We start from the raw sequence: 48,833 nt of genomic DNA on the forward strand, positions 1-48,833 counted from the left end.
AAGAAATTAGCCCATGATAATAGAAACAAAAGGAAAAACACAAATAGTTCGGCTGGATTTCATCAAAATCAGCTTGAATCTATCTGTGTTTTTTATTTACTGGCTAGTTTTTGCTCAGCCTCTTTTTGTCGCATACTTGACTTAGAGTTGACTTAAAGGTATATAATAGATATACAAAACTAAGGGAGAATGAATATGAACATTAAAGAAGTTAGTGATGTAACAGGTCTATCGGCAGATACCATTCGCTACTATGAGCGGATAGGGCTTATTCCCAAAATTGCAAGAAAATCTTCTGGAGTAAGGGACTTTGTGGAAAATGATGTAGCCGTTTTGGAATTTGTTCGCTGCTTTAGGAGTGCTGGTATGTCTATTGAGCGCTTGATTGAGTATATGGGCTTGGTGCAGGCTGGCGATAGTACTGTGGAAGCCCGGATTGATTTACTAAAAGAGGAACGGGAAGTCCTGCAGTTACGATTGTTGGAAATTCAGCAAGCTCTAGAACGTTTAGATTATAAGATAGAAAATTACCAGACTATATTAAGAGGTGCAGAAAATCAATTGTTTACAGACGGCAGTGGTTCATGCAAAAAAGACAGAGAATAACTTTCTCTGTCTTCATACTTCATTATTAATTTTTTCTGATAACTTGTCTGGGTTTAAATTTCTTCTTTAGTCCAATTTGAACCAAACGTAGTCCAAGAAAACCCGTCGCACTTGCCAATATGATGGCAATAAAAACAGGAATGCCTACGGATAGATAGACATAACTAGCGATGACTGTTATCAAACTAAAAAATGCGATATTAACAAAAAACAACAATTCCTTTAGACGTTCTTTATTGGTATTTTTTGCTTGATAGGTTTGAAAATTAGCCTTTTTCTCTTTCGGGATATACTCTTCGTACTGGTACTCATGGGACTGATAGTGTCTTAATGGCATATCGTCTCCTTTTCTGCTCCTTAAAGAATACCATATCATTGATGAATTATTATGTCATTTATATTACAATAATGTTACAAGAAGGATATTAGAAAAGTCTGAATATTAAAACACAGCTAGTCACTTATCAGATATTTCTCTTTTTGATATAATTATCTTTATGGAAAAAATTATCATTACAGCAACAGCTGAAAGTATTGAGCAGATCAAAGAACTGCTTGCAGCAGGAGTTGACCGTATTTATGTTGGGGAAGAGGACCATGCCCTTCGCATCCCAACAAATTTTACCTATGATGAACTCAGGGAAATAGCAGAGCTAGTTCATAGCGCAGGGAAGGAATTGACGGTCGCTGCCAATGCCCTCATGCACCAAGATATGATGGACAATATCAAACCGTTTATGGAGCTAATGAGGGAAATCAAGGTTGATTATCTGGTTGTCGGAGATACTGGAATTTTCTATATCAATAAACGTGATGGCTACAATTTCAAGCTAATCTATGATACATCTGTCTTTGTGACTTCCAGCCGTCAGATTAACTTTTGGAAAGATCATGGAGCAGTAGAGGCTGTTTTGGCAAGAGAGATTCCATCAGAAGAACTCTTTGATATTGCTAAGAACTTGGAAATGCCAGCGGAAATCTTGGTCTACGGCGCCTCTGTTATTCATCATTCTAAACGAACCTTGTTACAGAATTACTACAATTTTACAAAGGCGGATGAGACAGATTTGTCACGTGGACGCGGACTTTTCTTAGCTGAGCCGAGTGACCCAGATAGCCACTATTCTATCTTTGAGGACAAGCATGGTACCCATATCTTTATCAACAATGACATTGATATGATGACCAAGCTGTCAGAATTAGATGAACATGGTTATCATAATTGGAAACTTGATGGTATCTATTGCCCTGGTCAGAACTTTGTTGAAATTGTTAAGCTTTTTGTTCAAGCAAGAGATTTGATTGAAAAAGGCGAATTCACTTATGATCAGGCCTTCCTTTTGGATGAACAGGTGCGCAAGCTCCATCCAGCTGAACGTGGCTTGGATACAGGCTTCTACGAATTTGACCGCAATAAGGTTAAATAACAATATTTATAGCACAATTTATTTACTTTAACCTGACAGAGTTAGCTCTGCCCTAAGTTTCCGAATGAAACAACATCGTTATTCTATCCTGCAAATAGAAAGAAGTTTATTATGTCAAAAACATTAAAGCGTCCCGAGGTCTTGTCACCTGCTGGGACTTTGGAGAAATTGAAGGTAGCCATTGATTATGGTGCTGATGCTGTCTTTGTCGGTGGCCAGGCCTACGGTCTGCGTAGCCGTGCAGGGAACTTTACCATGGATGAGATGCGGGAAGGAATCGAATATGCCCATGCCCGTGGAGCCAAGGTCTATGTAGCTGCCAACATGGTCACCCACGAAGGCAATGAAGAAGGAGCGGGAGCTTGGTTCCGTGAACTACGAGACATGGGCTTGGATGCGGTTATCGTTTCCGACCCAGCCCTTATCGTCATCTGTGCGACTGAAGCACCAGGCCTTGAAATCCACCTGTCAACTCAGGCATCATCTACCAACTACGAAACCTTTGAGTTTTGGAAGGAATTGGGCTTGACCCGTGTTGTCTTGGCCCGCGAAGTGACCATGGAAGAAGTGGCTGAAATCCGCAAACGGACAGACGTTGAAATCGAAGCCTTTGTTCACGGTGCCATGTGTATCTCCTACTCAGGTCGCTGCGTCCTCTCCAACCACATGAGCAAACGCGACGCCAACCGCGGTGGTTGCTCTCAGTCTTGCCGCTGGAAGTACAACCTCTATGACCTACCTTTTGGCGAAGAACGCCGTTCGATTAAGGGGGAAATACCAGAGGAGTTCTCCATGTCTGCGGTGGATATGTGTATGATCGACCATATTCCAGATATGATTGAAAACGGAGTCGATAGCCTGAAAATCGAAGGCCGTATGAAGTCTGTCCACTATGTATCAACAGTAACCAACTGCTACAAGGCTGCGGTAGATGCCTATCTTGAAAGCCCAGAAAAGTTTGAAGCGATTAAGCAAGACCTGATTGATGAGATGTGGAAGGTTGCCCAACGTGAATTGGCGACTGGTTTCTACTATAGCCCGCCGAGTGAAAATGAGCAGCTCTTTGGAGCCCGCCGTAAGATTCCAGAATACAAATTCATCGCCGAAGTAGTGGCTTTTGACAAGGAAACCATGACTGCAACCATTCGCCAGCGTAATGTTATCAACGAAGGCGACCAAGTAGAGTTTTACGGACCAGGTTTCCGTCATTTTGAAACGACTATTCAGGACTTGCATGATTCAAATGGAGAAAAGATTGACCGTGCCAACAAGCCGATGGAGCTCTTAACTATTAAGCTGGACCGTGAAATCTATCCTGGTGACATGATCCGTGCCTGCAAATCAGGCCTCATCAACCTCTACCAAGAAGATGGACAATCCCTAACTATTCGTGCATAAACAAACAAAAGGCTGAAATTTCAGCCTTTTGTTTGTTGTTGAGAAGTCTTGATGCTATCTGGAACCAAGGTAACTTTTTTGATGTCCTCGATTTTTATAATGCTGGTAACCTGACGTTTGAAATTTTTCATGATAATCCGTTGGCGATTGGTATCATATTTCACAATGTCACCTGTGAAACTACGATCACCATAGATGACATGGACTGCAGCTTTTTTATACAAAGCCAGCTCCAAGTTATTCTTGATTTCTTCCTTGCTATCTGGCTCAATAGACTTAGGAACTTTGCCATGTTCTAAAAAGACGGTGATCTGCTCGAAAATAACTTCTAAAAACCTCTTCATGGCATAATCCTTTCAAACTTGATATAATTATATTATCTAATTTTTATAAAAATGACAAGCTTTTTCGAATAGATAAGCGAGGAGGTAACAAATGGCAGAATTTACATTTGAAATTGAAGAAAAATTATTGGTCTTATCTGAAAATGATAAAGGATGGACCAAGGAGCTTAATCGAGTATCTTTTAATGGAGCACCAGCCAAGTATGACATCCGTACCTGGAGTCCTGACCATACCAAGATGGGGAAAGGGATCACTCTTAGCAATGAGGAATTTCAAGTTCTACTCGATGCGTTTGCTAATAAATAAATGAGAGAAGCCTAAGCAAAATAGGCTTCTTTTTTGATAACAGGTTGCAATAAACGATGACAAATCATGACTAGTGTAATTTTAGCTAAATCAGGAAGAATGAAAGGCAAAACAGTCCATCCGATAGTGTCAGTCCAACTGGCACCTGAAACTAGCTTAAATACAAAACAGCCGAGAAGGAAACAGATACTTGTTCCAAGTAGGCAGGCTAGAAAAATTGTAACTGGTGAGGAGTCTGATTTAGTGAGGGTAGAAGTGATGATAGTGTAGAGTAGAAACCCCCATAGAAAGCCAGATGTCGGTCCTGTGAGTGCAGCAAAGCCACCAGAAAAACCAGCAAAAACAGGTAAACCGATAGCGCCAAGAACTAGATATAAGCTGACACTTGTAATTGCCTCCTTGGGTTTGTATAGACAAGCTACTAAGCCGATAGCCAAGGTTTGTAATGTAAATGGTACAGGTCCAATAGACAGACTGATTTGTGAAAGGGTGGAAATTAAGGCTGTTCCAATAGCGATATAAACAAGTGATTTGATAGAAGTTGTTTTCATTTGTTATCCTCTTAAAATTTTATGGTTAACAAAAATTATAGTGAGATTGGATAAGAAAGTCAATGTTCTTTCATCGGCTGTAACAACTTTATAGGTGATTTTTATAACAACTAATGAGAAACTTATATAGTAAAAAAACAACAAATTATATGTAAAACAACCTATACCTATGCTAGAATAATAAAAAAAGAAAGTGAGAATTTCTATGACAGAATTACTTGATATTTACCGTACTCTTAAATCTAAAACTTGGGTAGACTTGACTCACCAAATCAATGAAAAGAGCCCGCATTTCCCTGCGCTACCAGCTCTCGAAAAGAAAGCTCTATTTACTCATAAGGATGGCTTCTTTGTCGAACAATTTACGGTTGTGGGGCAGTATGGAACCCATATTGATCCTCCGATTCATTTTGTAGAAGGAGCTCGTTATCTTGATGAGATTGATTTGAAAGATTTACTCCTGCCACTCTACGTTATTGATAGATCAGCTGCTGTTATAGCAAATAATGACTATGAGATAACTAAGCAGGATATTTTAGACTTTGAGGCTGAATATGGCCCGATTGCGCCAGAATCTTTTGTTGCCTTTCGTTCGGATTGGTCAAAGCGTTGGCCTAGTCAAGATGCCATTCGTAATCTAGACGAAGATGGAGTTCAACGTACACCAGGATGGAGTCATGAAGCTCTAGAATATTTGATTGAAGAACGTCAGGTGAAAGCAGTTGGTCATGAAACATTGGATACCGATTCAGGAGTATCTGCAGCCAAACACGGAGGAAGTTTACCAGAAGAATACTATCTCCTATCAAAAGATATTTATCAGTTGGAAGTATTGGCAAACTTGAATCAGGTACCACCAACAGGTGCATTGATTTCAATCGCTTTTCCTCATTGGGAGAAGGCTTCGGGTTCACCAGTGCGAGCAATTGCTATATTACCATAAGAAAAAGTCCAGACAGTGCTGACCTTCATGTCTGGACTTTTTCAATTGAGTTAACGCATAGTAACAAATTCTTCAGAACCTGTCGGATGGATGGCGACAACGGCATCAAATTCTTCTTTTGTAGCTCCCATTTTGATAGCAACTGAGAATCCTTGAATCATTTCATCGACACCATAGCCAATGCCGTGCAGACCAACGACTTTTTCATTTTCTCCTACGGTTACTAATTTAAACTTGGCCATTTGGCGGTTGTTTTCTAGGGCAGTGTACATAGAAGTAAAGGCTGAAGTATAGACTTTTACCTTGTCCTGGCCGTATTGGGCAATCGCTTCGTCCTCAGTCAGACCAACGGTTCCGATAGCGGGGTGAGAAAAGACGACAGTTGGGATGGTTGTGTAATCCATTTTTGCGGTTGGTTTATTGTTAAATAAACGTTCTGCCAAAAGGCGACCTGCCTTGATTGCAACGGGTGTTAATTCTTTTTCACCAGTCACATCACCGAGGGCATAGATACCTGGTACAACTGTTTCTTGGTATTCATTGACAGAAATATGTCCTGAAGAAGTAAGTTGAACACTAGTTGCTTCTAGGTTGAGTTTGTCAATATTTGATTTACGTCCAATTGCCCAAAGGATCTTCTGAGCAATATGGCTACTACCGTCAGCAAAGTTAATCTGGATTTGTCCATCATCAGTTTTTTCAAGACTGACAGGAGTTTTCCCGGTATGGAGTGGAAGGTTGGTACGTTGCATTTCTTCCATCAAGGCATCAACAATGTAGGTATCAAAGCTACGAAGAGGGCGATTGCCACGAACAAAGAGGTCAGTTTGGACACCGAGTCCATGTAGGAGACCGGCCATTTCCACAGCGATATAACCAGCACCAATCACAGCCACAGAAGAAGGTAATTCTTCCCATGCAAAGATATCGTCAGATACAATCCCTAGCTCACTACCAGGAATAGCAGGGACTACCGGTTTGGCGCCAGTTGCGATGACAATGTGTTTTGCACGAATCAGCTCACCATTGACTTCAACCGTTTGATTGTCCACAAAACGTGCGAAACCCTGGATAACTTCTACTCCGTTATTGTTAAAAGTATTACCGTAAGATGCGCGTGAACGCTCAATATAGGCTTCGCGATTTTTACGCAAGGTGGCAAAATCAAAGGTCACTTCTTGGCTAGTAAATCCATATTCAGGTCCATAATGCTGAATGGCTTCTGCTACCTGAGAACCGTACCACATAATTTTTTTGGGTACACAGCCAAGGTTAACACAGGTCCCTCCTAGATAGCTTCCCTCAATAACTGCTGCCTTGGCACCGTACATAGCGGCTCGGTTCATGGTAGCGATGCCTCCGCTCCCGCCTCCGATAGCGATAATATCAAACACTTTCATAAATTTCCTCCAATAAAGGTCAATAATTATATTCATTGTAACGCTTTTTTGTATGTCAATCAAAAATCTGCTACGTTACCTTACAAAAATGTAAGTGGGAAAATCGCCGAACTTTTTATAAAATAGTTAGGAAAAAACTTGCATTTGTTCTTGTATTTGTGTATTATATAGACAACACAAATAGGTATGTTTTGTAAAGAAAAGGAGTTTGTTATGTTAAAGACAAAGAAAGCAAAAATTGCTTTGTTTGGTGGTCTTGGAGTGGTCGCAGTTGCCTTAGTAGGTGGGGCTTTAATTTTTAGCAATATGCTAACATCGCCATCATCTTCGGAAGATGTAGCCATGAGTATGACCTATACTGTTGCTAAAGAAGGCTCAATTGCTTCCTCAACGCTACTTACAGGAACGATTACAGCAGCAGACGAGCAGTATGTTTACTATGATCCTTCTAAGGGAGATTTGAGTGAGGTTTTGGTTGCTCCAGGTGCTAAGGTCGAAGTAGGTACCCCTTTGATTCGCTATGATGCTACAGAATTACAGTCTGCTTTGGATACTGCTGTTCGTGGTCGTGATAAGATTGGTCGCCAAATTGCAGACTTAAGAACCAACGGTCAGACTGTTCAAACAACTGGTGATGCAGAAACAGATGCTGCAGCAACTGCTACTGCACAACGTTCAGTAGATATGCAGTTGGCAGACTTGAATGATTCATACGCAGATGCTCAAGCTGCGGTTGATAAAGCCTATACAGCTTTAACTGAAGCGACAGTAACTAGTACCGTTGCTGGTACAGTTGTTGAGGTGAATAAGGCTGTTTCTAAGAATTCTACATCGAGCCAGACAGTTGTACATATTGTAAACCAAGGTAGTTTGCAAGTAACAGGTAGTTTGACAGAATACGATTTGGCTAACATTGCAGTGGATCAAGAGGTCAAGCTGACTAGCAAGGTATATCCCGATAAGACTTGGACAGGGAAAATTACCTATATTTCAAACTATCCATCTAGTGATCAAGCTGGTGCTGCTACAACAGGAACCAGTGGTTCAGGTGCTAAATATCCATTTAAGGCAGCTTTAACTAGTGAATTAGGTGAGTTGAAGCAAGGATTTTCTGTAAATATTGAGGTTGTCAATACAAGTAAAAATATTTTAATTCCGGTGTCCGCAGTTGTGCCAGAAGAAGATAAAAACTATGTGTGGACCTTGGTTGATGGGAAAGCTAAGAAAGTAGAAGTCACTCTGGGGAACGCAGATGCTTTGAATCAGGAAGTGACCGCTGGTATAGCAGCAGGAGATAAGGTTATTACCATTCCAACTCCGAATCTCGAAGATGGCAAAGAGGTTGAAGCCAATGAAGAACCAGCTTATTAGACTAACAAGTATCAATAAATCCTACAAAAATGGTGATCAAGAACTCCAAGTTTTAAAGAATATTGATTTAGAGGTGGAAGAGGGAGAGTTTCTTGCCATTATGGGGCCCTCTGGTTCAGGGAAATCAACCTTGATGAACATTATTGGGCTTTTAGATCGTTCCAGTTCAGGAAACTATTGGTTGGAAGGTGAAGAAGTCAGTCAACTTTCTGAGAAAAAATTAGCTCAGGTTCGGAATGACCAAATCGGTTTCGTTTTTCAACAATTTTTCCTCTTATCGAAACTTAACGCCCTTCAAAATGTAGAATTACCCTTGATTTATGCTGGAGTTCCATCAAGCAAACGTAAGGAACTAGCTAAACAATATCTTGAAAAAGTTGAATTGGCAGAGCGGATGACGCATTTACCATCAGAATTGTCTGGTGGTCAAAAACAACGGGTAGCTATTGCTCGTGCACTAGTCAATACCCCAGCTATTATTTTAGCAGATGAGCCTACAGGTGCCCTAGATACCAAGACAGGTGAGCAGATTATGCAACTTCTGACGGAGTTGAATAATGAAGGAAAGACCATTATCATGGTTACGCATGAGCCTGAGATTGCTGCCTACGCAAAACGAAAAATCGTTCTACGTGATGGAGTAATTACCGAAGATAGTCGAAGGGAGGGAGTTTAGATGGAAAATTGGAAATTCGCCCTCAAATCTATTATGGCTCATAAAATGAGATCGCTCCTTACTATGTTAGGTATCATCATTGGTGTGGCTGCAGTTGTCATTATTGTTGCCATGGGAACAGGGGTGGCCAAAAGCATAGAAAAGTCTTTAGCTGGTGATCAAAATAATGTTCAGGTTTACTTTACTGCCTTCTCCAGTTCAGGCACAGCTTTCGGTCCGTTTGGCACAGCGTCGACGGAAGAACCAATTTTAGAGGAAGAGCCGGATTTAACGGATTCTACTTTAAAAGGACTGCTAGAGATTGATGGCGTGTCAAACTATTACTCCAGTATCAGCAACATAGCTGAAGTCAGATCGGGCAATAAAAAAGCAGAGAATGTCACTATTACTGGTGTTAGCCAGAATTTCTTTGCTGTGAAAGAGTATGAGATTTTAGCTGGTCGTCAGTTTACAGCTAATGACTATAGTCGTTTTTCACGTATGATTATGCTAGATACGGCATTAGCAGAGAAGTTATTTGGTTCTATAGAGAACTCTCTCAATCAGACGATTAGTGTTAATAGCAATGCCTATCTAGTAATAGGGGTCTACAAAGATCCGAAAGCAGGGACAGCTATTTATGGAATGAATTCAGGTGGAAATGCCGTCATGACTAATACGCAGCTAGCTGCTGAAACAGGCATGAAAGAAAATTCTCAAATCTTTGTCCATGTTGAAGATGTTACTCGGGCAACAGAAGTTGGGCAGGCTGCTGCAGATTACTTGACTAAAGCGACTGGATTGAAAGAAGCGAGATACGAGATTTATGATATGTCAGCCATGTTGGAGGAGTTTAAATCTCAAATGTCTGGCGTTACCTTGTTTATCGGTGCTGTTGCAGGTATCTCCTTGCTAGTTGGTGGTATCGGTGTCATGAATATCATGCTGGTATCAGTAACTGAGCGGACTCGTGAAATCGGTCTTCGAAAAGCGCTTGGAGCAACTAGAGGAAATATCTTGGTTCAATTCTTGATAGAAGCGATGGTCTTGACAACTCTTGGTGGAGCAATTGGTCTCGCAATCGCTCAGACAATAGTGTTCTTGCTCAATGTGAGCAAGGCGTTGGGCGAAAGAATAGCTGCTGAAATTTCAATTCCTGTTGTGTTAGGTAGTCTGGCTTTCTCAGCAGTAGTTGGTATTGTGTTTGGTGTACTACCTGCAAACAAAGCATCTAAGCTTAATCCAATTGAAGCTTTGCGCTATGAATAATCAATCTATTGAAACGATTAGGTTTTTCCTAGTCGTTTTATTTTCTGAGCAAATCAATTGATTTTGTCACTAATTAGAGATAAAATAAACGCATCAATTAAGAAATAGTGATTTCAAAGGAGAACACATCATGGTAGAATTAGGTATTTCAACATTTGGCGAAACAACTCCACTAGAAAAAACAGGGGAAACTTACAGCCATGACGAGCGAATTCGCCAGCTAGTCAAAGAAATCGAACTAGCTGATGCGGTGGGGCTTGATGTTTATGGGATTGGGGAGCATCACCGAGAAGATTTTGCGGTTTCTGCACCTGAGATTGTGCTGGCAGCTGGTGCCGTCAATACCAAGCATATCAAGCTAACATCAGCAGTTTCAATCCTTTCCTCCATGGACCCTGTACGACTTTATCAGCAGTACACCACCATTGATGCTTTGTCAAATGGCAGAGCGGAAATCATGGCGGGTCGTGGTTCCTTTACGGAGTCATTCCCCTTGTTTGGCTATGATCTCCATGACTATGAAGAACTCTTCGATGAAAAGCTAGATATGCTTCTGGAAATCGACAAGGAAACCAATCTCAAGTGGGATGGACATTTTACCCAGTCAGTCGATAATAAGCCAGTCTATCCACGTCCTGTTCAGGAAGACTTTCCGATTTGGGTCGCAACTGGGGGCAATGTAGAATCCACCATCAAGATTGCTAAGAAGGGCTTGCCAATCGTTTATGCTGTCATTGGTGCAGGGACCCATCGCTTTAAACCTTTAGTCGATGATTATCGCAAGGTTGCCCGCAACTCAGGTCATAATCCAAAGAAAACGAAAGTTGCAGCACATTCTTGGGGTTGGATTGCAGACGACCATGACAAGGCTGTGGAAGAATACTATCATCCAACTAAAGTAATTACGGACAATATTGCCAAAGACCGCCCACATTGGAGCGAGATGACCAAGGCGCAATATCTCTACTCCCTGACAGACGAAGGGGCAACCATCGTCGGAGATCCAAAACGAGTTACTGAAAAAATTATCAAGACAATTGAAACACTTGACTTGGACCGTTTCTTCCTCCATCTCCCAATCGGCTCTATGCCACATGAAGATGTCCTCCGTGCTATCGAACTCTACGGAAAAGAAGTCGCGCCAATTGTCCGAGAATATTTTGCAAAAAAAGAAGAGAATCGGTCCCAAGACTCATGAGATAAAAAGGAGGGGACGTTATAATAGCCTCACTTCTCTAAAGTGGAGTCAACATCACAGCGCAGTGGTTGATTGGCTTTAACAGTCCAGTGGACTGTTAAAGGTTGGAGATAAGATTTGCGAAGCAAATTTCAACAATTCGTGTTTTACACTCCACATCTTCCTCTACGGCTGAAGCGAACGGTGTTCGCTTTATTTCCAACCTCCAACAGTCACTACTCTGACTGTTGGAGCTATGCGGGGGTGGGACTAAAATAGTCCAGTGGACTATTTTAGCTCGAACTACTGTTGGGAAGTGAGGGGAACTCTCTATGATTATTTGAGTTCTGTCCCACTCCCAATCCTAAATATTTTTCATAATCTCCTGAAAATCCTGACCAAGTGGTCGGGGTTTTTTGCATGCAAAAACACTCTTGGAAATTCCAAGAGTGTTTTAAGTAACGGTGTTAAACAGTTTGTAATTTTTATTTCATTATCGGGAGTGATAAGGTCTGGTAGACCTTGTCAGCCTGTTACCTATTTCATTGTAGGGAGTGAGGCTGGGAAAAAAGTCCTGCCACGCTTCTCAGAGTTCGTGTCAACATCTCGGCGCAGTGGTTGATTGGCAGATTTGTTCGTGTTTCACACTCCAAATCTGACCTAATCAACTGTGCGGGGGTGGGAAGACGAACTCTTTTTTAGACCAGTCGAGTTCTTTCCCACTCCCAGCCAATCGCTAAGAAAACTGGAGAGCGATTGGTACATTCTAGTAAAAACAATACTAACAAGCTATTCTTGCTTACTTCATTGTAGGGAACAATAGCACATCCCGAATAGTAGTGGTGTCTGTCAGGAGCATGCAGAGGCGGTCGATACCGATTCCGAGGCCGCCTGTTGGTGGCATACCGTATTCGAGGGCTTCGATGTAGTCGTAGTCAACGCCTGTCGCTTCGTCGTCACCGAGTTCTTTAGCCTTGGCTTGGGCTTCGAAGCGTTCCAATTGGTCGATTGGGTCGTTCAATTCTGTAAAGGCGTTTCCGTATTCCTTGGTCATGATGAAGAGCTCGAAGCGGTCTGTGAAGCGTGGGTCTTCATCGTTTTTTTTAGCCAGTGGAGATACGGCTACTGGGTGACCATAGACAAAGGTTGGTTGGATAAGGGTTGCTTCAACGTATTCTTCAAAGAAGCTGTTGATGATTTGACCAACTTCTGTATGGTGTTTTTCCACAGGGACTTTATGCTCAGCTGCAAGGGCTTTTGCTTCCTCGAAGCTCATCTCTTGCCAGAAGTCCACGCCAGTTTGTTCCTTAATAGCATCAACCATGTGGATACGCTTGAATGGCTCATGGATAGCAATTTCAGTGCCCTGATAAGTCACAGGACCATCACCGACAACAGCCTTGGCAGTGTGCTGGATAATACCTTCGGTCAAGTCCATGATGTCTTGATAGTCTGCATAAGCTTGGTAAACCTCAATGGAAGTGAACTCAGGGTTGTGGGTCGCATCCATACCTTCGTTGCGGAAGATACGGCCGATTTCATAAACGCGTTCCATACCGCCGACAATTAGGCGTTTGAGGTGGAGTTCTGTCGCGATACGAAGTACCATGTCAATATTTTGGGCATTGTGGTGGGTGATGAATGGACGAGCTGCAGCACCACCAGCTTCGTTGTGAAGGACAGGTGTTTCAACTTCCAAGAAACCAAGTCCGTCAAGGTAACGGCGGATTTCTGAGATAATTTTTGAGCGGGTCACAAAGCGGTCAAAGCTCTCGCGGTTAGTAATCAAGTCCAAATACCGTTTGCGGTAGCGGGTCTCGATGTCTGTCAAACCGTGGAATTTTTCTGGCAATGGGCGGAGCGCTTTAGATAAGTGAGTCAATTTGCGAGCATGGATAGACAACTCACCAACGTTTGTCTTGAAGACATCTCCCTCGACACCGATAAAGTCACCAAGGTCTGCTTTTTTGAAGATTTCATAATTTTCTTCGCCAACATCATCCTTACGAACGTAGATTTGAATCTGGCCTTCGCGGTCTTGAATGTGAGCAAAACCTGCCTTACCTTTACCACGCTTGGTCATGATACGACCTGCGATGATTGCTGTTTGGCCTAATTCTTCCAAGTCTTCTTTTGATTTGTCTTCGTACTGGGCCTTCAATTCAGCTGAATTTGCAGAACGCTCAAAACGTTTTCCAAATGGGTCAATGCCCTGTTCAGCAAGAGCCGTCATTTTCTCACGACGGACAATCTGTTGGTCATTTAATTCTTCAAAATGTTCAGTTGACATAAAAATTTTATTCCTCCAAAGTCTGTTATTTCTATTTTATCATAGAAGATAGAAAAAATCAGTATAAATTGCTAATAGGATAGGAAAAAACAGCAGAAAATTCTACTGTTTTGCTTTATAGCTGGTATCATTCCAAGCTAATTCTGTAAAGTTTTCGAAATCGCTTGTTTCTAAAATAGTAACCGATGCATTATCCAAACCACCTCGGTGACGCAGTTGGGCTGGTGGAAAACCAAGCAGGCGATGGATAGAAGCGGTTAGAAAGGCACCATGGCTGACGATGAGGACTGTTTCCAGGTTTTCTTCTTGAAGAGACTGGATAAAATCGACCATTCTCTGTGTGACCTGATGGACAGATTCGGCATCAAAGACATCGTGTTTAAATCGTGCTAGATTATGTTTGAGTGCCCAGGCTTGTTTGGGGTAGATGGCACGAAAAATTGCCATCTTGCTTCCTTCTAGCGTTCCAAAATTCCATTCACGTAGTTGTGGCGTGGTTAGAACGGTTTGGCAATGGTGATTGGCTTTGGCAATTTCTACGGCAGTGCTATGTGCACGCTGCAAATCACTAGAATAAATAGCATCAAAGGGGATTTCAGCAAGGTATTTGCCCAGTTTTTCTAAATCCTGATAAGATTCGGGCAAGAGAGCCGAATCTCCAGAATAGCCTTGAAAGCGTCCCTCCAAATTCCATTCGGTCTTACCGTGACGGACAAAGTAGATTTTCAAGTCTAGGCCCTCCCTTCAATCAAATCGGCAAAGTCAGCTTTTACAAAATCAGCTAAAACCTGGCTATCAATTTTAATCGATCGACCAATTTCTCCAGCAGAGACAATCAAGTGACCGAGTTCAAGGGCAGATTGATCAATGTAGATTGGGAAATTATGCTTCTGACGAATGCCCACGGGATTGTTGGCACCGTGGACGTAGCCAGTTGTCTTTTCCAAGTCCTTTTGCGGAATCATGCTCACTTTTTTATTGCCAGAGATCTTGGCTAATTTTTTCTCAGACAGGTGTTCTGTGATTGGGACAATGCCGATAATTGGTCCAGTTTTATCCCCAGTTAATGCCAGTGTTTTATAAATTTCGTGTTCTTCAATTCCTGGTGGAAGTTGACCTTCGAAGGCATTTAAAACAAGGCTATCATGATCGATCTTAGCCTTGTCTAATATTTGGTCCACCAAGGTTTTCTTTATTTTAACCTTTTTTGCCATTATTTATATTTTTCCTCAAGTTTACTCATCCAAAGCCCTAACCATGCTCCTAGTATAAATAGGACAATAGCAGCAATCCATGTAACAAAGTTCGCTCCAGCATAGGAAATAGACTCTTTGTTGCTTGCTTGTGGAATCAAAATTAGGAGAGTAGAAGATGAGACGATACCAATAATAAAGTGATAAACACGTGAATGGTATACTTTCAGAGCGTGGTCCATTGCTTTTGAAAATGCAACCATTGCAAGAACGCCACCGATTGCGATTGGTAGGAAGGTACCGAATAGATCAAGTGATTTGAAACCATTTAGCATTGGCGTGTAGATACCCAAAATCAATAGCAAGTTTGAAGGGCTGAGTCCAGGAACAAGTACTCCTAAAGCAATCAAGGCACCTGCCAAGACAAAACTTGCAAAGTTTGCTGGAAGTGTCCCGACAAGATCGCTTAAATTGTAAAGTAGGAGACCAGAAATGATGAATGTACCAATCAACCAAGCCAAATCAATGCTATCTCGTTTGCTCTTTTGAGTTGATTCTTTAAGCAGGCTAGGGATAGTTCCCACGATTGCTCCCGCAAAGGCCCACAAAACTGGGACTTGGAAATGTTGCAATAAATATTCAACAGGGAAAGAGAAGAGTGCGATTCCCAAAATTCCACCGATTCCTACAGGAACAAAATAAAGAAAGTTTTCCTTGAAATCTTTTCGAATATTTGCTAAAAATCCAATTAGTCGCTCATAAATTCCGAGGATAGCAGCGAGTACTCCCCCAGAGACACCAGGTAAGATAAAGCCGAGTGCGATAATCATACCTTTAATAATTCTTGAAATCCAAGAAGCCATAATTTCCTCCAAAATGTATAATAACGCTCCTATTATAGCATAAAGCAAGTAAAAATAATTAAAAAGACTGCCTGTTAGATAAAATCCAGCAGGCAGTTTTGATTAAAGATTGTAAAAAACTGGTCTTGCTCTATAGAGTAAAATGAGCAGAATAGAGGCAATTGCAGTGGAAGGAAGAATATAGCTGATATTGTAGGTAAAGGAATAGAACCAGACAGGCATACCATCTGGAGCGTAGTCTGCGTAGAAAATAATTCCTGATAAAAAGGTGGCTATCAATCGGATGCTTCCTCCTAGAAAACTAGCCAGAGTAATGATGAGAGTAGCATTTTTTAGATCTTTTTGTTTGGATAGGGTGGGTGCCACTAAACCTGCTAAACCAATTCCGGCGTAAGAAAGTGCATAGTCAAGAAAAACTTGAAAAACGTTTAGGAAGTAGCCACCGTAGAAAAGTTGAATGGTTCCGACAATACCACCAGTAAGAACCCCAACCCCTAGTCCGTGGCGTAGAGCAAGTAGTAAGATTGGAAGCATGACTAAAGACACGGATCCACCTTGGGGCATTGTAAAGAGCGGGATTTTGTCAAAGACGAGGGCAATTGCAGAAAAGATAGCGACTTCGGCTAGGATGGATAATTTTGATGTGGACATAAAAATACTCCTTTGTAGATTGCAGACAAAGGAGTGTTTATAGCAGAATATAGTATCATTCTATAAAGCACACAATTCCTACGCTAGTTTTAACTAGATCAGGTTCGAGGATTTCGCAGTTGCGATCTCAGCCGAAGCACTCCTTTGTGTATATGTAATTAGTGAAATTGTATCATTTTATTCGGGTGTTGTAAATAGTTTCTGATAAACTTCGTTAGGATCTTTGAGTGTAGTAATGAGGTTTAAATCCAAATGGTGTTCAAATCCGTTGACATACCCACGTGATGTGTATTGGTGAAGATCGTAATCCAAATCAGTATTTGGAGCGGCATTGTAGTAGCCAGAATCATCACCATATGTAGGAATCCAGACTGCATCGAATTTATCCACATTGATGCTGTGGTCTTCCATGAAATAGGTTCCGACGTAAATTCCAATGTTTTTAGCACCGAGAGTTTCTAACTCTTTTCGAAAAGCCTCCACTCCAGCATTCATATCATCCATGGTATATTCTTCAACGTCTAACCAATAGAAGGTCGGCTTGTATTTATTGGCGGCCTTATAAAAACTTCGAGCTTCCTCCTGCATGCTCTCAATACTATTTCCCGTGACATAGGCATAGACAGCAACAGGGATATTTCTTGCTTGGAATTCTTTAATATGGGTATCAAAGGATTTATCTAACCCGTTTTTATCAGTCGCTGTATTTTCGTTTTTAGTGTGTGATCCACTTTGAATACGAACGATTGCGCCAGAAATATTTTTGCTAAGGGTATCGTAGTCAATTTCAGAAGGTCTCTGCCAAGCAGAAACGTCGACGATAGGTTTCATTTCGAGCGCATTTGCAATGTAATAACTTGAGCTAGAATTTGTTGTTTTAGAACTTGTACTGGTGTTTGATTGTGTGACTGCGGGTTCGTTAGCTACCTCCGTCTTATTTACAGTATTTCCAGTCACCTCAGTGATGAAAATAAGAGCAAAGAAGGATAGGAAAAAACCAACAACAATCATCGGATTTAGTTTCTTTCTCATCTCCTCAATTCTACCGTAAAATCATGAAAAAATCAAAAAAATACGATTCAAGAAATAGTAAAAGATTATCTGAACTTGACATAATAAAGGGAATAAGGTAGGCTAAATTGGTATGCATGACAAAAGTGAAAAAGTAAGACGTGTTAGTCAGCTAGTTGTTCTGTCCTCTTTGACGATTGTTTTAAGGGTGGTTTTTGGGCCATTTCCCAATATAAAGCCTCTTACGGCTATTTTCCTCATTGTTCTGTCTTATTTCAGTTTGCTGGAGAGCTGGACATTGATGATACTAGCGATGGTAGGGAGTGGCTTGCTTTTTGGATTTGGAACAGTTGTTTTGTGGCAAGTTCTTAGTTTTGCTTTCATCCAATTTATATGGTGGTTGGCAATTGGTCCTTCTATCAAAAAAGAGAGCATTCCCTTGTGGCTACAGAGTCTTCTGGCGGGGATTCTTGTCTTTTTATATGGGCTAACGATAAGTTTTTTATCTGCTACACAGTTTGGGATTTCCCCTATCGTCTTCTGGCTTAATGGTCTAGTCTTTGATAGTTTACACGCTGCTTCAACAGTTTTGTTTTATCCAATTATTGATTATATTTTTAGGAGATTTTATAAATGAAAAAAATTAGTATTATGTTGACGGTTGTCTTCTCGCTCTTCTTGGCTGCTTGTACAAACACTACTGAGAAACAGAGCAAATCGGCTATCGAAGTCACTTTGCAGATTACAACCAAGGACAAAGAGAATCGTCAGGAAGTTACTGCGGAAGAAGGTGATAGTGTCATGGATGTGCTTAAAGAACATCATGACATTGTAGAAGACAATGGTTTGATAACAGAAATTGATGGTGTTAGCCAAGATGCGAGTACCAATACATACTGGATGTATAAAGTTAATGGCCAAATGGCTGATAAAGGGGCGAAAGACCTTACAGTTGCGAATGGGGATGAAATTGAATTTTATCTTGAAACATTTGAATAGATATGAAAGGCTTCGGCCTTTTTCTTGTTGACAAAAGTTAGTTCCGAATGTTTGCAGAGCAACTTAGAAAGTGATAAGTATTTTTATACAAAGTATGCTATAATAAGAGCTATACTCGAAGAAGGTTGGATAAGCAATGAAGATTGACAAACGCCAGTTGTTGAATTACTCCATACTGATTCCCTATCTCATCTTATCGGTGATTGGGTTGGTCATGGTCTATTCGACAACCAGTGCTACGCAAATTATTAATGGTGGAAATCCATTTAGAACAGTGATTAACCAGGCAGGATTCTGGATTGTCAGCTTGGTAGCAATCTATACGATTTATCGTATGAAATTAAGTTTTCTACGCAAGAAAGCTGTTATCTATTCGGTTATTTTGGTAGAAGTATTTCTGTTAGCTATTTCTCGGTTGTTTCCTCCGATTAACGGGGCTCATGGCTGGATTCCTCTGCCGATTGCAGGAACCTTGCAGCCGGCGGAATATTTGAAATTAATTATCATTTGGTATCTGGCACATGAGTTTGCAAAACAACAGGCGGATATTCGGACTTATGATTATGTATCGTTGATTAAAGGAAGTTGGATTCCGAAAGAGTTTACAGATTGGCGGGTGGTCAGTCTGCTCCTCCTTGGTTTAGTTGCGACACTGCCAGACTTGGGAAATGCGACGATTATTGTGCTGATTATGGTCGTGATGATTAGTGTGAGTGGGATTGCCTATCGCTGGTTTTCAACAGCGGTTTTGGGAATTGTGGCCGCCTCAACAGTTATTCTAGGAACGATTCGTATTTTGGGTGTAGAAACGGTGGAAAAAATTCCGCTCTTTGGTTATATTGCTCGTCGTTTTGCGGCCTATTTTGATCCATTTGGTAATGCCACCAACTCAGGTCTTCAATTGACTCATTCTTACTATGCGATGAGTAACGGTGGATGGCTTGGACGTGGCTTGGGAAATTCGATTGAGAAAAAGGGGTATCTACCAGAGGCCCACACCGATTTTGCGTTTTCGATCGTCATTGAAGAACTCGGTTTTGTTGGAGCTAGTTTAATTCTAGCCTTATTGTTCTTTTTGATTATTCGAATTATTATTGTAGGCGTCCGTGCTCGTAGTCCATTTAATGCGATGATGGCACTTGGAATGGCAGGTATGCTTCTGATTCAAACATTTGTCAATATCGGAGGAATTTCAGGAATTATTCCTGCAACGGGGGTAACTTTCCCCTTCTTGTCACAGGGGGGATCGAGTCTTTTGATTATTTCCATCGGGATAGGGTTTGTTCTGAATATTGATGCTAGTGAAAAACGTCGATTAATTGAAGAAGAAATAGAGCGTACGCTAATTTAGAGATAGGAAAGAGGTAGGAGATGGGTATTCAAAAATTAGAAAACTATAACAACAAGGAAGCAATCCGTGAAGAAGTAACGATTCTAACATCTATTTTGGAAGAAGTAGCAGCTCAAATGATGCCTGCAGAGACTTTTGCTAAAATTGTAGAATTATCTCAATTGTCTCGTCAGGATGATTATCAGGCATTGATTGCTATTATCAGTCAGTTGAATAATGATGAACTAGCAGTTATTTCTAGATATTTTGCTGTTTTGCCACTTTTGATTAATATATCAGAAGATGTTGACTTAGCCTATGAAATCAATCACCAAAACAATATTGATCAAGATTATCTTGGTAAGATTTCAACAACAATTGATATGGTTTCCAAACAAGAAAATGCAGCTGAAATCCTTGAAAAGTTGAATGTTGTTCCAGTCTTGACAGCCCATCCTACTCAGGTTCAACGTCAGTCTATGCTTGATTTAACCAAGCATATTCATGAGTTGCTTCGTCGTTATCGCGATGTAAAATTGGGCTTGCTCAATAAAAACAAATGGGAAGATGAGCTCCGTTGTTACATTGAGATTATCATGCAGACGGATATGATTCGCGAGAAGAAGTTGAAGGTAACCAACGAAATCACAAACGTTATGGAGTATTACAATTCTTCCTTTATTAAGGCTGTCACTAAGTTGCAGCGGGAATACAAACGTTTGGCCGCTGAGAAAGGAATCGCCTTAAATAACCCTCGTCCAATTACAATGGGGATGTGGATTGGGGGAGACCGTGATGGAAATCCATTTGTTACTGCAGAGACCTTGAAGCTGTCAGCCTTGACTCAGTGTGAAGTCATTATGAATTATTACGATGAGCAACTCTATAAACTCTATCGGAATTTTTCGCTCTCAACTTCCATTGTGAATGTATCTACAGCGGTTAAGATGCTGGCGGATTTATCTGAAGATAGTTCTGTCTACCGTGAAAACGAGCCTTATCGTCGTGCTTTTCACTATATTCAGATGAAACTTGCAAATACAAGAGATTATCTAGTTCACAATAAGCCGTCAGATGTTCGCTATAGTAATGTAGCCGAGTTTAAAGCTGATTTATTAGCCATCAAACAATCTTTGATTGAAAATAAATCTATGGCGCTATTGAAAGGTGATTTTACAGAATTACTTGAAGCGGTTGAAGCGTTTGGTTTCTACCTAGCTAGTATCGATATGCGCCAAGACTCTTCTATTCATGAAGCGAGTGTTGCGGAACTATTGGCTTCTGCCCGTATCGTAGAAGACTACTCCAGTTTATCTGAGGAAGCTAAATGTCATGTTCTTTTGAAACAGTTGGAAACTGATCCACGCATTCTTTCTGCAACGCACATGCCAAAGTCAGAACAATTAGAAAAAGAATTGGCTATCTTTGCTGCTGCGCGTGAATTGAAAGATAAGCTAGGTGAGGAAATCATCAAGCAACACATTATTTCACACTCGGAGAGTGTTTCTGATTTGCTGGAATTAGCTGTCCTATTAAAAGAAGTTGGTCTAGTAGATGTCGATAAGGCCCGTGTTCAGATTGTTCCACTTTTTGAGACAATCGAGGACTTAGATAATGCACCTGATACCATGCGTCAATATCTGCAATTAGATTTAGCGAAACGTTGGATTGCAGGCAATAAATACTACCAAGAAATCATGCTTGGCTACTCAGATTCCAACAAGGATGGTGGCTACCTGTCTTCCGGCTGGACACTCTACAAAGCACAGAATGAATTGACGCAAATTGGTCAAGACTACGGAGTAAACATCACCTTCTTCCACGGTCGTGGTGGTACTGTTGGTCGTGGTGGTGGTCCTTCCTACGATGCGATTACATCTCAGCCATTTGGTTCCATCAAGGACCGACTTCGTTTGACAGAACAAGGCGAAGTGATAGGCAATAAATACGGTAACAAAGACGCAGCCTACTATAATTTAGAAATGCTGGTATCTGCAACGCTTGACCGTATGGTCACACAAATGATTACCGATCCAAATGAAATCGATGGCTATCGCGAAACCATGGATGAAATTGTATCAGATAGCTATCGTATTTATAGAGATCTTGTGTTCAATAATCCACATTTTTATGATTATTTCTTTGCCGCTAGTCCAATTCGTGAAGTATCAAGTCTGAACATTGGCTCACGTCCAGCGGCTCGAAAAACCATCACAGAAATCGGTGGTTTGCGTGCGATTCCATGGGTATTCTCCTGGTCACAAAACCGTGTCATGTTGCCGGGTTGGTATGGAGTTGGTTCAAGTTTCAAACGCTTTATTGATAAGCACCCTGATAATTTGTCTAAGTTACAAAAAATGTACGAATCTTGGCCATTCTTCCGTTCACTTCTATCAAACGTGGATATGGTATTGTCTAAATCCAATATGAATATCGCATTTGAATATGCTAAAATGTGTGAAAGCGAAGAGGTACGAAATATCTTCCATGTCATTTTAGATGAATGGCAATTGACCAAAGAAATCATTTTATCAATCGAGCAAAATGATGAGCTTTTAGCAGAACTACCGTTCCTAAAAGCCAGTCTTGATTATCGCATGCCTTATTTCAATGTGCTCAACTATATTCAGATTGAATTAATTCATCGTCTTCGTCGTGGAGAATTGAGCAAAGAACAAGAGAATCTCATTCATATTACCATCAATGGTGTGGCGACAGGTTTGCGCAACTCGGGTTAATACCACTACAAAACAACTTCTTTGGAGGTTGTTTTTTTCTATTCTAAAAATATATAATAATTATAAGAAAGCGTAACCAAACCATCCCTTATTCGTTTTATCAGTGAAAGGAGGAGATGAGTATCAAACTGGATCAATATGAAAAAGAAATTATTGGTATTGCTGAGGAGATTTCCTACTATCTGCAAAAATCAGGAGCCAGCCCAGCTGACAGTCAGGATATTGCCCAAGATGTTCTAGTCAAATTGCTTGAATCTGATATTGTCCTTCCTTTCGAAAAACTAAGAGCTTGGCTTTACCGTTCTGCAGTCCGGGCTTACATTGACAAATACAGGAGAGACAAGCGCTACCATGAAATTTTACAAAAGGAGTTTTTTAGACCTGAAAATTTTTTGATCTATGACCAAGAGGGGCATGATGAGCTCTATCAAGCGGTGGAAGGTTTGCCCAGTAAGTACCAGCAGGTGATTGACCTCTATTATTTCCAAGATATGAGTATCAAGGAGATTGCGCATATTTTAGGTGCTGGTCAAAGTTGGGTGAAAATCAGCCTTTACCGAGGACGCAAACAGTTAAGGAAAGCATTAGAAGAGAGAGGAGATGAATATGAAGACTTTTGAAGAGGTAACGAAAAGGAGTAAGCGGAAGAATTTATGGAAGACAATAGGGCTATCATCGCTCATCGGCTTCATCTTAATGCTTATTGGCATTCAAACAGTAAAAATCCTCGTCGGTGCACGAGAAGGGCGTGAGAATTGGAAACAAATTATTTTAATGGAAATCTCTTATCCAAATATAAAACATGACGGTATTAAAATCCAAAGCACGAGTTATGTATCTGGGAAACTTTACTGCAATTTATATAAGGATCTAGCTGGTGTTCCTATGGTTTTTGGTCAGCACGAAATTTACTATGACCTGTTTGATCGTCACTATGATTTTGCTCAGCATATACCTGGGAATACCTTCAAATATCTATATGATTTCACAACCAATACCAAGGTACCTGTTTTTTACAATAGAAAAAAGTCCGTTTGGAGTGTTCAAGACATTGCCAATGAATTGCATTATCTTAAAGACATGAGTGGGCAGCTAGTAGAAGTGGCTATTTCCTTTGATAAGAAGTACAGTTTGGCAGAAATCAAGCAAATGATTCCTAGCAATCTCAAGAAAAATTGGTATTGGATAGGGACAGAAGGGAAGCAGAGTACCCATTACTATCGTCCAGAGCAGCTTTTGGGATTAGATCCAGAGGATATTCAACTGGTCTTTTCGGATATGCCTGGAGACTATATGTCAGGTATGGACTATATGAAAGAGTTCTTAGAATCGGGAGATCAGAAACGAGCGCAGTATTTGGACATACCTGTGGATGACTTGCAAGCCTTTGTTGATAAGTTTGGTAACACCGACTTTACCAAACAAGAAGAGATTGATCAGTTGGAGTTCGCAGGCATTATCTTAACAGGGAAAGCAGAAGACTTTGCTCAATTGGAAGGCAAGGACTGGATTTATTCTTCTAGTATTGGAGCGTCCATTCCTATTCAGCCTTATTATCAACTGCATCATTAAGTGAAAATAGTCAATATATTTTCAATACCTATAGCAAGAGGCTTGCCGGGGAGTCGTAGGATGACTGAACGGAGAAAGGTCTGTTGCAGTAGTCTCGTATTTGTGGACCTTGTAGCTATGGTAACATCAATATTCCTATGGAAGTGAGGTATTTTTAGTTGAGTAATAGGTTAAAATGGGATGATAAAAAAAGTTATGAGCGAAGCTAATAGCCCTTGCAGAAAATGGATAAAATAAAAAACAATAGAAAATGCTTGCAATTCTGCTACAATTTGATAGAATAGTAAGGTAAAGTTAGACTGTATTGCCTACTGTCTATCTATAAAATATATTTTATTGGAGGCTTTTACCAAAATGGCAAAAGAAAAATACGATCGTAGTAAACCACACGTTAACATTGGTACAATTGGACACGTTGACCACGGTAAAACTACTTTGACAGCAGCTATCACAACTGTATTGGCACGTCGCTTGCCTTCATCAGTTAACCAACCTAAAGACTATGCGTCTATCGATGCTGCTCCAGAGGAGCGCGAGCGCGGTATCACTATCAACACTGCACACGTTGAGTACGAAACTGAAAAACGTCACTATGCTCACATCGACGCTCCAGGACACGCGGACTACGTTAAAAACATGATCACTGGTGCTGCTCAGATGGACGGTGCGATCCTTGTAGTAGCTTCAACTGACGGTCCAATGCCACAAACTCGTGAGCACATCCTTCTTTCACGTCAGGTTGGTGTTAAACACCTTATCGTCTTCATGAACAAAGTTGACTTGGTTGACGATGAAGAATTGCTTGAGTTGGTTGAAATGGAAATCCGTGACCTTCTTTCAGAATACGATTTCCCAGGTGATGATCTTCCAGTTATCCAAGGTTCAGCTCTTAAAGCTCTTGAAGGTGACTCTAAGTACGAAGACATCGTTATGGAATTGATGAACACTGTTGATGAGTACATTCCAGAACCAGAACGCGACACTGACAAACCATTGTTGCTTCCAGTCGAGGACGTATTCTCAATCACTGGTCGTGGTACTGTAGCTTCAGGACGTATCGACCGTGGTACTGTTCGTGTCAACGATGAAATCGAAATCGTTGGTCTTCAAGAAGAAAAATCTAAAGCAGTTGTTACTGGTGTTGAAATGTTCCGTAAACAACTTGACGAAGGTCTTGCCGGCGATAACGTTGGTGTGCTTCTTCGTGGTGTACAACGTGATGAAATCGAACGTGGTCAAGTTATCTCTAAACCAGGTTCTATCAACCCACACACTAAATTCAAAGGTGAAGTTTACATCCTTACTAAAGAAGAAGGTGGACGTCACACTCCATTCTTCGACAACTACCGTCCACAGTTCTACTTCCGTACAACTGACGTAACTGGTTCAATCAAATTGCCAGAAGGTACTGAAATGGTAATGCCTGGTGATAACGTTACTATCGACGTTGAATTGATCCACCCAATCGCCGTTGAACAAGGTACTACTTTCTCTATCCGTGAAGGTGGACGTACTGTTGGTTCAGGTATGGTTACAGAAATCGAAGCTTAATTCGATTGAGTTCCCAGAAATAACAATTATAGTCAGACAACTTAATTGTAACTCTCTACTTTCGGGTAGAGAGTTTTTCTGTAAGTATTCATAAAATGCACAGAAATTCTTTAATCTTAGCTAAGTTTATGCTATAATGTACCTTGTACAATAAATATAGAAGAGGTAAGTGAAATGTCACGTAAACCAATCATTGCCGGTAACTGGAAAATGAACAAAAATCCTCAAGAAGCACAAGCTTTCGTTGAGGCAATTGCAGGAAAATTGCCTGCTGGCGACAAAATTGAAGCAGCTATCGCAGCTCCAGCTGTAGATTTGAACGCTCTTTTGTGGTTCGCTAAAGATTCTGAATTGAAAGTTGCTGCTCAAAACTGCTACTTTGAAGATGCAGGTGCCTTCACTGGTGAAACATCTCCAAAAGTATTGGCTGAAATGGGTGTTAACTATGTTGTTATCGGTCACTCAGAGCGTCGTGATTACTTCCACGAAACTGATGAAGATATTAATAAAAAAGCTCATGCAATCTTCCGTAACGGTTTGACTCCAATCATCTGTTGTGGTGAGTCACTTGAAACTTACGAAGCTGGTAAAGCAGTAGAATTTGTAGGTGCACAAGTTTCTGCAGCTTTGAAAGACTTGACTGCTGAACAAGTAGCATCACTTGTTATTGCTTATGAGCCAATCTGGGCAATCGGTACTGGTAAATCAGCTACTAAAGATGATGCACAAAACATGTGTAAAGCTGTTCGTGACGTTGTTGCTGCTGATTTCGGTCAAGAAGTTGCAGACAAGGTTCGCGTTCAATACGGTGGTTCTGTAAACCCATCAAACGTTGCTGAATACATGGCATGTCCAGACGTTGACGGTGCGCTTGTTGGTGGTGCATCACTTGAAGCAGAAAGCTTCTTGGCTTTGTTGAACTTCTAATAGCAAAAAGCATCGGATTTTGAATCCGATGCTTTTTTTGATATTTTAAGAGGTTATTTCAGTACCCATTCTCTCAGAGCGTGAGCTACACCGCTCTCATCATTTGACTTCGTAATGTATTTGGCGATTTTCTTCAGTTCAGGATTTCCGTTTTCCATGACAACAGGATTACCAACAACTTCCAACATTGGACGGTCATTTTCTTGGTCACCGATGGCCATAGTTTGATCCATTGTTAGTCCAAGCTTCTCAGCTAGATGAATGATAGCTTGTCCCTTGTTAACAGTTTTAGGGGTGATTTCCAAATAAAATGGTGCTGATTTTGCTACGTTGTACTTTTCAGTCAAGCTGGTCGGTAGAAGTGGAATAGCAGCATCAAGAATTTCTGGCTCATCAACCATCATTGTTTTGATGATTTCCTTGTCAGCCATTTCTTCCGGAGTGCGATAGAAAATGGGTGCACTTACTAGTGTTGATTCGTAAATGGTGTATTTACCGATGTTACGGTTGGCAGTATAGATACCTTCCTTGGTGCTGGCATGCATTGGGAGCTTGAGTTTACGGGCAGCAGATTCGATGTCGAGATAATCCTCATAAGTCAAGGTATCTTTGACAATATCCTCACCAGTTGCTGCATCTTGGACTAAGCCACCGTTAAAAGTGATGACGTAGTCACCTGCTTCTGTAAGATTGAGTTCTTCTAAAATTGCTTGAACACCGGAAATGGGGCGACCAGTAGCAATAACAATTTTAACGCCTGCTTTTTTTGCTTCTTGGATTGCTGAATGCACTTCAGCTGTAATTTGGTGTTGACTATTTAGTAGTGTACCATCAATATCGATGGCGACAAGTTTAATGCTCATTTGATTCTCCAATTATAAAATGATCGTTATGTATATGGCTGTTAAAATCAGCTATTTGAGGTGCGAAAATACCTGTTTCTTCTAACATTTCTTTTGGGAAATAGAAACGGCTATCGCCGTGGATTGTGCCTGATAGGGAGTGAACAATTGGTGATAGAGAGGATAGTTCTACCAAGGTTTCATCTTTGCGATAAATCTCAATTTGAGTCCGTTTCTTTTCTGCATTCGGACGGTAAATGTCATACGGCAAATCGAAGTTGTGGTGAATAGCAGTATAGTATTCTGGGTCAAACCCGACATCTGCGACCAGGCTACGCAGGCGGTCCAAAGCTTCCTCTTCTTCGGCCTTGAAAGTGATGGATTTGAGCACTTTCCTATTGATATAGCGCTGGGCTAAGTCAGATAAAATACGATCTGGTCCATCTATCCATGATTGAAAGTAAGTATTCATAACTCCATCATCCAGACTGAGGTAGTCGGTTAGACGGATACGATGCTCAAAAAAAGGTAATAGCCGAGGTGAGGTTCGTGCAAAAAACTCCTGTTCACTAGTATATAGTAGTTTGGCACGATTGAGTAAATTCTGCAATAGGACTTCCATAGAGCGGCTTGCTGGATGAAAATAGACTTGCATGTACATCTGGTAGCGGCTGAGAACGTAGTCTTCTACTGCATGCATACCAGATTCTTTGAAGGCAATTCCATTTTCTGTCGGGCGAATGACACGTAATATCCTAGTTAGGTCAAATTCACCATAGTTCGCTCCTGTGAAGTAGGAATCTCGTAATAGATAATCCATACGGTCAACATCAATCTGGCTCGAAATGAGTTGAACGACCTGTTTATTTGGATAGGTGTGTTTGATAACACTAGCAACCTTGTCTGGAAACTCAGGCGAAACTTGTTTCAACAGAGCATTGATCTCCGTTTCTGGACTAGTAATAATAGCACAGGTCATTTCCTCATGGTCTGTATCAAATAGACGCTCGAAGGTATGAGAATAGGCTCCGTGTCCAACATCATGGAGTAGCGCAGCAACCATGGTCAGTAGGGACTCATTTGTATCCCATATTTGTGGATACTTGTCTTCAAATTTTTGAGTAATCCGTCTGGCGATTTCGTAGGCGCCAAGGCAGTGCGAAAAGCGGCTATGCTCGCCACCATGGAAGGTATAGGAAGTAGTCCCTAGTTGCTTGATGCGGCGTAGTCGCTGAAATTCTTTTGTATTGATAAGTTTATAAATCAGCTCATGATCAACATGTACATAGTTATGAACTGGATCGCGAAATACTTTTTCTATCATAGTTTTATTATAACAAAAAAGGGAGATAAATTCCTGATTTTTCTAAAATACAAGGATATTGCTATGTATCCAAAGGAATCTTTTGGTATAATGGAGAAATGAATAATCAAATTATCTTATTAACTATTCAGGTCTTTATTATAGCCCTGATTCTTTGGATGCTTTACACAATTCTATCCTATGCTAAAAAGCACGATATTTCTCTAAAAGAGAAATTTTGGACAGGATTTGGTATCGGTTATGTTACTGATTTGCTAGACACCTTGGGGATTGGAACCTTTGCAACGACAACCACTATGTTTAAACTGACAAAGTTGGTGGAAGACGATCGTAAAATTCCTGCGACCATGACAACGGCGCACATCATACCAGTCTTAGTAGAGGCGCTATTGTTTATTACGATAGTTGAGGTTGACATGGTCACTCTGATTGCTATGGCAGTAGCGGCATTTACGGGTGCCTTTGTTGGTGCCAAGGTAACTCAAAAATGGGATACAAAGAAAGTTCAACGAATTCTTGGGATTTTGCTAATTATTGCAGCCTGTTTCATGGTCTATCGCATGATTACTAACCCTGGTGCAGATCTTACCAATGAAGTAAAGGGCTTAACTGGTTGGAAACTGGCTGTTGGTATTGCCTTTGATTTTATGGTGGGAATGCTGATGAGTATGGGGCTGGGTAACTATGCTCCTGAGTTAATCTTCTTCTCATTGATGGGAATTAGTCCAGCGGTTGCTCTTCCGGTCATGATGTTGAATGCTGCTATGATTATGACAGCTGGTGCCAAGCAGTTTATCCAATCAGGACGAGTAAACTGGCCGGGAGTTCCAGGAATCATTGTCGGTGGGGTGCTGGGTGTTTTGACAGCCGCTTTCTTCTTATCAAATTTAGATATTAATAATTTAAAAATTTTGGTTGTCTTCATTGCAGCGTATACAGGCTTTACTCTGCTTCGTTCTTCCTTTGTTACTAGGATTAAAAAATAGTAGGAGGACCTATGGATATTTATTTACGAAATGAAATTGATCTGGACGGGCAGATTGAGGTAGTGGATCAGCAATTTCAAGTGGAAGTTAAGGAAAAAGATGGCACTCTCTATCTCATTTATAGTAACGATGAAGCTGAAAAAGTTGTCATAAAATGTGACGAAGAAGAGTTAGTGATGACACGCTTTTCCACTCCGAAGTCTATTATGCGATTCATTTCTGGTAAAGAAGCTATTGTGACCATTCCTACACCGTTAGGAATCCAGCATTTTGTGACCGATACAAAACGTTACCAATTAAACCGTTCGGATCAAAGTGTCCAGTTGCAATATGAATTAAAGGGATTGGAGAACCAGCAAGTTTTTGCTTCCTATGATTTGGAAATCTCGTGGAAATAATCTCTTATTTCCAGAAAAATATTCTTGAATTTCTCGGGATTTTTGATATAATAGTTAACAAATCGAGGGAGTAGCTAGCGGAAATTTCCGTGATATTGTCGTCAATCCGACTTGTTTCCGGCAATATATTAAATAGCGAGACTTGTTTTAATAAAACAGGTCTCTTTTTTATTTATTAGGTGAAAAAGAGACTGAGAAGGAGAAAGAAATTGTCAAAAGAACAAAAACGCGATTTGTTTTATACACAGAGCGAAGAGCAAGTATTGTCAAGCATGGGGTCTTCTTTGGACGGTTTGTCTAGTGATGAGGCAAGCAAACGTCTAGCAGACTACGGTCGTAACGAATTGGATGAGGGTGAAAAACGCACACTCTTAGCTAAATTCTTGGATCAGTTTAAGGACTTGATGATCATTATCTTGATTGCAGCAGCAATCTTGACGGTGATTACAGAAGGTTCACACGGTTTGACAGATGCCATTATCATCTTGGCCGTGGTTATCTTGAACGCTGCCTTTGGTGTTTATCAAGAAGGGCAAGCTGAGGCAGCCATTGAGGCGCTAAAAAACATGTCAAGCCCAGTTGCGCGTGCGCTTCGTGACAATCATGTAGTCGAGGTTGATTCTAAAGACTTGGTGCCAGGTGACATCGTCTTGCTTGAAGCAGGTGATGTTGTTCCTGCCGATATGCGTTTGTTAGAAGCGAACTCCCTCAAAATCGAAGAGGCAGCTCTTACAGGTGAGTCTGTACCAGTTGATAAAGATTTGTCAGCAGTTTTGGCTGAAGATGCACCGATCGGTGACCGTGTCAACATGGCTTACCAAAACTCAAACGTTACTTACGGTCGTGGTCTTGGTGTGGTTACAAATACAGGTATGTACACTGAAGTTGGTCATATTGCTGGTATGCTTGCCAATGCTGATGAGACTGATACACCATTGAAGCAAAACTTGCACCAGTTATCAAAAGTCTTGACATATGCAGTTCTTGTAATTGCTGCGGTAACGATGGCTGTTTCGGTATTTGTACGTGGAGAAGGTATCTTACCTGCTCTTATGACTTCTGTAGCTCTTGCGGTTGCGGCCATTCCTGAAGGTTTGCCAGCTATTGTTACAGTGGTTCTTTCGCTTGGTACACAGGTCTTGGCTAAGCGTAACTCGATTATCCGTAAGTTGCCTGCTGTTGAAACACTTGGTTCAACTGAAATCATCGCATCAGATAAGACTGGTACCTTGACTATGAACCAGATGACTGTTGAAAAAGTTTATACAAACGGTCAATTGGTGGATGCTAAAGAAGCTTTGGATGCAAGCAATACAACGCTTCGTGTTATGAACTTTGCCAACGATACAAAAGTTGACCCAACTGGTAAATTGATCGGTGACCCAACTGAAACGGCACTTGTTCAATTTGGTTTGGATCAAAACTTTGACGTTCGTGAAGTCTTGGTATCTGAGCCTCGTGTGGCTGAATTGCCATTTGACTCAACACGTAAATTGATGTCAACCGTTCACCAACAAGCTGCTGGAAACTTCTTCGTAGCTGTTAAAGGTGCTCCGGATCAGTTGTTGAAACGTGTAACGCAAATTGAAGAAAACGGTACAGTTCGTCCGATTACTGATGCGGATAAACAAGCTATTCTTGCAACTAACAAAGAGTTGGCTAAACAAGCCCTTCGTGTCTTGATGATGGCATACAAGTATGTTGATGCTATTCCTGAATTGGAATCTGACATTGTTGAAAACGACCTTGTCTTCTCAGGTTTGGTTGGTATGATTGACCCTGAGCGTCCTGAAGCGGCAGAAGCTGTTCGTGTCGCTAAGGAAGCGGGTATCCGTCCAATCATGATTACAGGGGACCACCAAGATACTGCTGAAGCAATTGCGAAACGTCTTGGTATTATTGATCCAAATGATACAGAAGACCATGTATTTACAGGTGCAGAGCTCAATGAATTGACGGATGAAGAGTTCCAGAAAGTCTTCAAACGATATTCTGTATACGCTCGTGTATCTCCAGAACATAAGGTTCGTATTGTTAAGGCTTGGCAAAATGATGGTAAGGTTGTTGCCATGACTGGTGACGGTGTTAACGATGCGCCATCACTTAAGACTGCCGACATTGGTATCGGTATGGGGATTACAGGTACGGAAGTATCTAAAGGTGCCTCTGATATGGTCCTTGCAGATGACAACTTTGCGACTATTATCGTAGCGGTAGAAGAAGGACGTAAGGTCTTCTCAAACATCCAAAAAACCATCCAATATCTCTTGTCAGCTAACACTGCTGAAGTATTGTGTATCTTCCTTGCAACCCTCTTTGGTTGGGACGTATTGGAGCCAGTTCATCTTCTTTGGATTAACTTGGTAACAGATACACTTCCAGCGATTGCCCTTGGTGTTGAACCTGCTGAACCAGGTGTTATGCAGCACAAACCTCGTGGTCGTAACTCAAGCTTCTTCTCAGGTGGTGTCTTGAGCTCTATTGTCTATCAGGGTATTCTACAAACAGCATTGGTACTTGGTGTCTATGGTTTTGCACTGCTTTACCCAGAACACAGTACTTATGAAGAAATCCATGCAGATGCCTTGACAATGGCCTATGTTACTCTTGGATTGATTCAGTTGGTACATGCCTTCAACGTTAAGTCTATTTACCAATCTATCTTTACCGTTGGTCCATTCAAGAACAAGCTCTTTAACTGGTCTATCGTAGCTGCCTTCTTGCTCTTGATGGCGACTGTTGTGATTCCAGGATTCAATACCTTCTTCAAGGTTTCAATCTTGACACCAACTCAATGGATGGTAACAGTAATCGGTTCAGGTCTCATGGTTGTCGTTGTAGAAATTGTTAAATTTGTACAACGTAAGTTGGGATTGGATGAAAAAGCTATCTAATATAGTTATTCAGCTTATCTTTTATTACTTCGTTAACTCGCCTTGCCGTACCTCAGTACAGTCTGCGACTCGTTGCCTTGTACTAAAAGCAAACTGAAGACTATATCATTTGAAAAAGCTCAGATTTAGTGGTCTGAGCTTTTTTCTGTACTGATAATGTATTTTGGGAAGATTTCTTGTCCCAAAAATGTAAAGATTAGAGATGTAGCAAGTAGGATTATCTTTATCATCGTAGAAAATTGGAAAAAGATGACAATTGGAAGGATAGCCAAGCTGAAATAGTAGAGGGTGAAGTACCTACTACTTTCCACTATTTGGACCCTATCGCCGTCTTTAACTTGAATGCTTGATTTTTTATCCCCTCGAATACTTAGTGTAACAGATGATTGTGTAATTGGTAAGCTTAGAATTTTTCCTTGAGTAACTGTCCCAGCAATTTTTTCATCTACCAGGAGTGGAAGTTTTTGGGAGGATAGTTGTTTGATAGGTTTTGGATAATGAATAGTAACTCTCATATGAACCTCCTTGTAATCTAGTTTCATTATAGCAAAAAAAGAAAATATGTAAACGATTTCTGACACTGTTTTCCCCTGTAGGCTTGCTTGAAGAATAAGAAACTGCTATAATTTTGAAGAGGTAGGAGTTTATATGAATTATCTTCAGAATTATATTTTAAGTAAAAGCAGTTATTTGCCATCTGATAAGTTATTCATTCTGCAAAAAGAACTAGAAGATTTAGATGATGAGGCTTTGAACGTTCTTATGATGGTTGAGATGCGTCAACCTCTTGTCGCTCTTATTTTGGCTATTTTCTTCGGTGAGTTTGGTGTTGACCGTTTTTATGTCGGGAATAAAGAATTGGGATTTGCCAAGCTGATTGCTTTTGCAGTATCTTTTGTTACGCTATTTATCTTGATTGGGTTCTTGTTATTTTTGGGACTTTATTTGTGGAAGTTTATTGATTGCTTCTTAATCATGCGAGCATGTAAGGAGGCGAACTTTGAGCGTTTGATGCTACAAATCCATCAATATAAGGCTTTTCAGCATAGCCATCAGACATTTTAAGTAAGATATTTTTGTGAATAAGGGGAGGCTTGGTATTGTCTTCCTTTTCTGTTTTGTAGCAGGATGTAAAGTACTTGTAATATGGAATGAGCTTTGTCACAGAAGTGACATTTTATGGAACAGCATTTATGATATAATGATAAAATATGCTAGTTGAGAGGAGAATTTCTATGCAGACAAAGAAAATGAGTATGTTTTTATTTTTTGCCTATCTCCTTTTACTTACTTGGATGATTGTCTTTAAGATGGACTTGAGCATCTTATATGGACGCTATGGTTATGCTAGTATAAACTTAATTCCGTTTGCAGGAACAGCAGTCTATGATGGAGTGCTGGATTTTCCAGAAATTCTATTTAATATTGTAAGTTTTATTCCCTTTGGTATTTATATGGAAATGCTATTTCGCAAGGCATCGTGGGTGGCTAATCTATGTTTGATTATGTTAGTGAGTCTCTGTTTTGAGGTTCTGCAATATCTTCTTTTGCTTGGAGTTGCAGATATAACCGATTTACTGGCAAACGGCTTAGGGGGAGCAATCGGTATTAATGTCATGTATGTCTTGACCAGTATTTGGCGGGAGAAGGCCTATGTTCGTATGAATATTTTTTGTTTTGCGCTAACGTTTTTTGTTATATTAATAACTTATTTAGCTATGTAGGTCTTGCTAAATATATCCAAAGTTTGCTAAAATGAATATAATGAATATTAAGGAAGAGATTATTAAATTATCTCAGGAAATCGGAATTTCGAAGATTGGTTTTACAACGGCAGATGATTTTGCTTATTTGGAGAAATCACTTCGTGCTAGTCAGGAAGAGGGGCGTTCGTCAGGCTTCGAACACAAGAATATCGAAGAACGTATTCGTCCCAAACTGTCGTTAGAATCTGCTAAAACCATCATTTCTATCGCGGTAGCTTATCCACGCCATCTGCCTACCCAGCCCCAGAAAACTCAATACAAACGTGGAAAGATTACCCCTAGTTCATGGGGACTTGATTACCACTATATCTTGCAAGATAAGATGGAGCGTTTGGCACGGGGAATTGAGAAACTTACGGATGGCTTGGAATATAAGGTCATGGTGGATACGGGAGCTTTAGTGGATACAGCCGTCGCTCGTCGGGCCGGTATTGGCTTTATTGGGAAGAATGGGTTGGTGATTTCTAAGGAATTTGGTTCCTATATGTTCTTAGGAGAATTAGTGACCAACTTGGACATCGAACCAGATCAACCAGTAGATTACGATTGTGGTGATTGCAATCGCTGTGTTGCAGCCTGTCCGACGTCTTGTCTATTAGGTGATACGACCATGAATGCCCGTCGCTGTCTGTCCTTTCAGACACAAGATAAGGGTATGATGGACTTGGAGTTTCGTAAGAAAATCAAGACGGTCATCTATGGTTGTGATATTTGCCAGATTTGTTGTCCTTACAATAAAGGAATTTCAAGTCCACCTGTTGTAGAAATCGATCCTGATTTAGCTGAGCCTGAGCTGATTCCATTTTTGGACTTGTCCAATGGGCAGTTCAAGGAAAAATTTGGCATGATTGCTGGTTCTTGGCGAGGGAAAAATATTCTCCAGCGCAATGCCATCATAGCCTTGGCTAATAGTAATGATCGCTCTGCTATTCCCAAACTCCTAGAAATCATCGATAAAAAACAAAATCCGGTCCACATGGCAACGGCTATCTGGGCCTTGGGGCAATTGGTCAAACAGCCCAATGATGAAATGGTAGACTTTATCGCAGGTATTTCATCAGACAATGATGATGTTATAGCGGAGCAAACGGCCTTTCTCAGCATGGTCAAGGACTTGCAAATGTGATATAATAAAGATTATGAATAAAAATGAGGTGTATATGGATACAGCAGAAATTCGCCAAAAGATTGAAGAACTTGGCAAAAAACTAACTTCCTTTAGGGGGTCTCTTTGACTTAGAAGGTCTGGAAGAAGAGATTGCCATTCTTGAGAACAAGATGACGGAGCCAGATTTCTGGAATGATAATTTGGCAGCCCAGAAGACGTCTCAGGAGTTGAATGAATTAAAAAATACTTATGGAAATTTCCATCAGATGTTGGATTTATATGATGAATCCGAAATTCTGCTAGATTTTCTAGCAGAAGACGAGTCTGTTCGGGATGAACTGGTTGAGAAGTTGGCAAAATTGGACAAAGCCATGACTGCCTACGAGATGACCTTGCTCTTGTCGGAACCCTATGATCACAATAACGCTATCTTGGAAATCCATCCAGGTTCGGGTGGTACCGAGGCACAAGACTGGGGAGAAATGCTCCTTCGGATGTATCAGCGTTATGGAAATGCCAAGGGTTTTACAGTAGAAACCTTGGATTATCAAGCTGGTGATGAGGCAGGTATTAAGTCCGTAACTCTAAGCTTTACTGGGCCAAACGCCTATGGCTTGCTTAAGTCAGAAATGGGTGTTCATCGTTTGGTGCGCATCTCACCTTTTGACTCAGCTAAGCGTCGTCATACTTCCTTTACATCTGTAGAGGTAATGCCTGAGTTGGACGATACCATTGAAATTGAAATCAGAGATGATGAAGTGAAGATGGATACCTTCCGGTCAGGCGGTGCTGGTGGACAGAACGTCAACAAGGTCTCAACAGGTGTTCGCTTGACGCACATTCCGACAGGGATTGTGACTCAGTCCACAGTTGACCGTACTCAGTATGGAAACCGAGACCGTGCAATGAAACTCTTGCAGGCTAAATTGTATCAATTGGAGCAGGAGAAGAAAGCGGCAGAAGTAGACTCACTCAAGGGAGACAAGAAAGAAATCACTTGGGGAAGTCAGATTCGTTCTTATGTCTTTACACCTTATACAATGGTAAAAGACCATCGTACTGGTTATGAGGTGGCTCAAGTCGATAAGGTTATGGACGGTGACTTGGACGGCTTTATAGATGCTTATTTAAAGTGGCGAATTAGCTAAGAACCTGTATTTACAAGTGAGGTACTTGTATATAAGAGATAGTTTTTCGCTCATCAAGGAAGTTTTTTGAGAGAATACGGACTGTATTCTGAAAAAAACGTTCTCAAATCTAAAGAAAGGACTGTCTAAGACAGGAAATCCTATGGGAATAATAGAAATGAAAGACGTTTCCAAGAAATATGGAAACGGAACGACTGCCCTTCGCGGAGTATCAGTCAATGTTGAAGCGGGAGAATTTGCCTACATTGTAGGTCCTTCTGGTGCAGGTAAGTCAACCTTTATCAAACTCTTGTATCGGGAGGAAAAGCTCGATAAGGGGAGTCTAAAGGTTGGTAAGTTTGACCTTGCAAAAATTAAAAAGAGAGATGTTCCTCTTCTGCGTCGTAGTGTAGGAGTGGTTTTCCAAGATTACAAACTCTTACCTAAAAAGACTGTCTTTGAAAATATTGCTTATGCGATGGAAGTTATCGGTGAGAAACCACGGAATATCAAGAAACGTGTAATGGAAGTTTTAGATTTGGTTGGTTTGAAGCACAAGATTCGTTCTTTCCCAAATGAACTTTCAGGTGGTGAGCAACAGCGTATTGCTATTGCCCGTGCCATTGTAAATAATCCTAAAGTATTGATTGCTGATGAACCAACTGGTAACTTGGACCCTGAAAACTCTTGGGAAATCATGAATCTATTGGAGCGAATCAATTTGCAGGGGACAACGATTTTGATGGCGACACACAATAGTCAGATTGTAAATACACTTCGTCATCGTGTTATTGCGATTGAAGATGGTCGTGTAGTACGTGATGAAGCGGAAGGAGAATATGGATACGATGAGTAATCGATTTTTTAGACACTTTATTGAGTCATTGAAGAGTTTGAAGCGAAATGGTTGGATGACGATTGCAGCCATTTCATCTGTAGCCATTACCCTTACCTTGGTTGGTCTATTTGCTTCAGTTATTTTGAACACGGCAAAGCTCGCTTCGGATTTGGAACAGAATGTACGCATCAATGTGTATTTGAGAGCGAACTCAACCGATCAAGCTGAGACGATTGTGAACGAAGCAGGAGAGACGGTAGCTAATCCAGATTATAAAAAGGTGTATAATCAGATTACAGCCTTAGAAAATGTACAATCTGTCACTTATTCAAGTAAGGATGAACAGTTGCAGAAATTAACAGCTACCTTGGGAGATACTTGGAACCTATTCCAAGGAGATGCCAATCCACTTTACGATGCTTATATCATTGATACGACTGAACCGCAGTATGTAAAAACTGTTGCAGCAGAGATTGCTAAAATTGATGGTGTTACAGAGGTACGCGATGGGGAAGTTGAAACGGAACGTATTTTTAAATTAGCTAATCTAGTTCGTACATGGGGATTAGCAGCGACTGGTTTATTGCTCTTTACAGCGGTCTTCTTGATTTCCAATACTATTCGAATTACCATTATTTCTCGTAGCCGTGAAATTCAGATTATGCGTCTGGTTGGTGCTAAAAACAGTTATATTCGTGGACCATTCCTCTGGGAAGGTGCCTGGGTAGGTCTCCTCGGAGCTATTTTGCCTTCTGCTTTAGTCTATTCTCTTTATAAGATGATTTATACTTCGGTAAATGCTAGTCTTGCTAGTCAAGATTTGTCTCTGATTAGTATGAATGTCTTTGTTCCAGGAATGATTGGCGCACTTTTTGTAATTGGTATTATTATTGGTTCCTTGGGGTCAGTCATTTCCATGAACCGCTACTTAAAAATTTAATAGACAAGCTACATGTAAAAAGGTCTGCACAATAATGAGGCAGACCTTTTTGTTATGGATGTCTATGGTGAGAAGATTCGTTCATCTCTTGCTTAATAGTACAGTCGCAGGAACAATCTCCGCAGGATCCTTTTCCTTTGATGAGACTGCGAATAGCAAGAGAAAATAAGATGACGATGATGAGAAAGAGGATAAGTGTGGGCATTAATATTCTCCTTTTTCTAATGTTTTTAGCGTGACGATTGGAAGAGTGTTGGCTGGTTTTTTCACTAGGCTGTAGATGGCTGTGATAATTAGAAAGATAGCGATAAATGTCCAGACGGTCGGTAATTGTCCGTAGATAAGTACAAGACCAATCTGATAGATAACCAAACTACTTGCATAGGCTAAACCTGTTTGGAAACCGATAGCAATCCATGTCCACTTAGCTTCTCCCATTTCACGGTGAATGGCACCAATAGCCGCAAAACAAGGGGCACAGAGGAGATTGAAGACTAGGAAGGAATAGGCTGATAATGCTGTATAGTCTTGTTGTAAAAGCCCCCAGAGTTCGGGATTTTCTTCGGTTGTTTCTCCTAATTTATAGAGGATACCAAAGGTGGCAATGACGGTTTCCTTGGCTAAGAGACCTGTAATGGCTGCAACAGTTGCTCGCCAATTTCCGAAACCAAGTGGGGCAAAGAGGAGAGAAAAACTGCGTCCAATGGAGGCTAAGATACTCTCATCTGTTTCTACCATTTGTAAGGACCAATTATAGGAACTGCTGAACCAAATAATGATGTTGGTCACAAATATAATGGTACCAGCTCGTTTGATAAAACTAAGTGCCTTATCGAATGCATACCGGAGAACCGTACTGAGTTTCGGTAAGTGATAAGATGGTAATTCCATGATAAAGGGGCTTGCGACTCCACCGAGCTGCTTGGTCTTTTTTAGTGCCATTCCGGATAGGACGATGGCGGCCATACCGACAAAATAGGCGCTTGGAGCAATCCAAGGATTGTCAGGAAAGAAAGCACCGGCTACCAGCGAAATGATAGGAAGTTTAGCAGAACAGGGCATGAAGGTTGCTGTCATAATGGTGATTTTTCGGTCCTGTTCATTTTCAATAGTCCGACTTGCCATGACTCCAGGAACGCCACAGCCTGTGGAAATCAACATGGGAATAAAGGATTTGCCTGATAGACCAAAACGTCTAAAAATCCTATCCATGACAAAGGCGACTCGGCTCATATAGCCGATGTCTTCCAAGATTCCCAAGCAGACGAAGAGGACGAAAATTTGTGGTACAAAACCGAGAATGGCTCCGCATCCTGCAATAATGCCATCAAGGACCAGAGATTGTAGCCAGCCAGCGATTTCAAATCGATCTAGATTTTCCTGAATAAGGCCTGGAACAAGCTCTCCGAAGAGGACATCATTCACCCAGTCCGTCCCCATTGTGCCAACCGTTTGAATAGACAGGAAGTAGGTCAGCCACATGACTGCCGCAAAGATAGGGAGGGCAAGAAAACGATTGGTAACAAGTCGGTCGATGTTATCAGACAGGTTAAAAGCCTTATCGCTGTCTTTTGTGACCAGTTCTGTGATTTTCTCGATAAATTGGTAGCGTTGATTGACGATAATGGCTTCCATATCGTCTGCGTAAATTTTTTCCAAAATGGCAATGATTTCGGTCAAATCAAGCATGTCTTGTGCATTGAGTTGCAATTGGTCTAGAATGACTTGATCTTGTTCGAGTAGCTTAATGGCGTAGAAGCGTTTTTGATGATTTGGGATGGAATCCGGTAATAGGTCAATAACTTGGGCGAGACCGGCTTCAAATTGCTTATCATACTGAGGATAGATTGGCTCGGCTTGCTGATTGGTAATTTTTTCTACTTCATGGAGGAGCTGGGATATACCTATCTTTTTTAGTGCACTGATAGGCTGTACAGGAACTCCCAGTTGATAGGAGAGTTGGTCGCTGTTTATTGAGCGACCTTGACTTTTCAGGGCGTCTGTCATATTGAGGGCGATAACAGTAGGAAGACCCATTTCTAATAACTGCAAGGTCAGATAGAGATTTCGCTCCAAGTTTGTTGCATCAAGGACGTTGAGGATAGCAGCTGGTTGGTCCGCTATCAAATAATCTCTGGCAACCCGTTCTTCTGGTGTGTAGGGAGACAGCGAGTAGATACCTGGTAAATCTTGAATTAGTAAATGTTTCCGCTTTTTGATCGTTCCAGATTTTCTTTCAACGGTAACTCCAGGCCAGTTACCAACACGTTGGTTGGTTCCTGTTAGGAGGTTGAAAAGGGTTGTTTTTCCGCTATTTGGATTTCCTGCAAGGGCGATGTGTTTTGTCATTTCCTCACCTCGTTTGTGATTTGAACACCAATCATTTGCGCTTCGGATTTGCGTAGTGTCAGCTCGTATCCTCTCAAGGTAATTTCGATTGGATCGCCCAGGGGAGCGACTTTTTTGAGAAATAGCTGCGTGTTCTTTGTAAGTCCCATATCCATGAGGCGACGACGGAGTGCACCTGTTGCATAGATGTCCATGACCTTAGCTGAGCTACCAATAGGTGCCTCAGATAGATTGATTATTTCCGTAGCTGATTTTTCTATTAAAACCAGAGATTCAATAATTTCTCTATCTAGGGCTAGACGGCTTGCCTTGACTTGGAAAATTGCATTGGTCTTGGTTTTTGAAATGATGCGAATCTCTTCTCCGACTTTTAAACCCAAGTGCGCTAAGTGTTTACGAATATCATCTTGCGTTAGACAATCTTTGACTAAATAAGATTGTCCAACTTGAAGGTTTTGCAGTTTCATATCGTTTCCTTTGTGATTTTTATAACAATAGTATAGCATAATTCCTTAAAAATGTCAGATAATTTTTAGGAACGACTTATTTTCGGTAAATTACTCAAAGTGAGTTCTAGTTTCAGACATTCTAGAAGTTAGTCTGAGAAAAGTAAAAGTGTATGGTAAATTGAAAGAACTATATTTATTCTAATTTCTTGACTTATTTATAAAATATCCTACAATATGACTGTCAGGAGTTTAGCTCCATAAAGTTTACATTTAGGACTTGGTCCCATATCGTGATGAGACTGGGCTCAAGTTCAGCGCCACTTCTCAGAGTTCGTGTCAACCTCTCAGCGCAGTGGTTGATTGGCTTTAACAGTCACTACTCTGAATGTTGGAGTTGTGCGGGTGTGGGAGTGAAACAGTCCAGTGGACTATTTTAGCCCGAGCCTACATATGTTTTTGACTAGTCGAATTCTTTCTCATTCCCTTTTATTTTTAAAAAACAAAAAATCCCAACACTCTCCGTCGTAAAATTTGAGTGTAGGGTGTCAAGTATAGTAAAAAACTGCTTTTCAGTAGGTCTCTTTCCTACACCCATTTTAACAAAATAAAAAGGGTAAATCAATGGCATATTTTGAATGCTGTAGCAATTAGGCACAAATTCACAAAAAATCAAATCTCAGCCAGGTTACTTGGAAAAAATACGAGTATACAGAAAAGAAAATAAAATTATATTTCGAAAATACGAAACTATGCGAAATAACCAACAGTATGTAGCAACAAGTACTGAATCAGTTTGCCAGTACTCACACACAGGAAACAGTTGAAAAGTTCCATTATCAAGCAAAGGCAACCGTGAAGATGGCGGTACATGAGGCATTATTGAGCGGAATTTCTGCGATTTTACTACCATACGTTCATCAGTAGAGTCCGAACCAAAAGAAGCAAAATTTCTTGAAATCAACGAATATACAAGTCTTATCGAATGTGCCAGACAGAATATTCGATACCACTCCTACGTCATTATCTACCTAATAGCAGGTACAGACATACGCTTTGCTGAAGCATTGGGGCTGACATGGAATGACATCAGCTTTGAAAACAAGATTATAGATGTCAACAAGATATACAACTACAATACCACCTTTGACTTTGCTCCGACTAAGAATACCAGTTCAGTGCATAAAATACCTATCTATGATCATACTGTCAAGTTGATGAAAGACTATAAAGAAAAGTGCTGGATTGAGAATAATCAGAATAGAGTCTTTGCTTCTGATTAGGAAGATTGTCGGTCGAAATGTTCATATACATTCATTGAGACCTATCTACGTATCTTATCTGATTACGCAAGGAGTAGAGCTCATCTCTATCTCTCAATTACTTGGACATGAAAATTTAAACATTAAACTCAAGGTCTATGTCCATCAGCTTGAATCATTAAAAGAGAAGAGCAATGACAAGGTCAGAAAAATCTTCTAAAAATTTGGGGCAAATTGGAGAAGACATAATAAAAACCCCTGTGTATCAAGGGTTTTAACGTTATTCCATGCTAGTTGCCGGGATTGAACCGGCGACCTCATCCTTACCATGGATGCGCTCTACCGACTGAGCTAAACCAGCAGTACTTGATTAGTATATCATATCTCAAAAAAATGTCAATGGATTTTTTTAAAATAAAAAGAAAAAGAGAGTGCTAACTTTTCAAAGTAAATTCCCAAAGTAAGTTCTAGTCTGTCTTAAAAACTGGAAACTAGAATAAGACAAAGAAATAAGGTAGAACTTACTATGGGACAAGTCAGTATCTGACAATTTATGCCAAACGCAAGGTGGATGTCGAACCTGTATTTGGTAGGATGAAGGGTGTTTTTGGCGTGCGTAGAGTCCATGTCAGAGGATAAAAGGTGGTTGAAACAGAGATAGGCTTCCTCCTAATGAGTATGAATTTAACGAAATTGGCTAAAAAATTAGCCCAAGATAGTAACAATAAAAAGAAAAACACAGATAGTTCGGCTGGATTTCATCAAAATCAGCTCAATCTATCTGTGTTTTCATTTACTGGCTAGTTTTTGGCAGCCTCTTATATTTTTTACCTAATAGTAGGAGACATGCCTGTCTCATAGTTAATTTCCGCTAAAGGTGATACATTTTCTAGTGTAACGGTAGTAATACCGTAATTGTCTACTACTTCTTTTTCGCCGCCTAATCTAATCTGTAACGCCTGCCCTTCTGAGTCAATACCGACATACTGCAAAATCACTTGACGAGGGACTAGTTCATCGTCTTGATATACCGGAGTTACTTTATAATCTAACCAATAGTTTGGGTGTAAAGCTAACCAGCTATCCAGTCTATTCTCGTAATAAAGCATTCCTTCTGGATTACTATCATTAGCTCCCGATAGGGCTCCTGTGTTAAGGTAGGCTGTCATGGTCACCAGGTTTCTAGCCTCGTTATTCAAACCGCTAAACTGATAACCAACTAAATGCCCCCTATTCATTAACCAAGTTTTTTTCCCGTTATATGGTACTTTGTAATTAAACCAACCAACAGGATTGTATGTTAAAGTTTCTCGTGTCAGCGTAGGTTCGTCTTGGTCTCTGAGCTGGATATGTGCATAGGTAGGTCGGTTGAGACTATCTAGCTCTCCAAGTGAAAGTTGTCTATTTTGCCCATCAAATGGCAATGTACCAGGGATATTACTAACATCCGTGCGAAGTTCGATATGTGAAGTACTCGGGAATTTCTTAATCCTCTTCCCGGTACTAGCTTGGCTAGGGATAGCGGAGAAAGCGGTTACAAAAATTAACAAAGCAATTGCTAATTTTTTCCAAACGCAACGATATTGTGTAGACATATTAATATCTCCTTTGTTTTATTTTTCGATTTAATTGTATCACTAAAATAAAATCAATCAACTATAGTAATAAAAAGTCATGATAAAAAAATAATTCTCAATTTTTTTAATTTTTTTGCGAATTAAAATAGATGAAGAAGTTAGACTGCAGAGAAGCTGCAGGGGGTGATGAGGAAATTGGAGTCGTTGTCCCCAATTCGCTCCAAAAGTAAAAAAGAATGTATTAATGAGTTGTAAAAATAAATTTAAAATGCGATTAAATCGGCTATTTTACATTTCTACCAATACAAGTATTTTTAAAATATCCTGGAAACTAATATAAGTATGGGATAGCCTATTCAGGCTGTTTTTTTGAAAAATCCCTTGACATGAATGTTTATTGTGGTAGAATAGGGCTTAGAAATATGAAAGGAGTAAAACAAATGAACAAGCAACTTGTCATGCAGCAAGCTATTTTTTATCATACACTCCTTTCTAAGCAGGAAAACAAAGCTCATTGATGTACTTTTGTCGTTTTTCGTGGGCTATATTTTGAAACGTTGAGACAATCAAGCACTGTGGTCATGGTGTGATAAAAATTGTCGACTATGTTCAAGAGCTGGTCTATTTTTGTGGACTTACACAAGCCTAGGTGGAGTGAGATGCTTCCCTAGGCTTTTTTGTGCGCTTAGAAAGGTAAGGTCTATCAACTGTTACTCATTGAATAAAGTGGCAAATGATAGGTTATAGATTTGTAAAGGAGATATATGTTTCGATTAATTTTTGACTACATCAAGCGTCATAAGTGGCTCTATCTATTGGTTGCTGTGACCTTGATTATTTATGACGCCACACTTTTGCTACCAACGCAAATCATACAGCGGATGGTCGATATACTGACCAAGAATGAATTGACTCAGGCCATATTGGTTCAGGAGATGACCTTATTGTTATTGGTAACAGTGCTGAACTATGCAACAGCCTTCATTTGGCATCTGAAATTATTTCAGGCCTCTGTCAATTTCAAGTTTGATATGCAGCAACGTGCCTTTAAAAAATTAGTGACCATGCGGACTCCATTTTATGAAAAATTCCGCTCAGGAGATGTCATGACTCGTTTTTCAACGGATGTGGATGGCCTGATGGAGATGGTGGGTTACGGTCTTATGATTGTCGTCTATGCAGGCGGTATGTTGGCTTTTATCATTCCCACGATGTTCTTTATTGATTGGAAAATTTCGCTAGTAGCTTTACTACCGATGCTGTTCATGACACTATGTATATTTTTTATCGGGAGAAAACAAGATAAGGCGATTGATGCCAATAGGGAAGCTGTAGCCCAGCTCAATAATGAAGTTTTGGAGGTCATCGAAGGCATTCGAGTGACTAGGGCTTATAGTAAAAAAGCAACTCAAAAGGCTCAATTTCAAGCTCGTACCAAGCAATTGGCTCAGGGTGGGGATCGCATCACTTCCTTGCAATCATTGTATAATCCATTAGCCACAGTCTGTTTGGGATTATCTACTATTTTCGTGCTTCTCATGGGGGCACAAGCCGTGAGAGCAGGGCAACTGACCTTGGGACAAGTAATTGCCCTTCAATTGTATGTTGGTTCGCTTTTAGAGCCGTTTTGGACACTAGCAGATTTCATCCTTGTTTATCAGACTGGTAAGACATCTTTCGAAAAACTGCAAGAGCTGATTGAGACGGGTGATGATTTGGAGGCTGATGGTTCTAAGGAAATTGCAGAGCTGTCTAGTATTTCCTTCAAAAATTATAGCTTTAGTTATCCACAGGCGGAAAGAACCAGCCTACAGGACATCAATTGGACACTGAAAGCAGGGCAAACTGTAGGTATCGTTGGGAAGACTGGTTCGGGAAAAACGACCTTGGTTCGTCAATTCTTACGCCAGTATCCGATTGGTCAGGGAAATTTTTTCATCAATCATCAATCTGTTTTAGACTTTAAACGTTCTAGTATAGAGGAAAAAATTGGTTATGTTCCACAAGAACACATTTTGTTTTCAAGGTCTGTTGGAGAAAATATTGCCCTTGGGAAAGTAGCTAGTAGCTCTGAGGAGATTGAACAAGCCATTGCCACAGCAGCTTTTAGTCAAGATTTAAAACGGATGAGTGATGGTCTTGATACCATGATTGGTGAGCGTGGTGTGTCTATTTCTGGCGGTCAGAAACAACGGATTTCCATCGCCCGTGCTTTCCTGCGAGAGCCAGATTTGCTAATTCTAGATGATTCTTTGTCGGCAGTGGATGCTCGGACAGAACGCCAGATTATCCAAAATATTCAACAAGAACGTGCAGGTAAAACCAATGTCATCGTGACCCATCGTCTATCTGCTGTCAATCATGCAGACTGGGTACTAGTCTTGGATGAGGGGCGTATCGTTGAGGAAGGGCATCCAGCTGATTTGCTTGCCCAAAGAGGTTGGTACTATGAACAATACCAACGACAACAAAGCCAGGAAGGAGGAGAGTAATGACTATTTTAGGTTTTTTATTAAAACAAATCGGTCGTGTTAAGTGGCTATTTATAGTAGCTGTCGGCTTCTATCTATTGGCTTCGACCATGGTTCGATTGGCTCCTCTGCTGATTCAGCAGGCGATTGATGGACCGATTACGGATTTAAGCAAGGGTTTGCCCTTTGATGAAGCTGTTTTCTTAAACCAGTCAGTTCAATATATGGGAATGATTATTCTGGGAGCTATTGGCTTCTACCTATCTATGCGTTTACTCATGCATTGTGCCAATCGTATTGCTGAAAATCTGCGTAATCAAGCCTACGATGTTATGCAACGGTTGCCTATTTCTTATTTTGATGATAAGCCCGCTGGAAAAATTGCAACTAGAATTGTCAATGATACAGAAACCCTGCGGACACAATTTTATGGGACCTTAGTTAATGTCTTTAACAATATTGTTCGTTTGCTCTTTACATACGGTGTTCTATTTTACATGAATAGGAGTCTCGGTTGGCTGATGTTACTCTTGATACCACTCTATATCGGTATTCAATTTGCTTACAAGAAAATGACAGACAAGCCAATGAAGGATTTTTATGATGCAAGGAGTGACGTCAATACGCAGGTGAATGAGACCATGAATGGTGCAAGTTTGATTCAACTTTTTGGACAAGAAGAGCGCATCATGAGAGAATTTGAAGTGACTGCTGACAAGATGCGTCGGGCAGATAATAAGATTATCTGGGCCCAGTCTCTTGCCACGTGGAATCTGAGTGGTTTTCTGCAAAATTTAGTCATTGCTGCGATTTTAACGGTAGTCGGCTATCAGTTTCTTGCAGGACAGGATGGAGTTACAGCTGGGAAACTCTTTGTTTATGTCAACTATATCGAAGGAGTCTTCATTGCTTTGGGAGCGCTGGTTCAACAGTTCCCAAATATGCTTCGCTCTTTTGAAACAGGTAAGCGTCTAATGGCCCTTCTAGAAGAAGAGGTGGAGGACGACTGTGATCGTATTTTGGAAGTTGAACAAGGGCAAGTCGTGTTTGAACACGTGAACTTTAGCTATGAAGAAAACAGACCAGTTTTGAAAGATATTACCATTCGGGCAGAAAAAGGAGAAACAGTTGCTCTGGTTGGGCATACTGGGTCTGGTAAGTCTTCTATTATGAACCTCCTCTATCGTTTCTATGATCCACAGGAGGGACGTGTACTGATTGATGGGAAAAATATCCGTGATTATTCTCGTGAAAGCCTGCGCAGTCACATGGGGATTGTTTTGCAAGATCCCTATCTCTTTACAGGGACGATTGCCAGCAATGTTTCCATGAATGAAGAGGAAGCAGATAGAACAAGAATCATGCAGGCGCTAGAAAAAGTTGGTGCAAGGCCTATGCTATCTCGCTTAGAGAAAGGGATTGATGAACCGGTTGTTGAGAAGGGGGCGGCCTTTTCAAGTGGGGAACGTCAGTTGATTGCCTTTGCGCGGACACTCTACTCTGATCCTAAAATTCTGATATTGGATGAAGCAACTTCTCATATTGATACGGAGACGGAAGAAATTATCCAACATGCCATGGAAGTGGTAAAAGAAGGTCGGACAACCTTTATTATTGCTCACCGACTTTCTACCATTCAAAATGCAGACCAGATTCTTGTCTTAGATCAAGGTCGAATTATTGAACATGGGAAGCATGAAGAATTGGTTGTACGTGGTGGAGTATATGCTCAAATGCATGAGATTCAAGCAAAGGTGTAATAAGCAGTTAAAAATTCCAAGCTTTGGCTGGAATTTTTTGCTATAATTATGTGACTTTTAGTCCGTCACGCTCCGTAAGGTGCGTGACAAATAAACCACCCGCTATGCGGGTGCGCGACGAAGGTTATACCAAAAAACTCCAAACGCGATACAATAAAGGTGTTCAAGCCAT

At 40.7% G+C, this 48,833-nt stretch carries 46 protein-coding genes, 1 tRNA gene, 1 pseudogene and 1 riboswitch; of the genes and pseudogenes, 30 read left to right on the forward strand and 18 right to left on the reverse strand.

The window, feature by feature from the left end:
- The first annotated feature begins 195 nt into the window (after window positions 1–195).
- Window positions 196–606, forward strand: a complete 411-nt coding sequence (nmlR, locus tag ODU45_RS06240) for a stress response transcriptional regulator NmlR (RefSeq protein WP_105138941.1) — start codon at window positions 196–198, stop codon at window positions 604–606.
- A gap of 25 nt (window positions 607–631) precedes the next feature.
- Here nmlR and ODU45_RS06245 read toward each other — a convergent pair whose 3' ends face one another.
- Window positions 632–943 (reverse strand): DUF3270 domain-containing protein, encoded by a 312-nt coding sequence (locus ODU45_RS06245; RefSeq protein WP_105153584.1) that lies wholly within the window; start codon window positions 941–943, stop codon window positions 632–634.
- 160 nt (window positions 944–1,103) lie between these two features.
- Here ODU45_RS06245 and ODU45_RS06250 point away from each other — a divergent pair, with 160 nt between their 5' ends.
- Window positions 1,104–2,033 carry a peptidase U32 family protein gene (locus ODU45_RS06250; RefSeq protein WP_398580979.1) on the forward strand — a complete coding sequence of 310 codons (930 nt, stop codon included), beginning with the start codon at window positions 1,104–1,106 and terminating at the stop codon, window positions 2,031–2,033.
- Window positions 2,034–2,144: 111 nt separating this feature from the next.
- Entirely contained in the window at window positions 2,145–3,431 is a 1,287-nt protein-coding gene (locus tag ODU45_RS06255; RefSeq protein WP_014637579.1) for a U32 family peptidase, read from the forward strand.
- Window positions 3,432–3,451: 20 nt separating this feature from the next.
- Here ODU45_RS06255 and ODU45_RS06260 read toward each other — a convergent pair whose 3' ends face one another.
- Complete coding sequence (locus ODU45_RS06260; RefSeq protein WP_136671789.1) at window positions 3,452–3,775, reverse strand: hypothetical protein; 324 nt, start codon at window positions 3,773–3,775, stop codon at window positions 3,452–3,454.
- A 91-nt stretch (window positions 3,776–3,866) separates the two neighbouring features.
- Here ODU45_RS06260 and ODU45_RS06265 point away from each other — a divergent pair, with 91 nt between their 5' ends.
- The gene (locus ODU45_RS06265) at window positions 3,867–4,082 is read left to right on the forward strand and encodes a YdbC family protein (RefSeq protein WP_004194749.1); all 216 of its coding nucleotides are present in this window, start codon (window positions 3,867–3,869) and stop codon (window positions 4,080–4,082) included.
- An 11-nt stretch (window positions 4,083–4,093) separates the two neighbouring features.
- Here the strand turns inward: ODU45_RS06265 and ODU45_RS06270 are convergent, their stop codons facing one another.
- Window positions 4,094–4,633, reverse strand: a complete 540-nt coding sequence (locus ODU45_RS06270) for a biotin transporter BioY (RefSeq protein WP_221877055.1) — start codon at window positions 4,631–4,633, stop codon at window positions 4,094–4,096.
- A gap of 205 nt (window positions 4,634–4,838) precedes the next feature.
- On the opposite strand from ODU45_RS06270, the gene ODU45_RS06275 reads away from it, so the two are divergent.
- On the forward strand, window positions 4,839–5,576 hold the full coding sequence (locus tag ODU45_RS06275) for a cyclase family protein (RefSeq protein WP_398580980.1): 738 nt from the start codon (window positions 4,839–4,841) through the stop codon (window positions 5,574–5,576).
- A gap of 50 nt (window positions 5,577–5,626) precedes the next feature.
- Here ODU45_RS06275 and gorA read toward each other — a convergent pair whose 3' ends face one another.
- Window positions 5,627–6,976, reverse strand: coding sequence for a glutathione-disulfide reductase (gene gorA / locus ODU45_RS06280; RefSeq protein WP_398580981.1), 1,350 nt, complete (start codon window positions 6,974–6,976; stop codon window positions 5,627–5,629).
- 213 nt (window positions 6,977–7,189) lie between these two features.
- On the opposite strand from gorA, the gene ODU45_RS06285 reads away from it, so the two are divergent.
- From ODU45_RS06285 to ODU45_RS06300, 4 genes are all read left to right on the forward strand, one after another.
- On the forward strand, window positions 7,190–8,347 hold the full coding sequence (locus ODU45_RS06285; RefSeq protein ID WP_024402725.1) for an efflux RND transporter periplasmic adaptor subunit: 1,158 nt from the start codon (window positions 7,190–7,192) through the stop codon (window positions 8,345–8,347).
- On the forward strand, window positions 8,328–9,023 hold the full coding sequence (locus ODU45_RS06290) for an ABC transporter ATP-binding protein (RefSeq protein ID WP_044679028.1): 696 nt from the start codon (window positions 8,328–8,330) through the stop codon (window positions 9,021–9,023). Before ODU45_RS06285 ends, ODU45_RS06290 begins: the two co-directional genes overlap by 20 nt.
- The gene (locus ODU45_RS06295; RefSeq protein ID WP_105158765.1) at window positions 9,024–10,271 is read left to right on the forward strand and encodes an ABC transporter permease; all 1,248 of its coding nucleotides are present in this window, start codon (window positions 9,024–9,026) and stop codon (window positions 10,269–10,271) included.
- 130 nt (window positions 10,272–10,401) lie between these two features.
- Complete coding sequence (locus ODU45_RS06300) at window positions 10,402–11,469, forward strand: LLM class flavin-dependent oxidoreductase (RefSeq protein ID WP_398580982.1); 1,068 nt, start codon at window positions 10,402–10,404, stop codon at window positions 11,467–11,469.
- Window positions 11,470–12,247: 778 nt separating this feature from the next.
- On the opposite strand, the gene lysS is transcribed toward ODU45_RS06300, so the two are convergent.
- From lysS to ODU45_RS06330, 6 genes are all read right to left on the reverse strand, one after another.
- Entirely contained in the window at window positions 12,248–13,738 is a 1,491-nt protein-coding gene (gene lysS / locus ODU45_RS06305) for a lysine--tRNA ligase (RefSeq protein ID WP_024380363.1), read from the reverse strand.
- Between the two features lie 102 nt (window positions 13,739–13,840).
- Entirely contained in the window at window positions 13,841–14,467 is a 627-nt protein-coding gene (locus ODU45_RS06310) for a histidine phosphatase family protein (protein WP_029752197.1), read from the reverse strand.
- Between the two features lie 2 nt (window positions 14,468–14,469).
- Window positions 14,470–14,952 (reverse strand): aminoacyl-tRNA deacylase, encoded by a 483-nt coding sequence (locus tag ODU45_RS06315; protein WP_398580983.1) that lies wholly within the window; start codon window positions 14,950–14,952, stop codon window positions 14,470–14,472.
- Complete coding sequence (locus tag ODU45_RS06320) at window positions 14,952–15,794, reverse strand: DUF368 domain-containing protein (RefSeq protein ID WP_024410120.1); 843 nt, start codon at window positions 15,792–15,794, stop codon at window positions 14,952–14,954. Before ODU45_RS06320 ends, ODU45_RS06315 begins: the two co-directional genes overlap by 1 nt.
- A 102-nt stretch (window positions 15,795–15,896) precedes the next feature.
- Complete coding sequence (gene thiT / locus ODU45_RS06325; RefSeq protein ID WP_044684077.1) at window positions 15,897–16,445, reverse strand: energy-coupled thiamine transporter ThiT; 549 nt, start codon at window positions 16,443–16,445, stop codon at window positions 15,897–15,899.
- Between the two features lie 58 nt (window positions 16,446–16,503).
- A riboswitch (TPP riboswitch) is annotated at window positions 16,504–16,599 on the reverse strand.
- 23 nt (window positions 16,600–16,622) lie between these two features.
- Window positions 16,623–17,477 carry a glycoside hydrolase family 25 protein gene (locus ODU45_RS06330; RefSeq protein WP_398580984.1) on the reverse strand — a complete coding sequence of 285 codons (855 nt, stop codon included), beginning with the start codon at window positions 17,475–17,477 and terminating at the stop codon, window positions 16,623–16,625.
- 112 nt (window positions 17,478–17,589) lie between these two features.
- Here ODU45_RS06330 and ODU45_RS06335 point away from each other — a divergent pair, with 112 nt between their 5' ends.
- From ODU45_RS06335 to tpiA, 8 genes are all read left to right on the forward strand, one after another.
- The gene (locus ODU45_RS06335; protein WP_024406699.1) at window positions 17,590–18,093 is read left to right on the forward strand and encodes a hypothetical protein; all 504 of its coding nucleotides are present in this window, start codon (window positions 17,590–17,592) and stop codon (window positions 18,091–18,093) included.
- Window positions 18,090–18,455, forward strand: coding sequence for a DUF4430 domain-containing protein (locus ODU45_RS06340; RefSeq protein ID WP_044684074.1), 366 nt, complete (start codon window positions 18,090–18,092; stop codon window positions 18,453–18,455). Before ODU45_RS06335 ends, ODU45_RS06340 begins: the two co-directional genes overlap by 4 nt.
- A 136-nt stretch (window positions 18,456–18,591) precedes the next feature.
- Window positions 18,592–19,806, forward strand: a complete 1,215-nt coding sequence (gene ftsW, locus ODU45_RS06345; RefSeq protein ID WP_011922075.1) for a cell division peptidoglycan polymerase FtsW — start codon at window positions 18,592–18,594, stop codon at window positions 19,804–19,806.
- A 20-nt stretch (window positions 19,807–19,826) separates the two neighbouring features.
- Entirely contained in the window at window positions 19,827–22,523 is a 2,697-nt protein-coding gene (ppc, locus tag ODU45_RS06350; RefSeq protein WP_398580985.1) for a phosphoenolpyruvate carboxylase, read from the forward strand.
- A 116-nt stretch (window positions 22,524–22,639) separates the two neighbouring features.
- Entirely contained in the window at window positions 22,640–23,143 is a 504-nt protein-coding gene (locus ODU45_RS06355; RefSeq protein ID WP_105121858.1) for an RNA polymerase sigma factor, read from the forward strand.
- Window positions 23,124–24,095 (forward strand): anti sigma factor C-terminal domain-containing protein, encoded by a 972-nt coding sequence (locus tag ODU45_RS06360; protein ID WP_398580986.1) that lies wholly within the window; start codon window positions 23,124–23,126, stop codon window positions 24,093–24,095. Before ODU45_RS06355 ends, ODU45_RS06360 begins: the two co-directional genes overlap by 20 nt.
- Before the next feature lie 354 nt (window positions 24,096–24,449).
- Entirely contained in the window at window positions 24,450–25,646 is a 1,197-nt protein-coding gene (gene tuf / locus ODU45_RS06365) for an elongation factor Tu (protein ID WP_012775011.1), read from the forward strand.
- 174 nt (window positions 25,647–25,820) lie between these two features.
- Window positions 25,821–26,573, forward strand: coding sequence for a triose-phosphate isomerase (gene tpiA, locus ODU45_RS06370; RefSeq protein ID WP_004298713.1), 753 nt, complete (start codon window positions 25,821–25,823; stop codon window positions 26,571–26,573).
- 53 nt (window positions 26,574–26,626) lie between these two features.
- Here tpiA and yidA read toward each other — a convergent pair whose 3' ends face one another.
- Window positions 26,627–27,436 carry a sugar-phosphatase gene (yidA, locus tag ODU45_RS06375; RefSeq protein WP_024377408.1) on the reverse strand — a complete coding sequence of 270 codons (810 nt, stop codon included), beginning with the start codon at window positions 27,434–27,436 and terminating at the stop codon, window positions 26,627–26,629.
- Window positions 27,426–28,739: an HD domain-containing protein gene (locus tag ODU45_RS06380; RefSeq protein WP_002936179.1), complete on the reverse strand. Its 1,314-nt coding sequence runs from the start codon at window positions 28,737–28,739 to the stop codon at window positions 27,426–27,428. The genes yidA and ODU45_RS06380 overlap by 11 nt, the downstream gene beginning before the upstream one ends.
- 98 nt (window positions 28,740–28,837) lie before the next feature.
- On the opposite strand from ODU45_RS06380, the gene ODU45_RS06385 reads away from it, so the two are divergent.
- The 3 genes from ODU45_RS06385 to ODU45_RS06395 all read left to right on the forward strand — a co-directional run bounded on the left by ODU45_RS06385 (window position 28,838) and on the right by ODU45_RS06395 (window position 33,017).
- Entirely contained in the window at window positions 28,838–29,725 is an 888-nt protein-coding gene (locus ODU45_RS06385) for a sulfite exporter TauE/SafE family protein (RefSeq protein ID WP_024406705.1), read from the forward strand.
- An 11-nt stretch (window positions 29,726–29,736) separates the two neighbouring features.
- The gene (locus tag ODU45_RS06390) at window positions 29,737–30,123 is read left to right on the forward strand and encodes a DUF1934 domain-containing protein (RefSeq protein WP_044681082.1); all 387 of its coding nucleotides are present in this window, start codon (window positions 29,737–29,739) and stop codon (window positions 30,121–30,123) included.
- Between the two features lie 209 nt (window positions 30,124–30,332).
- Complete coding sequence (locus ODU45_RS06395; RefSeq protein ID WP_398580987.1) at window positions 30,333–33,017, forward strand: cation-translocating P-type ATPase; 2,685 nt, start codon at window positions 30,333–30,335, stop codon at window positions 33,015–33,017.
- Window positions 33,018–33,142: 125 nt separating this feature from the next.
- Here ODU45_RS06395 and ODU45_RS06400 read toward each other — a convergent pair whose 3' ends face one another.
- Window positions 33,143–33,532, reverse strand: coding sequence for a hypothetical protein (locus ODU45_RS06400; RefSeq protein WP_398580988.1), 390 nt, complete (start codon window positions 33,530–33,532; stop codon window positions 33,143–33,145).
- A 133-nt stretch (window positions 33,533–33,665) separates the two neighbouring features.
- Between ODU45_RS06400 and ODU45_RS06405 the strand changes: the two genes are divergently transcribed.
- From ODU45_RS06405 to ftsX, 6 genes are all read left to right on the forward strand, one after another.
- Window positions 33,666–34,082: a TM2 domain-containing protein gene (locus ODU45_RS06405; RefSeq protein WP_105242369.1), complete on the forward strand. Its 417-nt coding sequence runs from the start codon at window positions 33,666–33,668 to the stop codon at window positions 34,080–34,082.
- A gap of 170 nt (window positions 34,083–34,252) precedes the next feature.
- The gene (locus ODU45_RS06410) at window positions 34,253–34,741 is read left to right on the forward strand and encodes a VanZ family protein (protein ID WP_024406710.1); all 489 of its coding nucleotides are present in this window, start codon (window positions 34,253–34,255) and stop codon (window positions 34,739–34,741) included.
- Between the two features lie 40 nt (window positions 34,742–34,781).
- On the forward strand, window positions 34,782–35,909 hold the full coding sequence (gene queG / locus ODU45_RS06415; RefSeq protein ID WP_136647312.1) for a tRNA epoxyqueuosine(34) reductase QueG: 1,128 nt from the start codon (window positions 34,782–34,784) through the stop codon (window positions 35,907–35,909).
- 34 nt (window positions 35,910–35,943) lie between these two features.
- A protein-coding gene (gene prfB, locus ODU45_RS06420; protein WP_398580989.1) for a peptide chain release factor 2 occupies window positions 35,944–37,039 on the forward strand; the annotation gives its coding sequence in 2 pieces (ribosomal slippage) (window positions 35,944–36,015 and window positions 36,017–37,039; 1,095 coding nt in all).
- A gap of 142 nt (window positions 37,040–37,181) precedes the next feature.
- Entirely contained in the window at window positions 37,182–37,874 is a 693-nt protein-coding gene (ftsE, locus tag ODU45_RS06425; protein ID WP_002936190.1) for a cell division ATP-binding protein FtsE, read from the forward strand.
- Entirely contained in the window at window positions 37,867–38,796 is a 930-nt protein-coding gene (gene ftsX / locus ODU45_RS06430; protein ID WP_161940660.1) for a permease-like cell division protein FtsX, read from the forward strand. The genes ftsE and ftsX overlap by 8 nt, the downstream gene beginning before the upstream one ends.
- Before the next feature lie 52 nt (window positions 38,797–38,848).
- Here ftsX and ODU45_RS06435 read toward each other — a convergent pair whose 3' ends face one another.
- From ODU45_RS06435 to ODU45_RS06445, 3 genes are read right to left on the reverse strand one after another with little or no spacing between them, the layout of a single operon-like run.
- Window positions 38,849–39,001 carry a FeoB-associated Cys-rich membrane protein gene (locus tag ODU45_RS06435; RefSeq protein WP_085461704.1) on the reverse strand — a complete coding sequence of 51 codons (153 nt, stop codon included), beginning with the start codon at window positions 38,999–39,001 and terminating at the stop codon, window positions 38,849–38,851.
- On the reverse strand, window positions 39,001–41,145 hold the full coding sequence (gene feoB / locus ODU45_RS06440; RefSeq protein ID WP_398580990.1) for a ferrous iron transport protein B: 2,145 nt from the start codon (window positions 41,143–41,145) through the stop codon (window positions 39,001–39,003). The genes ODU45_RS06435 and feoB overlap by 1 nt, the downstream gene beginning before the upstream one ends.
- A complete protein-coding gene (locus tag ODU45_RS06445) occupies window positions 41,142–41,612 on the reverse strand; it encodes a ferrous iron transport protein A (RefSeq protein WP_141605063.1) in 471 nt (156 codons plus the stop codon). Before ODU45_RS06445 ends, feoB begins: the two co-directional genes overlap by 4 nt.
- A 938-nt stretch (window positions 41,613–42,550) precedes the next feature.
- On the opposite strand from ODU45_RS06445, the gene ODU45_RS06450 reads away from it, so the two are divergent.
- Complete coding sequence (locus ODU45_RS06450; RefSeq protein ID WP_398580994.1) at window positions 42,551–42,874, forward strand: tyrosine-type recombinase/integrase; 324 nt, start codon at window positions 42,551–42,553, stop codon at window positions 42,872–42,874.
- A gap of 267 nt (window positions 42,875–43,141) precedes the next feature.
- Here the strand turns inward: ODU45_RS06450 and ODU45_RS06455 are convergent.
- A tRNA-Thr gene (locus ODU45_RS06455) sits at window positions 43,142–43,214 on the reverse strand.
- Between the two features lie 188 nt (window positions 43,215–43,402).
- On the opposite strand from ODU45_RS06455, the pseudogene ODU45_RS06460 reads away from it, so the two are divergent.
- Window positions 43,403–43,588 (forward strand): annotated as a pseudogene (locus ODU45_RS06460) (transposase); the annotation flags it as partial.
- Between the two features lie 92 nt (window positions 43,589–43,680).
- Here the strand turns inward: ODU45_RS06460 and ODU45_RS06465 are convergent.
- Window positions 43,681–44,448, reverse strand: a complete 768-nt coding sequence (locus ODU45_RS06465) for a DNA/RNA non-specific endonuclease (RefSeq protein ID WP_398580991.1) — start codon at window positions 44,446–44,448, stop codon at window positions 43,681–43,683.
- Window positions 44,449–45,194: 746 nt separating this feature from the next.
- Here ODU45_RS06465 and ODU45_RS06470 point away from each other — a divergent pair.
- Window positions 45,195–46,922: an ABC transporter ATP-binding protein gene (locus ODU45_RS06470; RefSeq protein ID WP_398580992.1), complete on the forward strand. Its 1,728-nt coding sequence runs from the start codon at window positions 45,195–45,197 to the stop codon at window positions 46,920–46,922.
- Window positions 46,922–48,661, forward strand: a complete 1,740-nt coding sequence (locus ODU45_RS06475; protein WP_398580993.1) for an ABC transporter ATP-binding protein — start codon at window positions 46,922–46,924, stop codon at window positions 48,659–48,661. The genes ODU45_RS06470 and ODU45_RS06475 overlap by 1 nt, the downstream gene beginning before the upstream one ends.
- The last annotated feature ends 172 nt before the right edge of the window (window positions 48,662–48,833 follow it).

Origin of the sequence: Streptococcus sp. 2022WUSS135, assembly GCF_044427045.1 — a bacterium.
GTDB lineage: Bacteria > Bacillota > Bacilli > Lactobacillales > Streptococcaceae > Streptococcus > Streptococcus hashimotonensis.

Bases quoted from the DNA above. Each gene is read 5' to 3' on its own strand.
- nmlR (WP_105138941.1), top strand. From the start codon at position 196: ATGAACATTAAAGAAGTTAGTGATGTAACAGGTCTATCGGCAGATACC.
- ODU45_RS06245 (WP_105153584.1), bottom strand. From the start codon at position 943: ATGCCATTAAGACACTATCAGTCCCATGAGTACCAGTACGAAGAGTAT.
- ODU45_RS06250 (WP_398580979.1), top strand. From the start codon at position 1,104: ATGGAAAAAATTATCATTACAGCAACAGCTGAAAGTATTGAGCAGATC.
- ODU45_RS06255 (WP_014637579.1), top strand. From the start codon at position 2,145: ATGTCAAAAACATTAAAGCGTCCCGAGGTCTTGTCACCTGCTGGGACT.
- ODU45_RS06260 (WP_136671789.1), bottom strand. From the start codon at position 3,775: ATGAAGAGGTTTTTAGAAGTTATTTTCGAGCAGATCACCGTCTTTTTA.
- ODU45_RS06265 (WP_004194749.1), top strand. From the start codon at position 3,867: ATGGCAGAATTTACATTTGAAATTGAAGAAAAATTATTGGTCTTATCT.
- ODU45_RS06270 (WP_221877055.1), bottom strand. From the start codon at position 4,633: ATGAAAACAACTTCTATCAAATCACTTGTTTATATCGCTATTGGAACA.
- ODU45_RS06275 (WP_398580980.1), top strand. From the start codon at position 4,839: ATGACAGAATTACTTGATATTTACCGTACTCTTAAATCTAAAACTTGG.
- gorA (WP_398580981.1), bottom strand. From the start codon at position 6,976: ATGAAAGTGTTTGATATTATCGCTATCGGAGGCGGGAGCGGAGGCATC.
- ODU45_RS06285 (WP_024402725.1), top strand. From the start codon at position 7,190: ATGTTAAAGACAAAGAAAGCAAAAATTGCTTTGTTTGGTGGTCTTGGA.
- ODU45_RS06290 (WP_044679028.1), top strand. From the start codon at position 8,328: ATGAAGAACCAGCTTATTAGACTAACAAGTATCAATAAATCCTACAAA.
- ODU45_RS06295 (WP_105158765.1), top strand. From the start codon at position 9,024: ATGGAAAATTGGAAATTCGCCCTCAAATCTATTATGGCTCATAAAATG.
- ODU45_RS06300 (WP_398580982.1), top strand. From the start codon at position 10,402: ATGGTAGAATTAGGTATTTCAACATTTGGCGAAACAACTCCACTAGAA.
- lysS (WP_024380363.1), bottom strand. From the start codon at position 13,738: ATGTCAACTGAACATTTTGAAGAATTAAATGACCAACAGATTGTCCGT.
- ODU45_RS06315 (WP_398580983.1), bottom strand. From the start codon at position 14,952: ATGGCAAAAAAGGTTAAAATAAAGAAAACCTTGGTGGACCAAATATTA.
- ODU45_RS06320 (WP_024410120.1), bottom strand. From the start codon at position 15,794: ATGGCTTCTTGGATTTCAAGAATTATTAAAGGTATGATTATCGCACTC.
- thiT (WP_044684077.1), bottom strand. From the start codon at position 16,445: ATGTCCACATCAAAATTATCCATCCTAGCCGAAGTCGCTATCTTTTCT.
- ODU45_RS06330 (WP_398580984.1), bottom strand. From the start codon at position 17,477: ATGAGAAAGAAACTAAATCCGATGATTGTTGTTGGTTTTTTCCTATCC.
- ODU45_RS06335 (WP_024406699.1), top strand. From the start codon at position 17,590: ATGCATGACAAAAGTGAAAAAGTAAGACGTGTTAGTCAGCTAGTTGTT.
- ODU45_RS06340 (WP_044684074.1), top strand. From the start codon at position 18,090: ATGAAAAAAATTAGTATTATGTTGACGGTTGTCTTCTCGCTCTTCTTG.
- ftsW (WP_011922075.1), top strand. From the start codon at position 18,592: ATGAAGATTGACAAACGCCAGTTGTTGAATTACTCCATACTGATTCCC.
- ppc (WP_398580985.1), top strand. From the start codon at position 19,827: ATGGGTATTCAAAAATTAGAAAACTATAACAACAAGGAAGCAATCCGT.
- ODU45_RS06355 (WP_105121858.1), top strand. From the start codon at position 22,640: ATGAGTATCAAACTGGATCAATATGAAAAAGAAATTATTGGTATTGCT.
- ODU45_RS06360 (WP_398580986.1), top strand. From the start codon at position 23,124: ATGAATATGAAGACTTTTGAAGAGGTAACGAAAAGGAGTAAGCGGAAG.
- tuf (WP_012775011.1), top strand. From the start codon at position 24,450: ATGGCAAAAGAAAAATACGATCGTAGTAAACCACACGTTAACATTGGT.
- tpiA (WP_004298713.1), top strand. From the start codon at position 25,821: ATGTCACGTAAACCAATCATTGCCGGTAACTGGAAAATGAACAAAAAT.
- yidA (WP_024377408.1), bottom strand. From the start codon at position 27,436: ATGAGCATTAAACTTGTCGCCATCGATATTGATGGTACACTACTAAAT.
- ODU45_RS06380 (WP_002936179.1), bottom strand. From the start codon at position 28,739: ATGATAGAAAAAGTATTTCGCGATCCAGTTCATAACTATGTACATGTT.
- ODU45_RS06385 (WP_024406705.1), top strand. From the start codon at position 28,838: ATGAATAATCAAATTATCTTATTAACTATTCAGGTCTTTATTATAGCC.
- ODU45_RS06390 (WP_044681082.1), top strand. From the start codon at position 29,737: ATGGATATTTATTTACGAAATGAAATTGATCTGGACGGGCAGATTGAG.
- ODU45_RS06400 (WP_398580988.1), bottom strand. From the start codon at position 33,532: ATGAGAGTTACTATTCATTATCCAAAACCTATCAAACAACTATCCTCC.
- ODU45_RS06405 (WP_105242369.1), top strand. From the start codon at position 33,666: ATGAATTATCTTCAGAATTATATTTTAAGTAAAAGCAGTTATTTGCCA.
- ODU45_RS06410 (WP_024406710.1), top strand. From the start codon at position 34,253: ATGCAGACAAAGAAAATGAGTATGTTTTTATTTTTTGCCTATCTCCTT.
- queG (WP_136647312.1), top strand. From the start codon at position 34,782: ATGAATATTAAGGAAGAGATTATTAAATTATCTCAGGAAATCGGAATT.
- ftsE (WP_002936190.1), top strand. From the start codon at position 37,182: ATGGGAATAATAGAAATGAAAGACGTTTCCAAGAAATATGGAAACGGA.
- ftsX (WP_161940660.1), top strand. From the start codon at position 37,867: ATGAGTAATCGATTTTTTAGACACTTTATTGAGTCATTGAAGAGTTTG.
- ODU45_RS06435 (WP_085461704.1), bottom strand. From the start codon at position 39,001: ATGCCCACACTTATCCTCTTTCTCATCATCGTCATCTTATTTTCTCTT.
- feoB (WP_398580990.1), bottom strand. From the start codon at position 41,145: ATGACAAAACACATCGCCCTTGCAGGAAATCCAAATAGCGGAAAAACA.
- ODU45_RS06445 (WP_141605063.1), bottom strand. From the start codon at position 41,612: ATGAAACTGCAAAACCTTCAAGTTGGACAATCTTATTTAGTCAAAGAT.
- ODU45_RS06465 (WP_398580991.1), bottom strand. From the start codon at position 44,448: ATGTCTACACAATATCGTTGCGTTTGGAAAAAATTAGCAATTGCTTTG.
- ODU45_RS06470 (WP_398580992.1), top strand. From the start codon at position 45,195: ATGTTTCGATTAATTTTTGACTACATCAAGCGTCATAAGTGGCTCTAT.
- ODU45_RS06475 (WP_398580993.1), top strand. From the start codon at position 46,922: ATGACTATTTTAGGTTTTTTATTAAAACAAATCGGTCGTGTTAAGTGG.